Annotated in this window: 57 protein-coding genes, 1 tRNA gene and 2 pseudogenes (1 of these 60 running past the window's edge); 17 read left to right on the forward strand and 43 right to left on the reverse strand. The window is 71.7% G+C overall.

All coding sequences use genetic code 11. The features are described from left to right. Both AB0C26_RS19590 and AB0C26_RS19595 read left to right on the forward strand, forming a co-directional pair. A partial coding sequence (locus AB0C26_RS19590) for a polymorphic toxin-type HINT domain-containing protein (RefSeq protein WP_360248835.1) occupies positions 1-1,251 on the forward strand: 1,251 nt, incomplete at its 5' end. Further along, complete coding sequence (locus AB0C26_RS19595; protein ID WP_360248838.1) at positions 1,239-1,715, forward strand: hypothetical protein; 477 nt, start codon at positions 1,239-1,241, stop codon at positions 1,713-1,715. The genes AB0C26_RS19590 and AB0C26_RS19595, both read left to right, overlap by 13 nt. A gap of 7 nt (positions 1,716-1,722) precedes the next feature. Here AB0C26_RS19595 and AB0C26_RS19600 read toward each other — a convergent pair whose 3' ends face one another. Together AB0C26_RS19600 and AB0C26_RS19605 are read right to left on the reverse strand one after the other, a co-directional pair. After that, the gene (locus AB0C26_RS19600) at positions 1,723-2,043 is read right to left on the reverse strand and encodes an STAS domain-containing protein (protein ID WP_360248841.1); all 321 of its coding nucleotides are present in this window, start codon (positions 2,041-2,043) and stop codon (positions 1,723-1,725) included. Between the two features lie 21 nt (positions 2,044-2,064). Next, entirely contained in the window at positions 2,065-3,723 is a 1,659-nt protein-coding gene (locus AB0C26_RS19605; RefSeq protein ID WP_360248844.1) for an FAD-dependent oxidoreductase, read from the reverse strand. A gap of 104 nt (positions 3,724-3,827) precedes the next feature. Between AB0C26_RS19605 and AB0C26_RS19610 the strand changes: the two genes are divergently transcribed. Together AB0C26_RS19610 and AB0C26_RS19615 are read left to right on the forward strand one after the other, a co-directional pair. Further along, positions 3,828-3,900, forward strand: a tRNA-Gly gene (locus tag AB0C26_RS19610). Between the two features lie 118 nt (positions 3,901-4,018). Beyond that, positions 4,019-4,291: a hypothetical protein gene (locus AB0C26_RS19615; protein ID WP_360248846.1), complete on the forward strand. Its 273-nt coding sequence runs from the start codon at positions 4,019-4,021 to the stop codon at positions 4,289-4,291. Positions 4,292-4,407: 116 nt separating this feature from the next. Here the strand turns inward: AB0C26_RS19615 and AB0C26_RS19620 are convergent, their stop codons facing one another. From AB0C26_RS19620 to AB0C26_RS19645, 6 genes are all read right to left on the reverse strand, one after another. Continuing rightward, complete coding sequence (locus AB0C26_RS19620) at positions 4,408-4,917, reverse strand: GNAT family N-acetyltransferase (RefSeq protein ID WP_360248849.1); 510 nt, start codon at positions 4,915-4,917, stop codon at positions 4,408-4,410. A 158-nt stretch (positions 4,918-5,075) separates the two neighbouring features. Then, complete coding sequence (locus tag AB0C26_RS19625; RefSeq protein WP_360248852.1) at positions 5,076-6,812, reverse strand: hypothetical protein; 1,737 nt, start codon at positions 6,810-6,812, stop codon at positions 5,076-5,078. Continuing rightward, complete coding sequence (locus AB0C26_RS19630) at positions 6,809-8,071, reverse strand: P-loop NTPase fold protein (protein WP_360248855.1); 1,263 nt, start codon at positions 8,069-8,071, stop codon at positions 6,809-6,811. Before AB0C26_RS19630 ends, AB0C26_RS19625 begins: the two co-directional genes overlap by 4 nt. Before the next feature lie 80 nt (positions 8,072-8,151). Beyond that, complete coding sequence (locus AB0C26_RS19635; protein WP_360248858.1) at positions 8,152-9,042, reverse strand: phosphotransferase; 891 nt, start codon at positions 9,040-9,042, stop codon at positions 8,152-8,154. A 33-nt stretch (positions 9,043-9,075) separates the two neighbouring features. After that, a complete protein-coding gene (locus tag AB0C26_RS19640) occupies positions 9,076-9,330 on the reverse strand; it encodes a hypothetical protein (protein WP_360248861.1) in 255 nt (84 codons plus the stop codon). After that, positions 9,327-9,659, reverse strand: a complete 333-nt coding sequence (locus AB0C26_RS19645) for an aminotransferase class III-fold pyridoxal phosphate-dependent enzyme (protein ID WP_360248864.1) — start codon at positions 9,657-9,659, stop codon at positions 9,327-9,329. Before AB0C26_RS19645 ends, AB0C26_RS19640 begins: the two co-directional genes overlap by 4 nt. 71 nt (positions 9,660-9,730) lie before the next feature. Between AB0C26_RS19645 and AB0C26_RS19650 the strand changes: the two are divergent. Further along, a pseudogene (locus AB0C26_RS19650) lies at positions 9,731-9,883 on the forward strand (LysR family transcriptional regulator); the annotation flags it as partial. Between the two features lie 62 nt (positions 9,884-9,945). On the opposite strand, the gene AB0C26_RS19655 reads toward AB0C26_RS19650, so the two are convergent. Beyond that, positions 9,946-10,545, reverse strand: coding sequence for a GrpB family protein (locus AB0C26_RS19655; RefSeq protein WP_360248867.1), 600 nt, complete (start codon positions 10,543-10,545; stop codon positions 9,946-9,948). A gap of 46 nt (positions 10,546-10,591) precedes the next feature. Continuing rightward, positions 10,592-11,086 carry a GyrI-like domain-containing protein gene (locus AB0C26_RS19660; protein ID WP_360248870.1) on the reverse strand — a complete coding sequence of 165 codons (495 nt, stop codon included), beginning with the start codon at positions 11,084-11,086 and terminating at the stop codon, positions 10,592-10,594. A 63-nt stretch (positions 11,087-11,149) separates the two neighbouring features. On the opposite strand from AB0C26_RS19660, the gene AB0C26_RS19665 reads away from it, so the two are divergent. Then, positions 11,150-11,956: a TIGR02569 family protein gene (locus tag AB0C26_RS19665; RefSeq protein ID WP_360248873.1), complete on the forward strand. Its 807-nt coding sequence runs from the start codon at positions 11,150-11,152 to the stop codon at positions 11,954-11,956. On the opposite strand, the gene AB0C26_RS19670 is transcribed toward AB0C26_RS19665, so the two are convergent. The 13 genes from AB0C26_RS19670 to AB0C26_RS19730 form a co-directional block, all read right to left on the reverse strand. Next, positions 11,953-12,498, reverse strand: a complete 546-nt coding sequence (locus AB0C26_RS19670; RefSeq protein ID WP_360248876.1) for a hypothetical protein — start codon at positions 12,496-12,498, stop codon at positions 11,953-11,955. The genes AB0C26_RS19665 and AB0C26_RS19670 overlap by 4 nt on opposite strands. Positions 12,499-12,505: 7 nt before the next feature. Further along, positions 12,506-13,294 (reverse strand): inositol monophosphatase, encoded by a 789-nt coding sequence (locus AB0C26_RS19675; RefSeq protein ID WP_360248879.1) that lies wholly within the window; start codon positions 13,292-13,294, stop codon positions 12,506-12,508. A gap of 63 nt (positions 13,295-13,357) precedes the next feature. After that, a complete protein-coding gene (locus tag AB0C26_RS19680; protein WP_360248882.1) occupies positions 13,358-14,140 on the reverse strand; it encodes a class I SAM-dependent methyltransferase in 783 nt (260 codons plus the stop codon). Further along, the gene (locus tag AB0C26_RS19685; RefSeq protein WP_360248885.1) at positions 14,137-14,802 is read right to left on the reverse strand and encodes an FHA domain-containing protein; all 666 of its coding nucleotides are present in this window, start codon (positions 14,800-14,802) and stop codon (positions 14,137-14,139) included. Before AB0C26_RS19685 ends, AB0C26_RS19680 begins: the two co-directional genes overlap by 4 nt. Continuing rightward, positions 14,799-16,064: a VWA domain-containing protein gene (locus tag AB0C26_RS19690; protein ID WP_360248888.1), complete on the reverse strand. Its 1,266-nt coding sequence runs from the start codon at positions 16,062-16,064 to the stop codon at positions 14,799-14,801. Before AB0C26_RS19690 ends, AB0C26_RS19685 begins: the two co-directional genes overlap by 4 nt. Positions 16,065-16,066: 2 nt before the next feature. Further along, complete coding sequence (locus tag AB0C26_RS19695; RefSeq protein WP_360248891.1) at positions 16,067-17,008, reverse strand: protein phosphatase 2C domain-containing protein; 942 nt, start codon at positions 17,006-17,008, stop codon at positions 16,067-16,069. 46 nt (positions 17,009-17,054) lie between these two features. Then, complete coding sequence (locus tag AB0C26_RS19700; protein ID WP_360248894.1) at positions 17,055-19,301, reverse strand: tetratricopeptide repeat protein; 2,247 nt, start codon at positions 19,299-19,301, stop codon at positions 17,055-17,057. Next, positions 19,298-20,476 carry a hypothetical protein gene (locus tag AB0C26_RS19705; RefSeq protein WP_360248897.1) on the reverse strand — a complete coding sequence of 393 codons (1,179 nt, stop codon included), beginning with the start codon at positions 20,474-20,476 and terminating at the stop codon, positions 19,298-19,300. The genes AB0C26_RS19700 and AB0C26_RS19705 overlap by 4 nt, the downstream gene beginning before the upstream one ends. Beyond that, on the reverse strand, positions 20,473-21,411 hold the full coding sequence (locus AB0C26_RS19710; RefSeq protein ID WP_360248900.1) for a glutamate ABC transporter substrate-binding protein: 939 nt from the start codon (positions 21,409-21,411) through the stop codon (positions 20,473-20,475). The genes AB0C26_RS19705 and AB0C26_RS19710 overlap by 4 nt, the downstream gene beginning before the upstream one ends. Continuing rightward, positions 21,411-22,721: a hypothetical protein gene (locus tag AB0C26_RS19715; protein WP_360248903.1), complete on the reverse strand. Its 1,311-nt coding sequence runs from the start codon at positions 22,719-22,721 to the stop codon at positions 21,411-21,413. Before AB0C26_RS19715 ends, AB0C26_RS19710 begins: the two co-directional genes overlap by 1 nt. Positions 22,722-22,779: 58 nt before the next feature. Next, entirely contained in the window at positions 22,780-24,327 is a 1,548-nt protein-coding gene (locus tag AB0C26_RS19720; RefSeq protein ID WP_360248906.1) for a long-chain fatty acid--CoA ligase, read from the reverse strand. Between the two features lie 336 nt (positions 24,328-24,663). Next, the gene (locus tag AB0C26_RS19725) at positions 24,664-25,869 is read right to left on the reverse strand and encodes an O-antigen ligase family protein (RefSeq protein WP_360248909.1); all 1,206 of its coding nucleotides are present in this window, start codon (positions 25,867-25,869) and stop codon (positions 24,664-24,666) included. Between the two features lie 82 nt (positions 25,870-25,951). After that, positions 25,952-26,101: a hypothetical protein gene (locus AB0C26_RS19730; RefSeq protein ID WP_360248912.1), complete on the reverse strand. Its 150-nt coding sequence runs from the start codon at positions 26,099-26,101 to the stop codon at positions 25,952-25,954. Between the two features lie 311 nt (positions 26,102-26,412). Between AB0C26_RS19730 and AB0C26_RS19735 the strand changes: the two are divergent. Together AB0C26_RS19735 and AB0C26_RS19740 are read left to right on the forward strand one after the other, a co-directional pair. Beyond that, a pseudogene (locus tag AB0C26_RS19735) lies at positions 26,413-27,189 on the forward strand (serine/threonine-protein kinase); the annotation flags it as partial. Positions 27,190-27,877: 688 nt separating this feature from the next. Further along, positions 27,878-28,222, forward strand: a complete 345-nt coding sequence (locus AB0C26_RS19740) for a hypothetical protein (protein ID WP_360248915.1) — start codon at positions 27,878-27,880, stop codon at positions 28,220-28,222. A gap of 6 nt (positions 28,223-28,228) precedes the next feature. Here the strand turns inward: AB0C26_RS19740 and AB0C26_RS19745 are convergent, their stop codons facing one another. Genes AB0C26_RS19745 through AB0C26_RS19785 form a run of 9 tightly spaced genes read right to left on the reverse strand, consistent with a single transcriptional unit; the run spans position 28,229 to position 37,777 of the window. Beyond that, a complete protein-coding gene (locus AB0C26_RS19745) occupies positions 28,229-29,512 on the reverse strand; it encodes a hypothetical protein (protein ID WP_360248918.1) in 1,284 nt (427 codons plus the stop codon). Beyond that, positions 29,505-30,158 (reverse strand): sugar transferase, encoded by a 654-nt coding sequence (locus AB0C26_RS19750; protein WP_360248921.1) that lies wholly within the window; start codon positions 30,156-30,158, stop codon positions 29,505-29,507. Before AB0C26_RS19750 ends, AB0C26_RS19745 begins: the two co-directional genes overlap by 8 nt. Before the next feature lie 40 nt (positions 30,159-30,198). Beyond that, positions 30,199-31,893: a bifunctional aminotransferase class I/II-fold pyridoxal phosphate-dependent enzyme/GNAT family N-acetyltransferase gene (locus AB0C26_RS19755; RefSeq protein WP_360248924.1), complete on the reverse strand. Its 1,695-nt coding sequence runs from the start codon at positions 31,891-31,893 to the stop codon at positions 30,199-30,201. Beyond that, positions 31,890-32,888 carry a glycosyltransferase family 2 protein gene (locus AB0C26_RS19760; RefSeq protein ID WP_360248927.1) on the reverse strand — a complete coding sequence of 333 codons (999 nt, stop codon included), beginning with the start codon at positions 32,886-32,888 and terminating at the stop codon, positions 31,890-31,892. The genes AB0C26_RS19755 and AB0C26_RS19760 overlap by 4 nt, the downstream gene beginning before the upstream one ends. Continuing rightward, the gene (locus AB0C26_RS19765; protein ID WP_360248930.1) at positions 32,885-33,994 is read right to left on the reverse strand and encodes a DegT/DnrJ/EryC1/StrS family aminotransferase; all 1,110 of its coding nucleotides are present in this window, start codon (positions 33,992-33,994) and stop codon (positions 32,885-32,887) included. The genes AB0C26_RS19760 and AB0C26_RS19765 overlap by 4 nt, the downstream gene beginning before the upstream one ends. After that, complete coding sequence (locus AB0C26_RS19770) at positions 33,969-34,916, reverse strand: transketolase C-terminal domain-containing protein (protein ID WP_360248933.1); 948 nt, start codon at positions 34,914-34,916, stop codon at positions 33,969-33,971. The genes AB0C26_RS19765 and AB0C26_RS19770 overlap by 26 nt, the downstream gene beginning before the upstream one ends. Continuing rightward, on the reverse strand, positions 34,913-35,707 hold the full coding sequence (locus AB0C26_RS19775; RefSeq protein WP_360248936.1) for a transketolase: 795 nt from the start codon (positions 35,705-35,707) through the stop codon (positions 34,913-34,915). Before AB0C26_RS19775 ends, AB0C26_RS19770 begins: the two co-directional genes overlap by 4 nt. Next, positions 35,704-36,459, reverse strand: coding sequence for a TylF/MycF/NovP-related O-methyltransferase (locus tag AB0C26_RS19780; protein ID WP_360248939.1), 756 nt, complete (start codon positions 36,457-36,459; stop codon positions 35,704-35,706). Before AB0C26_RS19780 ends, AB0C26_RS19775 begins: the two co-directional genes overlap by 4 nt. Then, positions 36,449-37,777 carry a polysaccharide biosynthesis tyrosine autokinase gene (locus tag AB0C26_RS19785; RefSeq protein WP_360248943.1) on the reverse strand — a complete coding sequence of 443 codons (1,329 nt, stop codon included), beginning with the start codon at positions 37,775-37,777 and terminating at the stop codon, positions 36,449-36,451. The genes AB0C26_RS19780 and AB0C26_RS19785 overlap by 11 nt, the downstream gene beginning before the upstream one ends. Before the next feature lie 114 nt (positions 37,778-37,891). On the opposite strand from AB0C26_RS19785, the gene AB0C26_RS19790 reads away from it, so the two are divergent. Beyond that, positions 37,892-39,319: a nucleoside-diphosphate sugar epimerase/dehydratase gene (locus AB0C26_RS19790; RefSeq protein ID WP_360249995.1), complete on the forward strand. Its 1,428-nt coding sequence runs from the start codon at positions 37,892-37,894 to the stop codon at positions 39,317-39,319. Here AB0C26_RS19790 and AB0C26_RS19795 read toward each other — a convergent pair. After that, complete coding sequence (locus tag AB0C26_RS19795; protein WP_360248946.1) at positions 39,305-40,114, reverse strand: DUF1028 domain-containing protein; 810 nt, start codon at positions 40,112-40,114, stop codon at positions 39,305-39,307. The two genes, AB0C26_RS19790 and AB0C26_RS19795, sit on opposite strands and share 15 nt — an antisense overlap. 234 nt (positions 40,115-40,348) lie before the next feature. Here AB0C26_RS19795 and AB0C26_RS19800 point away from each other — a divergent pair, with 234 nt between their 5' ends. From AB0C26_RS19800 to AB0C26_RS19810, 3 genes are all read left to right on the forward strand, one after another. Further along, positions 40,349-40,741, forward strand: a complete 393-nt coding sequence (locus tag AB0C26_RS19800) for a pyridoxamine 5'-phosphate oxidase family protein (protein WP_360248949.1) — start codon at positions 40,349-40,351, stop codon at positions 40,739-40,741. Between the two features lie 140 nt (positions 40,742-40,881). Beyond that, positions 40,882-41,433, forward strand: coding sequence for an SRPBCC family protein (locus tag AB0C26_RS19805; protein WP_360248952.1), 552 nt, complete (start codon positions 40,882-40,884; stop codon positions 41,431-41,433). 185 nt (positions 41,434-41,618) lie between these two features. After that, on the forward strand, positions 41,619-42,008 hold the full coding sequence (locus AB0C26_RS19810) for a hypothetical protein (RefSeq protein WP_360248955.1): 390 nt from the start codon (positions 41,619-41,621) through the stop codon (positions 42,006-42,008). A 9-nt stretch (positions 42,009-42,017) separates the two neighbouring features. Here AB0C26_RS19810 and AB0C26_RS19815 read toward each other — a convergent pair whose 3' ends face one another. Continuing rightward, entirely contained in the window at positions 42,018-42,437 is a 420-nt protein-coding gene (locus AB0C26_RS19815) for a universal stress protein (protein ID WP_360248958.1), read from the reverse strand. A gap of 79 nt (positions 42,438-42,516) precedes the next feature. Here AB0C26_RS19815 and AB0C26_RS19820 point away from each other — a divergent pair, with 79 nt between their 5' ends. Beyond that, entirely contained in the window at positions 42,517-43,899 is a 1,383-nt protein-coding gene (locus AB0C26_RS19820) for an APC family permease (RefSeq protein WP_360248961.1), read from the forward strand. Here AB0C26_RS19820 and AB0C26_RS19825 read toward each other — a convergent pair. From AB0C26_RS19825 to AB0C26_RS19840, 4 genes are read right to left on the reverse strand one after another with little or no spacing between them, the layout of a single operon-like run. Continuing rightward, positions 43,889-45,622, reverse strand: a complete 1,734-nt coding sequence (locus AB0C26_RS19825; RefSeq protein ID WP_360248964.1) for a hypothetical protein — start codon at positions 45,620-45,622, stop codon at positions 43,889-43,891. The genes AB0C26_RS19820 and AB0C26_RS19825 overlap by 11 nt on opposite strands. 11 nt (positions 45,623-45,633) lie before the next feature. Continuing rightward, on the reverse strand, positions 45,634-46,695 hold the full coding sequence (locus AB0C26_RS19830; RefSeq protein ID WP_360248967.1) for a MoxR family ATPase: 1,062 nt from the start codon (positions 46,693-46,695) through the stop codon (positions 45,634-45,636). Between the two features lie 40 nt (positions 46,696-46,735). After that, positions 46,736-47,338 carry a response regulator transcription factor gene (locus tag AB0C26_RS19835; RefSeq protein ID WP_360248970.1) on the reverse strand — a complete coding sequence of 201 codons (603 nt, stop codon included), beginning with the start codon at positions 47,336-47,338 and terminating at the stop codon, positions 46,736-46,738. Continuing rightward, entirely contained in the window at positions 47,335-48,429 is a 1,095-nt protein-coding gene (locus tag AB0C26_RS19840) for a histidine kinase (protein ID WP_360248973.1), read from the reverse strand. Before AB0C26_RS19840 ends, AB0C26_RS19835 begins: the two co-directional genes overlap by 4 nt. Positions 48,430-48,538: 109 nt before the next feature. Between AB0C26_RS19840 and AB0C26_RS19845 the strand changes: the two genes are divergently transcribed. Further along, the gene (locus AB0C26_RS19845) at positions 48,539-49,420 is read left to right on the forward strand and encodes an ABC transporter ATP-binding protein (protein WP_360248976.1); all 882 of its coding nucleotides are present in this window, start codon (positions 48,539-48,541) and stop codon (positions 49,418-49,420) included. A 15-nt stretch (positions 49,421-49,435) separates the two neighbouring features. Beyond that, on the forward strand, positions 49,436-50,143 hold the full coding sequence (locus tag AB0C26_RS19850) for an ABC transporter permease (RefSeq protein WP_360248979.1): 708 nt from the start codon (positions 49,436-49,438) through the stop codon (positions 50,141-50,143). Between the two features lie 10 nt (positions 50,144-50,153). Here the strand turns inward: AB0C26_RS19850 and AB0C26_RS19855 are convergent, their stop codons facing one another. Further along, positions 50,154-50,795, reverse strand: coding sequence for a response regulator transcription factor (locus AB0C26_RS19855; RefSeq protein ID WP_360248982.1), 642 nt, complete (start codon positions 50,793-50,795; stop codon positions 50,154-50,156). Next, the gene (locus AB0C26_RS19860; RefSeq protein ID WP_360248985.1) at positions 50,792-51,949 is read right to left on the reverse strand and encodes a histidine kinase; all 1,158 of its coding nucleotides are present in this window, start codon (positions 51,947-51,949) and stop codon (positions 50,792-50,794) included. Before AB0C26_RS19860 ends, AB0C26_RS19855 begins: the two co-directional genes overlap by 4 nt. A 109-nt stretch (positions 51,950-52,058) precedes the next feature. Here AB0C26_RS19860 and AB0C26_RS19865 point away from each other — a divergent pair, with 109 nt between their 5' ends. Beyond that, the gene (locus tag AB0C26_RS19865; protein WP_360248989.1) at positions 52,059-52,748 is read left to right on the forward strand and encodes a GAP family protein; all 690 of its coding nucleotides are present in this window, start codon (positions 52,059-52,061) and stop codon (positions 52,746-52,748) included. A gap of 200 nt (positions 52,749-52,948) precedes the next feature. On the opposite strand, the gene AB0C26_RS19870 is transcribed toward AB0C26_RS19865, so the two are convergent. Then, a complete protein-coding gene (locus AB0C26_RS19870) occupies positions 52,949-53,278 on the reverse strand; it encodes a helix-turn-helix transcriptional regulator (RefSeq protein WP_360248992.1) in 330 nt (109 codons plus the stop codon). 105 nt (positions 53,279-53,383) lie between these two features. Here AB0C26_RS19870 and AB0C26_RS19875 point away from each other — a divergent pair, with 105 nt between their 5' ends. Then, positions 53,384-54,841: an ATP-binding protein gene (locus tag AB0C26_RS19875; RefSeq protein ID WP_360248996.1), complete on the forward strand. Its 1,458-nt coding sequence runs from the start codon at positions 53,384-53,386 to the stop codon at positions 54,839-54,841. Between the two features lie 3 nt (positions 54,842-54,844). On the opposite strand, the gene AB0C26_RS19880 is transcribed toward AB0C26_RS19875, so the two are convergent. Further along, positions 54,845-55,132: a hypothetical protein gene (locus AB0C26_RS19880; RefSeq protein ID WP_360248999.1), complete on the reverse strand. Its 288-nt coding sequence runs from the start codon at positions 55,130-55,132 to the stop codon at positions 54,845-54,847. 8 nt (positions 55,133-55,140) lie between these two features. Continuing rightward, positions 55,141-55,295, reverse strand: the final stretch of a protein-coding gene (locus AB0C26_RS19885) for an MFS transporter (protein ID WP_360249002.1). Its footprint extends 1,057 nt past the window's final position; the window shows 155 of its 1,212 coding nt (coding positions 1,058-1,212); its start codon lies beyond the right edge, outside the window; it ends in the stop codon at positions 55,141-55,143.

A 55,295-nucleotide genomic window follows, 5' to 3' on the forward strand; every position in this document is an offset into this window, starting at 1 on the left:
AAGCCTGCGGAGGAGCCGGCCAAGCCTGCGGAGGAGCCGGCCAAGCCTGCGGAGGAGCCGGCCAAGCCTGCGGAGGAGCCGGCCAAGCCTGCGGAGGAGCCGGCCAAGCCTGCGGAGGAACCCGCCAAGCCTGCGGAAGGACCCGCCAAGGCGGCCGAGGAAGCCCTGGCCGAGGCGCAGGCGGAGAAGGCGGCCAACGAAGCCAAGATTAAAGCACTCCAGAAAGAGATCGACACGCTGAGTCGCCGGATCAACGAAATCCTGGAGGAGCGTACTGGCACCAAGGGCAAAAAGCCTCGCGCGAAACTTTTGAAGAAGGCTGACAAGCTCAGCAAGGAGAAGGCCGCCCTCGAGAAGCGCCGGAACGAGGCCGGGGCAGCGAATGCCAAGCTGAACAAGCGCATCGACAAGCTGACCCGCGAGCTTGATCCCGACGCACGCGTGGAACTGCCTTGTTTCTCGGCCGACACCGCCGTCCTGACGAGATCGGGCCCGCGCCGCATTGACACGCTGACCGTCGGCGACCGGGTGCTGTCCTACGATCTCGAGCGGCGCGAAACCGTCGAGAGCGTGATCGGTGCGGTACTGAACAATGCCACCACCAGGTTCTACGCGGTCACCGTGGCCGGTCGGGTCGTGCACGCCACCGGCGATCACCGGTTCTGGGTCGAGGGGGTCCGCGACTGGGTCCGTGCCCGTGACCTGGCGCCCTCGATGCTATTGCTGCTCGCCGATGGTTCGCCGGCCGAGGTGCAAGGCCACGATGCCGGCGAGACCGGCTCGTACCCGACCTTCAATCTTCGTCTCGAAGGCATACCGAACTACTTCGTGGGCCCCGGCGTCCTGGTACACAACGCCGGTGAGGTCAACTACGGCTATGGGGGATATTCGGTCTACGAGGGTTTCAACGAAAAATACAAGGACAAGATTTACATCGGTCTCAGCGACGATGTCCCCGACCGACAAGATCAGCATCGGAAACTGGCCAGACGTATGCTGCGGCAGTTCAAGGGTGTGATGACGCCCAAGCAGCAGGAATTCTTCGAATTCATGGAAGGCGTGAAGCTCCGCCCGCGAGCGACGGGGCTGACCTCGGAGCAGGCCCAGTACCTGGAGCAGAAGAACATCGATATCGAGGTGAAGGACGGTAAGTGGAAGGTGATGAACCGCAAGCTCAAACAGGTGAGCAATAAGAGGATGACCGAGCTTCGCAAGCTCATCGTCGCTCGACTCGGCCAGTGCCCGCCGTAGTCATGTCCTGGTTCGGGAGTGGCCGGGGTGCGGACGTCATCGGCGACGTTCCGGCCGACGCGGTCGGCCGGGCCCTCACCGAGATGGCGCAATCGGACGGTGGGCGCCGGGCTCCGGCGCTCACCGTCGGAACGCTGTTGGCGGCCATCGCCGCCGCCCTCCGCAGTGCGCCGGAGCTCGTCGAAGGGACCGGTGGGCCCGTTCTTTCGGGCCGGCTGGTGGCCCGTTTCGCCGACGGGGCTCAGCGGGCGCAGGCGGAGACCGCAGACGACCGTCAGACACATCGCCTGATCGAAGCGTTCAGCGAGCTGACACGCGAATACGTCGCCGCGTGGGAGCGCAAGCCGCGCCTCAGCGAACTGCTGGACACCGTGGTGTTCGTGCTCGACGCGGACATGCCCCGCTATGTCGCCGACCCCGACGCGGGCACTCTGGAACTCGACGAGCTCGGCGAGGAACGCTGACCGCCGGTCAGAGGCCGAAGACGTGGCCCAGGCCGGTGACCTCGATGGCCTTCTGGACCGGGGGTGAGGGCTTGGCCAGGGTGAACGTCACGCCGTGGGCGGCCGCTGTGTTGCGGGCGCTGACCAGGGCGCCCAAGCCGTACGAGTCGATGAAGTCCAGGCCGGCCACGTCGACGCGCAGGTAGCGGCAGGCCGGGTCGGCGGCGATCGTGGCCAGGGTGTCGCGGACGTCGTCGGCGCGGTCGAGGTCGAGCTCACCGGAGAGGGAGGCTACGACCAGGCCGTCGGGATCGGCTGGTTCGTGGAGGATCGTGGCTTCCATCGGCATCCGCCAGATGCTACCCGGAAGTCAGCCCAGGTGGGCCAGGGCCTGGTGGACGCTACGGACCGCGCTGGCGCCCTCACCCACGGCGGCCGCCACTCGCTTCATCGAGTCGGTGCGGACGTCGCCGGCGGCGAAGACGCCGGGGATGTTCGTCTCGAACGGCAGCGGCGGGCGGGTGGTGCCGGTCCACCGGCCGGCCAGCTGGACGTCGGTCGGCACGAAGCCGTTCTCGTCCAGGGCCACGCCGGTCAGCCAGCCGGTGGCCGGTTCGGCGCCGATGAAGCAGAACAGGCCGAAGCAGCCGCACGGGTCGCCGAGGCCGGTGGCGCGCCCGGTCAGGGTGATCTCCTCCAGGCGGTGGCCGCCGTCCAGGGCCGTCACCTCCGTCGCCGTGCGCACGGTGATGCGCGGGTCGGCCAGGATGCGCTCGACGAGGTAGTTCGACATGTCCTTGGTGAGGCTGTCGCCGCGTACGGCCAAAGTGACGTGACCGGCGTGCCGGGCCAGGTAGATCGCCGCCTGGCCGGCGCTGTTGGCGCCGCCGACGACCGTGACCGGCAGGCCGGAGACCGCCTTGGCCTCGAGGTCGGTGGCCGCGTAGTAGATGCCGGCGCCGACGAAATCGGCCCAGCGGCCCAGCGGCAGGTTGCGGTAGGCGGCGCCGGTGGCGATCAGGACCGTGCGGGTCGGGATCTCGGTGCCGTCGACCAAGGTGATCAGGTGGGTGCCGTCGGGGCGGGTGTCCAGCGAGGCCACCCCGCACGGGCTGCCCAGGTGGGCGCCGAACTTCAGCGCCTGCACGACGGCGCGGGCGGCCAGGGCCTCGCCGCTGAGCCCGAACGGGAAGCCCAGGTAGTTCTCGATGCGGGAGCTGGCGGCGGCCTGACCGCCGGTGGCCACGGCGTCGAGCAGCACCGTCTCCAGGCCCTCGGACGCGCCGTAGACGGCGGCGGCCAGTCCCGCCGGTCCGGCGCCGACGATCGTCAGATCGGCGATCCCCTTGGGGGTACGCCGGTAGGTGAGCCCGAGGGAGTGACTGAGCGTCCCCGGGTTGACGTTGCGCAGGGTCAGCCGCGGCATGACCGCGGCCGGGAGGTCGCCCGGGGTGAGGCCGGCGTCGGCGGTGACCTGACGGGCCTCGGTGGTGCCGGGCTGGAGCCAGCGGTACGGCAGGTCCTGCCGCACCAGGAAGGTGCGCAGCGCCAGGCCCTCGGCGGTGGCGTCGTCGGCCACCACGTCCAGGCTGCGGGTGGCGCGCGAGACGAGCAGCTGGCGCCGGGCCAGGAAGGCGCGCAGCAGGATGTCGCTGAGCTCGGTGTCCTGGGCCATCAGCCGGCGGAACCCGGCCGCCGGCACGCGGTGCACGATCCCGTCGGCGGTGATCCGCGCGGTGAGGATGCGGGTCTGGCCGGTCAGCAGGTTGAGCTCGCCGACGAACTGGCGCGGCCCGGCCCGCAGGATCGGATCGTCGGTGCCGCCGCGCACGACGTCGGCCCCGCCCGACTCGATCAGGATGAGATCGCCGTTCTCGTCGCCGACGTCGAACAGCACGTCACCGGCCCGCACCGGCTGCGGGCGGCCGTACGTGACCGCACGTGCGAACTGCTCCTCGTCGAGCGCCACGAAAGCGGCGGCCGCGAGCTCCTCGAACTGCTCCCCGAGCTCCGGGAAAGGTGTCCCCATCGGCGCATGTTCGCAGAACAGGACCGCCTCGCTCAACGTCACGCCGGACACAGCGGCCCCGGTGGTGAACCCCCTGGACGGCATCCGGTATTGTTCTCCTCAGCGCGGACGTAGCGCAGCTGGTAGCGCATCACCTTGCCAAGGTGAGGGTCGCGGGTTCGAATCCCGTCGTCCGCTCGTTTGCTAAAGGGGTCCCTCGGGGCCCCTTTAGCGCTTTCCCGACGCCTTTGACGAGCATCGACACGACTGACGTCGTGGGGCATGAATCCAGTGGCGGGTCGCCGCGGAGCGGCGCGTGATCGTCTTGGCCGCCCTGACGGTGGGACTCAGGCTGCTGATCTCCCGGCCGCGCTGGACGGGCGACGGGATCACGACCCGGCCCACTTCTGACCGCCTGGCCGTGGACCCGGTCACCCTCACGCCGGCCGTCCCGGTCAACGAGGCCGCCCGCCGCCGGGCCGACATCCGGCTCTCCCTGGCCGGCCCGTCGTTCCTGGCCGGCCCGACCGCGGCCGCCGTCCTCCGGGCGGGGTCGGGCCTCGGCCCGCCGGCCACGCTCATGCGCTGATCGTTGTGGCTGCGGGCGGGCGCGCCGGCCCCGGCCGAGGCGTTCTCGCTGGTCGCGCCGCGCCTTCGCGGCGGCGGCGGTGCGCTGCTACGCGCTCGACCGGGAACGCCGCGCGGTCAGGTGGCTGCGGGTGACTGCGGATCGCCTTTCAGCCGCAGCGCGAGAACCAGCTCGTCGTGGATCTCGATGCCGTAGTCGCCGGCCAGCGGGATGGACGGCTTGAGCCGGCGGGCCTCGTCGGCGGCGCCCGGGGAGACGGCCACCAGGCGCAGACCACGGCGCTGGTAGAACCGCAGGGCGTCCAGGTTGTCGTTGGTGGTGATCAGCCAGACCCGGCCGGCGCCGAGGTCCCGGGCGGTCGCGACGGCGGCGTCGAGCAGGGCGGTGCCGACCCCCTCGTGCCGGGTGAGAGCGTCGAAGGTGACGATCTCCAGGCCGTCGCCGTCGAGGTGATAGGTGATCAGGCCGGCCGGTGCGCCGTCGCGCCGGGCGATCAGGGCGGGCAGGGTGGAGGCGTCGTAGCGGACGCCGTGCGCGACCACGATCGGCGAGCCCCAGGACCGGGTGAGCAGGCCGGTGACCAGGTCGCGGTCGGACGGGCCGGCCGGCCGCACGGTGACGGTCATGGCCGCGTACCCCATCCGAAGTGGTCCGCCACGTCGCCGGCGATGAGGCGATCGCGGGCGACACGGTTCGTGATGGTTGCCTCGGGCGTCCATTGCATGGCCACCATGGTTCACGGCCCGGCGTACAAGACAAAGTCTGTTTCTTGCGACGGCGCCGGTCAGGCCAGCCAGCGTTCCAGTTCGCCGGCGCGAGTGTCGACCTGCGCGGTGATCGCCGCCAGCACCTGGGCGACGATCTGGTCGAGTTGTTCCGGCGAGTATTCGGCGCCCCGGAGTATGTAGAGGATCCGTGCGCGGGCCGCGAAGTCGGCCCCCAACCCGGAATGGCTGACGGCGGCGTTGATCGCCTGCTGCGCCATCCCCGGGATCAGGGGTGACGCGAACTTCTTCCTCGCCTGCTCGAGTCCGGAGCTGAGAGCATGTCGAGCCACGTCCTGCGGGATGCCGGCGAACCCCACGCGGGAGGTGTGTTCGGTGAGCCGCTGAAACTGGCCGAGGAGGTGGAGGATGCGGTCGAGTTGTTCCTCGAACACGTTGAGGGGGGCCAGCCCGAGCCGCACATCGTCGCCGGGGATGCCGTAATTCCGGCAGATCTTTCGCACCCGCATGGCCAGGTGGAACTCCAGGGACTCGGAGAGGGCGCAGGCCGCCTCGAACATGCCGATCTTGATGCGCCGCGTGAGATCGGCGGCCGAGCCGTGAGCCTCCGTCGCCTGGGCGGTGACTCTGGCCTTCATGTCGTCCAACGCCAGCACCGCCTCGGCCCGGACCGTGGCCTCGGTCGCCGGGGCTCGCATCAGGCCGGACACGTCACGCCGAAAACGGCGCACGACGGCCTGTTGCTGCCCGTTGCTCACCAGCCCCCGGGCCACCGCGAACGACGGATCGTCGTCGTGCTCGAGCTCCGAGGCCGGAAAGACCTCGCGGCACAGCCGTCCGGCGATCGGCATGCGCGACCCGCCTCCGGTGAGCACGACCAGGCGCGGGGGCCGGTCGCCGAGGAGGTTCGCCGCCTCCGCGAGCGCGGTACGGAACTTCTCACCCCAGCCGCCGGGCGCGGCCACCATCGGCGCTATCTCAAGGTTCAGGAGCCAGGTCCAGGCGGCCGCCACGATCGGCCGGAAGCGTTCCTCGCACGCCTCACGCAGGTCCATGATTCTCCGCGACCGGCCGGAGAACTGCGCCTCCTTGGCCCATCGGCAGGCCAGGAGCAGGAATTCCGGGCCACCTTCGGCGTCCAGGGCCGCCATCAGCGCCGTGTCGTGACGCAGCGCGGCCCGGACACGGCCGGCGAGCTCCTGGTCGATCCGGCGGCATCCGAGCGCCGCCCCCACCGGCAGGTTTCTCGGTGACAGGTCCTCGACGACGGTGAAGTCCGTCGTGGACGAGCCGACGTCGACGATTAGGACACGCTCGAGCCGCCGATCGTCCTGACAGCGGTCGCGGACGTGCAGCAGAGCCGACTGAGACTCCGGCATCAGCCGCACCGGCAGGCCCAGAAGGCCGAGATGGCGGCCGTACGAGGCGACCGCCTCGGCCGGCCACCCGGCCGGGTGGCCGACGAACGCCACACCGTCGGCGACGACCTCGGGATGGCACTCGCGGAACTCCGCCAGAAGGGACTGCGCGAAGACGACGGCCGCCGGGGTCTCCGCGGAGTTCGGTACTTCCTTGAAATTGACGCTGAAGTTCGTCGCCCCGTGCCGGGTCACGGCGTCGTCGCCGATGAGCCGGCCGGACGGCGACTGCGCGACGGCGGTGACGATGCTGCGCTCCATCGAGGGCTGTCGCGTGTAGATCCGCGTCGGTTCGGAGCGGTCGAGCGGCGCCCAGGCGAGGCAGCTCTCCCCGTCGCCGATGTCCAGCCCGATCACGTACCGGGCCTCGGCGGTCATGATCGTTCCCCCGGGCCGCCGGTGACCATCAGGACCCGCGTGACGACCTCGATCTCCGCCTTCGTCGGGATGGCGGGGAACGAACATCCGCTCCGCTCACCGGGCGTGACGGCCAACAGGAGGTCCGACAGTCCGGGTTCGGACGTGGCCAGCTCGATCTCGTCCTGGCGGAGCCCCGCGTTGTTCTGGGTGCGCGCGGCCTCGTCCAGCCGCACCCACACCGCCGGGTTCGTCTGGATCCGCCGGAAGAAGTCGGGAAAGCGGAACCGCAGCGCCAGCAGAATCGCCGCCTGCATCAACCGGTCCCGGCTGGGCTCGGAATGCTGGCGGAGGGTCGCCGCGGTGAGATTCAGCGCCGAGACGAAGCGGCGCACCCGCCGCGGATTGTCGCCGAACGCGTTCTCGGCCAGCTGCCACAGCGCCGGGTCGCCGCTGAGCTCGGCCACCACGAAATCCTGCAGTTGCCGGAATACCGCCTCGAACCGTACCTCCGGCAGATGGAAGGGAAAGTGGATCAATTTCTCCAGATATTGGCGTCCCCGCGCGAAATCACCGCCGATCCGTTTCGCGGCGGCCGCCGAGATCACATCCAGGTCCATGGCCAGCACGAAGACGCAGTTGGCCTCGCCGAGGAAGAGCTTGAGGGCGTCGAGTACGGCGATGGCGGTCTCGCCGTGACACCGGTCCAAGTCGTCGACGAACACCACCAGGCGTCCCCGTTCGCCGACGAAGGCCCGCACCACCTCGGCGAAATCGGCCTCGAAGTGGTTGATGTGCCGGTAGTTCTCGACGCCCGTGGTCTGCCAGGCGTCCCGGGCGGTCGTCAGGTCGCTGCCGGTGACCAGGCCCGCGGTGAGAGGACCGGCCGCGTGGCGCATGAGAAGCCAGGTGGCGGTGCTGCTCAGGCGCTTGGCCTTGGCCGCCAGGTCATGGCGCCGCCCCTCGGGCTGCTCGGCGATCTCCTGCAGGATCGTCTGGATCAGCGCGTGCCAGATCGCCTCCTTCTCGTCGTATTTCCACGGGTTGAAGGCGATCGTGGGAATGCCACGCCGGTCCAGCATCTCGCGGCAGATGTTCAGGAAGCTGGACTTGCCCGTTCCCCACGGACCGAAGATGCCGACGGTCAGCGGAAGATGAACGGTGGCCTGAATGGCGTCGCAGAGAATGCGGCCGTGCGTGCCGAACCCGAATTGGTCATCTCCGCGCCCGCTGATCGGGTTGTCGGTCAAGAGCAGCGGCGGACCAGCGATCTCATGCATAGGACGCTCCGGAGACGTGCGTACGCCTGAGGATACGGCCGCCGGCCGGAAAACGTGCCTGAAGTCCGATATGCGACCACTTAAGAAGTGGGGGCGATCGCTTCCAGGCGGGCACGGCACTCGGCGACGAAGGACGGGTACGTGTGCCAGTAGTACGGGATGCCGCTGGCCGCGATGAGAATGGCCCAGGCCCGGGCGCGCTGCCAGGTGACGTCGTCCAGGCCGGCGGCGTTCCAGTAGGCCTCGCGGGCGGGGGCCGGGAGGTCCCAGACGGGGGCGTGCTCGGCGTCGGGGAAGCCGATCGACAGGCCGCCGAAGTCGATGACGGCGGACAGGCGCCCGTCGCGTACCAGAAGGTTGGTGGGCTTCAGATCGGTGTGCAGCCAGACCTCGGCCGGGCTGAGCCGGGGGAGGCGCAGCGCGGCCGTCCAGAGCCGTTCGAGGCGGTCGACGTCGATGGTGTCGCCGACCAGGGGGCGGCAGGCGGCGAGCGCCTTGCGGGCGTCTTCATCGCAGGGGGCCAGCTCGCCGCCCCGGTACCACCTCGGGCCGGTGGCGTCCCGGAGATCGATACCGTGCAGGGCAGTGACGAATCCGCACAGGTCGCGGCCGAGCGCAGCCCAGTCCGTGACGGCGGCGGTGTCCAGGGAGGAACCGTCGATCCAGGCCAGGACCGACCACGCGGCCGGAAAGAACGAGGACGGGCGGCCCGCGTACAGCGGGACCGGGATCGGCAGCGGCAACAGGGGCGCCAGGCGCGGCAGCCACCTCTGCTCGGTCAGCAGCGGGGCCGCGCGCGAGACGCTGCGGGGCAGGCGCACGAGGAGCCCGTCGCCGAGGCGGTACATCGTGTTCTCGGTGCCGCCGCCGGCGGGGGAGAGCGGAAGCGACGCCCACCGCGGGCACTGCTCGGCCAGAAGGGACCTGACGATCGCCTCGTCGACGGCGATCTCGTCTTCGTGGAGCGGCACCCGCAGATCTTCCCCGCCGGCCCGGGCGGGCGGCTACCGAATATCGGTGATCGCGCGGTCCAGGATCTCCAGGCCGAGGTCGAGCTCGCCGGTCGTCGCGGTCAGCGGCGGTGCGATCCGGAACACGCCGCCCATGCCGGGCAGCTGCACCACGTTCATGTGCAGGCCCAGGTCGAGGCAGCGCCGCGTCACGGCCTGCCCCAGCTCGTCCGCCGGCTGCTTGGTCACCCGGTCGGCGACCAGTTCCAGCCCCACCAGCAGGCCGCCCCCGCGCACATCGCCGATCACTCGGCGCCCGTGGTCAGCAGCAGCACCCTGCTCAGCGGCTCGGGCAGCGTGGCCGCGAGCTCGCGGGACAGGTCGACGACCGGGCGGCTGAGCACGCCGCTGAACAGGTGGTCGAGCGTGGCCGCCTGCCGCTGGACGGTGGCGACCACGTCCGGGTGCGAGTGACCGAGGACGGCGCTCATCTGCCCCGAGGTGAAGTCGAGCCGCCGCCAGCCCCCGGCGGTGTGGACGAAGCTGCCCTCGGCCCGTTCGATGATCTCCGGCACGAACCGTCCCGCGCCGTTGCAGCGGACCAGGTGCCGCTCGGCGTCTGCCCAGAAGTCGTCCATGCCCCGACGCTGCCATCCCGCACCGGCCACTTCCGTCGTCGCTGTCAAGCACGGCCGTCCACTGACCGGTCGTGACGCTCAACCCCTGGAGGCTGCGCCTCCTGACCGAGCTTGCGGCGTACGGGACGGTGCTGCCCGCGGTGTCGCAGCAGCTGGCGACGCTGGAACAGGAGACCGGGACGGCCCTGATCGAGCGCGCCGGGCGGCGGGTCCGGCCCACCGCGGCCGGTCCCCGCCGCGAGATCACGGCTGTACTGACGGCCCTGCGCGCCACCCGGTCCTGAGCTCAGCCCTCGGCCGCGAAGATCCGGGCGAAGATCTCGTCGATGACCTCGCTCTTGGCCATCGTGTAGTCGCGACCGTGGCCGGCGTCGCGGGCCAGCCGGCGCTTGGTCGATGCGTACAACTCCCGGTCCTCGGGGTGGGTGCGCAGCCAGTCGCGGAAGAGCCGGTGCCGGACCGTCTCCGGCGCGCCCGGCGGCCACACGTGCAGGTGGAGCTCTTCGGCCGTGTCGACGAACATGCGGTGCCCGTGCCACCACGGTTCGCGCAGGACGAGCCAGTAGCCGGCCGCCTCGAGCGCCGGCGCGTAGCGGGACTCGTCGGCGGTGTCGGCCAGGGTGAGGTCGATGTCCACGATGGGCTTGGCCGCCAGGCCCGGCACCGATGTGGACCCGACGTGGTCGAGGGCGAGGATCGCGTCGCCCAGCACCTCGTGAAGCGACGACCGGGCCTCGGCGTACCGGTCGGTCCAGGCCGGGTCGTAGTCCTCGATGACCACCGGCCGCCAGCCCCCGGGTGGTTCGCGGACCAGGGCGGTGGCGTTCTGCTCGGGGGCGCCGTCGAAGCGCTCCCGGACTTCTTGCGGGTACTCGGCCAACTTCATCCTCCCGTGACGATCAAAGTCGGCCAGCATACGACTTTCCCGGCTTTCAGTCACGCAGGCGGATGGACAGTTCGATCCGCCAGCGGGTCTTCATGCGCTCGGTGCGGGGGTCGGTCAGGTAGGCCTCGTAGCGGCAGGCGAAGCGGTCCCCGGCCGGGTCCTCGGTGCGGTCGAAGGTGTCGGGGCCGGCGTTCACCCAGTCGATGAGGGTGCCGTTGGCCCGGCGGCCGTGGCCCACATAGGTCATGGTGGCGTAGCGGCCGGCCGGCAGCAGGCCGGCGGTGATCCGAGGATCGCCGGGATCGACCGGGGAGTCGACGACGACACCGACCTCGACGTCCATGTCGGCGTTCATGTCGACCACGTGCAGGCGGAAGAACGTGAGGCCGTGCTTGAGGTCGTGGGCGTCGAGCCAGGCGTACAGCTCACGCATCAGGGTGTCGCGGACCGCGAACATGCCGCGGAACGGGGTGGTGACGCGGATGCCGACCGTGTGACGGTCCGGCAGATCGATGACGGCCGGGCCGGAAAGGATATCCATGTCAGCGATTGAAGCCGCTTAATCGTGTCGATGGAACACTCGGCGCGGTCTACCGTGCACCGGGTGTCTCGTGATCACCCTTCAGCGGCCGTCCGGCACGCCTTCGGTGTCGCCGGGCCCGCCCGTCGGCTGACCGGTGGGCAGGGCACCTCGTGGGCCGCGGGCGATGTGGTACTCAAGCCGGACGGGGGCGTCCCGCACGAATGGCTGGCCGAGGCGTTCGCCGACCTCACCTGTCAGGGTTTCCGGCTGGCGGCGCCGGTCCGTGCCCGGGACGGCGCGTGGAGCGTACGGGGGTGGTCGGCCACCCGATGGGTCCCGGGCGCCGAGCCGGACTACTCCGCGGTGTCGACGTGGCACGACATCCTCGCGGCCGGCCGGGCGTTCCACCGGGCGGTGGCCGATCTCGGCCGGCCGGCGTTCCTCGACACGCGACGGGACTGGTGGGCACAAGCGGACAGGGCGGCCTGGGCGGAACGGCCTGTCCGGTTCGTGCCGGAGTTCGCCGCCCTGGCCCGGCGGCTGGAGTCCGCGCTGGAGCCGTTGGGGCGCCCGCAGCTGGTACACGCCGACCTGACGCGGAACGTGTTGTTCGCTCCGGGACTCCCTCCGGCGATCATCGACATCTCGCCCTACTGGCGGCCGCCCGCGTACGCCGAGGGGGTCGTGGTGGCCGACGCGCTCTGCTGGCACGGCGCACCATCGTCTCTGTGGAGGACGGTGGATGTGCCGGCACCGGCGGTGGCGCGCGCACTGCTGTTCCGGATGGCCACGACCAACGAGCGCGTTTTGTCCGGAGGCGCGGGAGTCGACCTGCGGGACGAAGCCCGGCGCTATGGGCGCGCCGCCGCGGCCATCGGTCTGTCTTAAAGCTTGTCGCACGCGTTCCGGGCCTCCCGCACGCGGATCGACAGGAGGTCCAACTGGAACGTGAGGGCCGCCTGGTGGGCGTTCTGCTCAGCCTCGGCCAGGGTCTGGTAGCGGCTGTCCTGCTTGGCGGCCGCGGCGGCCAGGGCGAACGCGGCGGCCAGGCGGTTCGTGGTGGCCAGGTCGAAGCTCTCCCGGGTCCAGGTGCCGGGGAGGCGGTCGAGGATCTCGCAGGAGGCCCGGGCGTCGGCGTCCGCGTCGGACTCGGTGCCGCCGAGGCTGGCACTCGCGGCCCAGACGACGCCGACGATGAGGGCGCCCACCAGCAGCCCGGCGAGGCCGGTCAGCAGCAGGGGCAGGTAGCCGGTACGGCGGCGCGGCGCCTCCTGCTCGTACGCCGGCACGGGAGTGAACCGCGGGTCCTGGCCCGGCGCGGGCGAATCCGTGAACAGGCCGGGTGAGTACGGTCCGGGTGCCGCGGCACCGTCCGGAGCGGCCCACGGAGAGGGCTGTTCGGTGGGATCCGGAGGCTGCGGTGTCGTCATGCGACGATCATCGCACCGGCGTGCTGACCAGATCGACCACAGCCCGCCTCAGGGGCTCGCCGCGGGCGTAGACCGAGGCGCCGGGGCCGGGGGAGGGGCGGCCGTCGATGCCGCTGTAGGTGCCGCCGGCCTCCCGCACGATGAGCGAGGTGGCGGCGAAGTCCCAGATCTGGCCGCCGGTCTGCACCGCCACGTCGAGATCCCCCCGGGCGATCATGAGGGCGGGGTGGATGGGCCAGGCGATCGCGGGCGTCAGGGCCTTGATGGGCGCGACGAGTTCCTTGCCCCAGTCCTCGGGCACCACGGCGAAGCGGCTTCCGGCCAGGGTCTCGGCGCCGTCGGAGGTGACGCGGACGGGGGTCTCGGCGACCACCCGCCCGCCGACGACGCGCCCCTCGAAGGCGCCGTCGCCGCGGGCGGCCCACCAGAGGCTGCCCTGCGCCGGATGGGCGGCCACGGCGGTGGTGATCTCGCCGGCCTCCTCCAGGGCGATGAGGATGAGCCAGCGGGTGTCGCCGGCCACGAACAACGCCGTACCGTCGATCGGGTCGATGATCCAGCGGCGGCCGCCGGCCTCGCCGGTCTGGCCCTCCTCCTCGCCGAGGATGCTGTCGCCGGGCCGGGCGGCGCCCAGCACCTCGCGGATGGCGGCCTCGACGGCCCGGTCGGCCGCGGTGACCACCGACCCGTCGGCCTTGAGCTCCCGGGGCAGATCGGCCAGGGCCGCGAAGTGGGGCAGGGCCACCGTCGCCCCGGTCAGGGCGGCCCGCTGGGCCAGCTGAAGATCCGTCTCCACGTCTCCATCCTGCACGGGCGGCCCGCCCCGCGGCTCCGACTCGCGAGACATGTCACCCGGGCGTCACTCCGGCTTCACGGCGCGGGTCGCGAAGTAGCCGGGCAGCCAGCCCGCGGTGGCGTCCGAGTGGTGCGGCGCCTCCTCGAACGCGGTGATGACGAAGCCGGCGGCCAGCTGCCCGCCGAGCTGTTCGCCCATGCTGTGGCTGTACTCCAGGGGCGCGTGCAGGCCGAACAGCCGCTCGCGATCGGCGGCCGGCACGTGGGTGAGGTCGCTGTACGGCAGCCGGTGCCGGACGACCAGCTCGCCGCGCTGGTCCAGCGCCTCGTGGTCGAACAGGTAGACGTCCGGGTTGAGGAAGCCGCACAGCAGCGCCCCGCCCGGTCGCAGCACCCGGAAGCACTCCCGCCACACCGGGCCCAGCTCGGGGACGAACACGTTCGAGACCGGGTTGACGACCAGGTCGAACGAGGAATCGGCGAACGCCGACAGGTCGCGCATGTCGCCCAGCACCGTCCGCAGCGGCACGTCGTCACGCCGGGCGACCAGCTCGTCCTGCTCGAGCTGGCGCGGCGAGTTGTCCAGCACGGTGACCCGGGCGCCGGCCGCGGCGAGCGTCGGCCCCTGCTGGCCGCCGCCGGAGGCCAGGCACAACACGTCCACCCCGGCCAGGTCGGCGGGGAACCAGGAGCGGTCGGCGGGCCGGTGGCCGATGAGCACGATCGACCAGTCACCGGCCCGGGCCCGGGCGACCGTCTCCGTGGAGACCGGCCGCGACCACTCGTTGCCCTGATCGACCTGCCGGTCCCAGGCCGCCCGGTTGTGCGCCACCGGGTCGACACTCATGCGGGGGCGTGCAGGGTCAGGGTGGTCCAGGCGCCGACGTGGACCCGGTCGCCGTCCTTCAGGGCCCGGGAGTCGCCGGCGGTCAGCGGGGTCTGCTCGTCGTTGATGTAGGTGCCGTTGGTGGAGCCCAGGTCGGAGACTAGCCAGACGCCGTCGACGCTCAGCGTCAGCAGGGCGTGGCTGTGCGAGACGCCGGGGTCGTCGTCGGAGAGGTCCACCTCGGGATGGGTGCCCTTGGACGTGCTCTTGCGGCCGATCCGGATCTGCGGCGGTGGCAGCGGGATGGTCCGCGAGGCGGAGGTCGCGGGGAACTCGATGCCGTCGATGGCGTTCTCTTCGAAGTACTTGCGGTCGGCCTCGATGGTGGCCGTCCAGCCCTGCGCCGGCGCGGCCTCGGCGGCCGGCTCGGTCAGCGTGGGCACCCGGCCGGTGCTGTGGTCGTAACCGCAGTCCTCGCAGAAGCGGCTCGTCCCGGCGCGCGGGGTGCCGCAGTGGGGGCAGGGCGCCCCGCCGGTGGGCGCCGGCGAGGCGGTGGGAAGGTCGATGGTGCCCGAAGGGACGACAGCCTCGACCGCCGGTACGCCGCCGATCTTGGCGCCGCAGATGTCGCAGAAGTCGTCGGTCTCGGAGGCGTGACCCTTGGGGCAGGCGTACGTGGTCACTGGCCGCGCCCCACCCGCACGGTCTTCGTCGAGCGGGTGTCGAGCGCCATCTCGTCGGCCGCCGCCACCTTGCGGCGCAGCCGGACCGTACCCGTGGCCGCGTCCTCTATCTCGACGACGGTGGCCAGCAGTTCCTCGGTCGCCGTGTTCCCGCTGGCGTGGGCCAGCTGCGCGGCCCGGCCGAACTTCAGCGTCGCCGTACGGTCGTCGCCGGCCTTGCGGGCCTCGATGCCGGCCTGGATCGCGTCGGCCAGCTCGGCCTGCCCGGTGTAGTGGGCCACCTGCCGGTTGATTCGCGTCGACAGGGCCGTGTCGTCGGTCCACACCGCCCGCACCAGCGACTGCGCGTGCACCGTGTCGCCCTCGACGACCGACACGCGCGCGGCCAGCATCTCGTCGCCCGCGTTGCCGGGCGCCACGTCGACGCAGATGTGGTAGTCGCGGCTCTCCCGGCCCCACGAGCCGAGCGGGTAGCGCGCCGCCCGCGGCCCGTCCGGCACGCGCTTGCCGGTCAGGTCGGCCACCTGCGGCTCGACCTGCTTGACGAACCGGACCGTCGCGTTCACCGGCGTCCACACCTTGAGCTGCACGTCGGCGCTGGTCTTGCCCATCGCGTTCGTCATCATCTGCTCGAACGACGCGGTCAGCCCGTCCGGCTCGGCCACGATGTCGACGGTGCCCAGCATCGCGTCCGCGATCTTGCGGAGCTCGGGCACCTTCCAGTTGGTGCCGACGCCCCGGGAGTCGACGGTGAAGCGGCCGGCGATCGAGTCGAGCACGCTCTCCAGATAGCCCTGGCGTTCGCCGTTGTCGCCGTCGGTCAGCAGGATCGCGTGCGAGATGTCACCGGGGCGCTGCGCGAACAGCTGCGCCGCCAGCAGCAGCCACGCGCCCATCGCGGTGCCGCCGCTGGCCTGCAGGCGGTCGATCGACCAGGACGCCTCGTTCCGGGTCTGCGCCGAGGCCACCGCGAGCTGGCCCGGGGCCGGGAACAGCTGCTGGGCGGTGCCGACGCCGGCGATGATGGCGAAGTGCACGCCGTCGTCGATGCAGGCCACGGCCGCCTTGGCCGCCTGCCGGGCGGCCGTGATACGGCCCTCGGCCTGCATGGAGCCGGACGCGTCGACGATGATGATCTCGGTGGCGCCGGACGTGCGGCGGCCGCCCTCGGAACCGGACGAGGTGACGGTGACGATCGCGTTGACCTCGGCCGCGCCGAGCGCGAGGTACTCGTTCTGGAAGGCCTCGGCGGTGTACGACATCCCTACTCCTCTGCGAGCGGCTGGACGGGGATCAGGGCGACGGTGATGTTGTCGGCGCCGCCGGCGTTGTTGGCGTAGTCGGTCAGGTACCGGGCGGCGTTGATCAGAGTGCCGTGCTCGTGCAACCCGGTCCGGACGGCGGCGGCGAACGCGGCCGGGTCGGTCAGGTAGTTCCACAGCCCGTCGCTGCAGAGCACCAGGTGACCCGGCTCGGTGACGGTGAAGGACGCCGCGCGCGGCTGCACCGAGCCGGCGTCGGCGCCGAGCCAGCCGGTGATCGCGTGCGCCTTGGGGTCGCGCATCGCCACCTCGGGGTCGACGCCGAGGGCGATCACGTGGGTGGCCCACGAGTCGTCCTCGGTGAGCTGCTCGGCCGGTCCCTCCGCACCGATCCAGTAGGCGCGGCTGTCGCCGATCCAGCCGTACGACACCTCGGACCCGCGCACCACGGCCGCGACGATCGTGCAGGCCGGGTTGGAGACCGCGCGCCGGGGGTCGCCGCCGGCGGCCAGGTCGGCCACGGCCTGTTTCGCGGTCAGGATCGCCTCGCCCACGTCGCCCGTGGCGGCCAGCACCTCACCGGCCGCGCCGGCCGCGGTCGCCGAGGCCACGTCCGGGTCGAACGACGAGGAGACGCCGTCGCAGACGACCACGTCGACGTCGGCGCCGCGCACGGCCAGCCACATCGCGTCCTCGTTGCGGTGGTGCCGCTGCCCGCGGTCGGTGGCCGCGGCCGCCACCTCGCCGCCGTCGACCTCGAGGTGGTCGCGGGGCCGGATGGCGAGCATCCCGCACTGCTCGCAGTAGCCGTCCTCGCCGACCGCGCCGGCGGCGCCGCAGTGCGGGCAGGCCGGGCCGGCGGACAGCGACCGTCCGCAGCTCTCGCAGAAGGCCGCCCCGGCCGCGCGCTCATCGGCGCACGAGGCGCACTCGGTCATCGTCATCGTGCCTCGCCGTCGTAGTGGTGCAAATTTTCAGAGAGTACGCCGTTCATGTACGGGTCCGGGGACGGGCCGCGTTGGCCAGGTCGACGAGGGCGATCTTGTCGGGCCCGTGCGCCGCCCGCGCCATCTCCCGGTATCCGGCCTCGAGCGCGAAGCGCACCTCCCGTTCGCGGACGTCACCGGTGTGGCTCGCGCCGAGGACCGCGGCCGGCAGCTTGGCGCCGCCCTTGATGGTCTCGAGGGCCTGTTCGAGCAGTTCGACCCGGAGCGCCGCCAGCTGCGCGGCCTCCACCTCGAGGCGGTCGATGAGCGCGGCCGCCGCGGCCAGGGAGTCGACGTCGGCCGCCGCGCTCGGGTGCGACTGGACCAGCGCCAGCACCGCGCCGACCTGGGAGCTGCGGTAGGCGGCGGAGGTGCCCGGGACCCGGTTGTACGCCTCGACGGCGCCCGCCCGGTCGCCGGTCCTCAGCCGGCAGCGGGCCAGGCCGGCGGCGGCCGACGTGTACGCCGGGTCGGTGCGGCTGACCACGTCGTAGTAGCCGGCCGCGGCCTGGTGGTTCCCGGCCAGTTCCAGGGCCAGCCCGAGCGCCAGCTGCGGGGCCAGCTCGCCCGGCAGCGCCGAGTAGACGGCGTCGAACCGCTCCCGCGCGTACGCGTAGTTCTCCACGGCCAGCGCGAGCAGGCCGTCGTACCAGGCGATCCGCCAGTCGGCCCCCTCGCTGCGGATCAGCGCGTCGCGGGCCGCCCGGGCGTCGTCGAAGTAGCCGTGCCGCAGAGCCAGGTCGATCTCGGCCCGCAGCGCCCGCAGCCGCACCTCGAGCGTCTCCACCGGCGCCCCCTTGAGCAGGGCCAGCACCTCGGCCGGGTCGGTGACGGTGACCGAGGCCAGGAACGCGGCCGACGGGTCGGTCAGGTCGATCAGCGGGGTCGGCAGGTCCTGCCAGCGCGGCTGGTCCGATTTCAGGTCGGTGCGCATCTCGCCGGTGAACAGCCGCGACGTGGCCGGGTGGGGCGTGCCGCCGGCCGCCAGCACCTGCCGGAGCACGCCCAGCATCTGCTCGGTCATCTCGCCGGCGTCGACGAACCGCTCGGCCGGGTCGGTGCGCGTGGCCCGCTGCAGCAGCCGGTAGAACGACTCGTGGCGGCGGTACACCTCGAACTCGCCGCGGTCGGGCAGGCTCTCCTTGAACGTGCTCTGGTAGCCGCGGAAGTCGGTGGTGAGCACGGCGAGCGTACGGCCGATGGTGTAAAGGTCCGAGGCGATCGACGGGCCCGCGGTGGCCATCTCGGGCGCCTGGTAGCCGAGCGTGCCGTAGATGGCGGCGTCCAGGTCGTCGAAGCGGACCACGCCGCCGAGGTCGATGAGCTTCATCTGGTCGCCGGACTGGATCACGTTGTCCGGCTTGAAGTCGCAGAAGATCAGGCCCCGGTCGTGCAGGTAGCCGAAGGCCGGCATGATCTCCAGCAGGTACGCGAGGGCCCGGTCCACCGGCAGCGGCTCGGGCCGCCGCTGTTTGAGGATCCCCTTGAGCGACTCGCCGCCCACGTACTCCATGACGATGTAGCCGGCGCCGTCGTGCTCGACGAAGTTGTAGATCTTGACGATGTTCGGGTGTTCGACCTCGGCCAGGAACCGCCGCTCGGCCACGGCCGCCGCCAGCGCGTCGTCGTCGCCGGAGTTGAGCAGGCCCTTGAGCACCACCCAGCGGTCCGAGACGTTCTTGTCCACGGCCAGGTAGATCCAGCCCAGGCCGCCGTGCGCGAGCGGGCCCACCACCTCGTACTGCCCGGCGACCAGATCGCCCTTGACCAGCTTGGGCGTGAAGTTGAACTGCTCGCCGCAGTGCGGGCAGAAACCGGACGTGCGCCCCTCGCGGTCGCCGCGGGCCCGGCCGACCGGCTGCCCGCACTTGGCGCAGTACCGCTTGTCCTCGGGCACCTCGGCCCGGGCCATCACCGCCGTCGACGGATCCGCCTGCACGATCGGCTCGACCTCGACCAGGCCGCCGCCGAAGCGGCGCCGGGAGGCGCTGCGGGAACTGCCGGCCCGTCCGCTTCCGGAGGTACGGGTGGAGAGCGCCCCCGTGCGGGCCGAGGGGCCGGTCGGCGTGGTCGGCGTGGTCGGTGTGGTGGGCGCGGTCGCCGTGCGCTGCTGCGGCACGGAGGTCGGCACCGGGGCGGGCTTGTAAGCGACGGCCGACGGCGCGGTGGCCGGCGTGGTCTGTGGCGCCATCCCGCAGGTGTCGCAGTAGCCGTCCTCGAGGGTTCCGGGGCAGTTCCGCTGGCACTTCATCGGCCGTTCCTCGCGATCGTGGCGGTGAGCGCATCCTGGTAGGCGTTGACGGCCGCGCGGGCCGTGGTCAGGTCGCACGGCGCCGTGTACAGGACCGTGCGGGCCGCGTCGTGCAGCAGCACCAGGGACGGGTGCTCGCCGAGCCCACGGCTCAGCGCCTTGGCCTGATAGGCGTCCAGCCGCCCGCGCAGCTCGTTGCGGGCGGCCAGCAGCCCGGCGTTGTGCGTCGTCGACTCGCGCAGGGCGGCCAGGCGCTGGCGGGCCCGGCGCGTCCACTCGGCCAGCCTCGGGCTGATCAGCGACCAGTGCCCGGCCGCGGCCAGCGCCTCGATGGCGGCCAGGTCGGGCCGCAGGTCGCCGCCGCCGACCACGAACAGGTCGCGGGCCCGGAACCGGTCGGCCGCCGCCTCCTGCGCCTTCTCGGCGGCGGCCGCGGCCGAGGCGAGATCCGCCAGCAGCCGCCGGGCGTCGGCCAGGCGCTGCTCGAGGGCCGCCCGGAGCTCGGTGGCCGAGGTGCGTTCGGCGTCGGCGCGCTCGATCAGGGCCCGTACGGCCTGAAGGTCCCGCTCGTCGACCCCCAGCGGATCGCCGGCCAGCGTCGCCGTGAACGCGCCGAGCAGCCGGTCGGCCTCGGCCAGGGCCACGGTGTCACCGCCGAGCCGCCGGACGTGGTCGAGGGCGGCCGCGGCGTCGGCGGCCGCCGGCAGCATCTTGTCCCACACCTCACCGGCCCGGGTGGCGACGGCGACGGCCGTGGTGAAGGCCCGCTCCATCGCCGACAGCAGCTCGGCCGGCGTGCACACCGTGGTGACGTGCCCGGGGCCGAGCAGGCCGCGCTGGGCCAGCGGCACCACCTCGGTCGACAGGGTGATCGACTCGCCCAGCACCTGGTGGATGAACTCGGCCCGTTCGGCGTCGGAGACGCGGCGCTGGCCGCTGATCGCCCGGGCCCGGCCGATCAGCTCGGTCAGCAGCCGGTAGCCGTCCCACAGCCGGGTCAGCGCGTCGGAGGCGCCGGCCCAGGCGGCGGCGGTGCGCTCGGTCAGCCGGGTCCGGTCGAGCTCCTTGCGGGCCGGGTTGTCGTCGAGGTCGACCAGGTTGGTCGAGATGGCCGCGACCGCCGTCTGCAGGCGGAGCAGCTCGGCCTCGGCCGCGGCATAGGTCTCAGCGGTCATCGAGCCTGGGCGCCCAGCCACTTGTCGTACGTCTTCTGCCAGGTGCCGTCGGCCCGGTTCTTGGCCAGCACCGCGTTGACGAACGCGGTGAACTCGGGATGCTGCTTCGGCATCGCCATACCGTACGGCTCCTGGGTGAACTTCGGGCCGACGACCTTGGCGTACGGGTCCTGGGCGGCCATGCCGGCCAGGATGGTGTCGTCGGTGGTGACCGCGTCGACCTCGTTGCGCTGGAACGCCACCAGGCAGTCGCCGAACGCCGATCGGGCCACCGCGACCGGCTTGACCTTGGACTTCACCTTGGCGATGTTGTCGTACGAGGTGGAGCCCCGCACCGAGCAGACCTTCTTGCCGCCGAGGTCCTCGATCTTCGTCGCCGGGGAGCTGCTGGACACGAGCACCCGCTGCCCGGCCTCGTAGTAGATGGTGGAGAAGTTCACGTCCCGTTTGCGTTCGCAGTTCGCGGTCATGGTGTCCGCGACGATGTCCACGTCGCCGTTCACCACGGCGCTGACCCGCTGGTCGTACCCGATGACCTTGATCTGGATCTTGTTCGGGTCGCCGAGGATGGCGGCCGCGACCTGCCGGCCCATGTCGACGTCGAAGCCCTCGATCTTGCCGGTGAACGGGTTGCGCGAACTGAACAGCAGCGTGTCCTGGCTCGTGCCGAGGATCAGCCGGTCCCGCCGCTGGATCTTCTCCATGTAGCTGCCCGCGGGCATCGCGCCGCCCGGCTTGGGCAGGGTGGCCAACGGCGGCAGGCTGGCGCGGGGATCACAGGCCGGCGCCTTGCCCGCGCCCTGGGCCGGCGCGGGAGCGGGCACGTCGACGCGAGGCTGGGTGGCCATGTCGCCGGACAGCGGCGACGAGTCGGCCGAGCACGCGGCCAGGCCGAAGGTGAGCACGAGGGCGGTGATCGCGGCGGTCCGGCGCATCAGCGGTACTCCTCCAGTCGTGCCCGCAGGCCCACGTAGGCGAGGCCGGCGATCAGCAAGGCCAGCAGCGGCCCGAGGACGGTGAGCGGGCCCAGCCCGCCCGCCGCCTGGCCGATCTGGTCGTTGAAGAACGCCTTGCGGTCCTCGAGGGCGAAGTTCAGGTCGCTGCGCAGGCTCTCGAAGGTCTGTGTCGTGGTCGGGGCGATGGCGAGATCGACCGCGCGGTCGTACTCGCCGTTGTCGTCGAACGCCCGCACCTGGTCGTGCGTGGCCACGTAGGCCCGGTACGAGTTGGCGGCCCGGCCCATCAGCGTGCCGAGCTGCGGGTCGAGCCGGGCGTACTCGTTCACCAGCGGGCCGCCGCCCGCGGTGAGCCGGCTGGTCACCGCGTCGAAGTCGCTCTCGTAGGCGGCACCGCTGCCCCGGGCGGCCAGCGTCAGCGCCTCGTCGCCGCGCGCCTGCAACGCCAGGATGCGGCTCTCGGCGATCGACGCCACCGGGCCGGAACCCTCCTGTTCGGCCAGGCCGAGATGGTTCTGCTGGTTGACGACCACGGCGAGAGCGCCGACGGTCAGCCCCAGCGTCACCACCGTGGCGGCCACCAGCGGCACGTTGAACGTGCGGTGCGTGTGGCGGCTCAGGTAGCGCTGGGTGAGCAGCAGCGCGACGAGCAGCCCGGCGAGCAGGAGCAGCAGCAGGCTCATCCAGCCGGCCGCCCCGGCCGCGCCGTACCCGTCGCCGACCTCGCCCTGAGCCGTGCGGAACAGCGCCCGCGCCTGCGGTTGCAGGGTCTCCCGGTTCAGGTTCGAGGCCTCCGACAGGTACGACGCGCCGACCGGCAGGCCCTGGCGGTTGTTCGCCCGCGCGGTCGCGACCAGCGCCGAGTACTCGGCCAGGCCGGCACTCAGCGTGCGCACCGCGTCGGCCGCCGCACCCTCGGCGGGCGTGCGGCGGGCGGCCGACGTGAGCGCGGTCGAGGCCCGTTGCAGATCGTCGTCGTAGCGCTCGGTCAGGGTGGCCGGCTCCAGCCCGCCCTCGAGGAATCCCTGCGCCGCCGTGGTGTCGGCGTCGGCCAGCGCCGAGTAGATCGTCTCGGCCTCGATGAGCAGCGGCTGGGCCCGGCCGCCCAGGTCGTGGGTGCCGGCCCGGGCCGACTGGCCGGCCACGGCCGCCACCAGGCCGGCCAGCAGCCCGAGCGTGAGCAGCGTGGCGAGCAGCAGCTTGAGCCGGCCGGGGGACGTGTGCCGCAGACCCCGGACGCGGGTGAGCAGGCCCGCCGTCTCGGGCCGGGTGACCACCGCAGTACTCAAACTTGCCCCCGTCCCGAATGCTGTTGTGCGCCCCCACTGTGGTGCATGGGCGCAACCTCTAGTGCAGTTCCCGCTTGAGCAGTTTGCCGGTGGCGGTCATCGGCAGCGCGTCGACGATGCTGACCACGCGCGGGTACTTGTACGCCGCCATCTGCTCCTTGCCCCAGGCCACGAGCTCGTCCTCGGTGACGGTGGCGCCCGGCTTGAGGATCACGAACGCCTTGATCTCCTCGCCGTGGCTGGGGTGCGGCACGCCGATGACCGCGGCCAGCGACACCGCCTCGTGGGTGATCAGCACCTCTTCGATCTCGCGCGGGTACACGTTGAAGCCACCGCGGATGATCATGTCTTTGGCCCGGTCGACGATGTAGTAGAAGCCGTCCTTGTCGCGCCGGCCCAGGTCGCCGCTGCGGAACCAGCCGTCCCGGACGACCTCGGCCGTGGCCTCGGGACGGTTGTAGTAGCCGCGCATGATGTTGTGGCCGCGGATGGCGATCTCGCCGATCTCGTCGGCGCCCTCGATCGTGTTCCACTCGGGGTCGATCAGCTTCACCTCGACACCCCAGATCGGGATGCCGATCGAGCCCGGCCGCGGGTCGCTGTGCGGATCGCTGAACGTGGCCACCGGCGAGGTCTCGCTCAGCCCGTACCCCTCGAGAATGGTGACCCCGAGCCGTTCCCTGACCTCTTTGATGATCTCGACGGGCAGGCTGGAGCCGCCGGAGACCGCGACCCGCATGTTGCCGGCGATCCGCGCCACGTCGACGTCGTCGGTGAGCGCGTTGAGCAGGCCCCAGTACATCGTCGGGACGCCGGCGAAGAAGGTGACGTTCTCGGTCTCGAGCAGCTTGACCGCGGCCGCCGCGTCGAAGCGGGGGAGCAGCACGAGCGTGGACGCGGTGGCGAAGCCGGCGTTCATGTTGACGCTGGAGCCGAACGAGTGGAACAGCGGCAGCACCAGCAGATGGGTGTCGGTGCCGACCGGGCTGCCGAACAGCCGGTTGCAGGTCAGCGCGTTGAGCAGCAGGTTGGAATGCGACAGCTCGGCGCCCTTGGCCTGCCCGGTCGTGCCGCTGGTGTACAGGATGACGGCCGGGTCGGTCTCGGGCAGCTGCACCGCCTCGAACACCGGTTCTTGGCCGGCCAGGCCCTGGCCGAGCGTCTCGGCGCCGTCGATCGGCGACGGCGCGGCCGGGTCGGCGGTGATCAGGAAGAAGGTCTCGCAGCCCGCGGTCTGCCCGAAGCCCTCGAAACCGGCCGCGCCCATCGGCAGCTCGGCCGTGCCCTCGAAGCAGAAGTAGGCCTTGGCCTCGGAATCCTTCAGGTGGTACGCGATCTCGCGGCCCTTCAGGAGCACGTTGAGCGGCACCACCACCGCGCCCGCCTTGAGGATGCCGTAGTAGACGACCGGGAAGTACGGCAGGTTGGGGCAGGAGAGCGCGACCTTGTCACCGGGCCGGATGCCGCGGCTCACGAGCAGGTTGGCCACCTGGTTGGCGGCGGCGTTCACCTGCGCGTACGTCAAGCGCCGCTCGCCGAGGACGACCGCGGCCCGATCTCCGAAGGTGCGGGCGCTGTCCTCGAGAAGGATCGAGAGGTTGAGCATGGGGGTCGTTCCCTTCTGGTGTGGCGGCGGTCTCATCCCACCATCCCGCGGGAACCTGAGAAACCCTCCGTTTCGGTCTTGTTACACGCCCGGTCAGCGTCAATAGCGCGACTAATTCGAACATCGTCACTGCATGTGTCAATGTGCGAAAAGCCCTGGCGCTCTATCGCGCGGGACGTGCGTGAGGCAGATTCTCGTCGTATTCGTGCTCTTGTGGAGGCGGCGCGAAACAGCCGGATCCGTACACCCTCTCCGCGCACGCCGAAACTTATGTGACCCTGCTCGGCGCGACCATCTCGCCAACCCGTCGCAGCCCCGGGACGCGGCGGCGCCGGGTCATGGCGCCGACGGGTGGCGCGCCTTCAGGGGCGTCGACCCGGCGTTCCGGATGATCTCGCTCGCCGGGTGGATGGCGGCCAGCAGCCACAGGATCCACATCAGGCGGGCGTCGTAGTAGTCGCCGGAGAACAGGCTGGCGCCCAGGACGAAGATGCCCGCGTACGCGGCGGCGCGGCTCTCCAGGGAGCGCTGCCGCGCCGGCAGCCGGGCGTACTCGGTGCGCAGCGCCCATAACGCGAACAGCAGCAGGATCAGCCCGACCGCCCCGCCCTCGGCCGCCACCGCCAGGGGCAGGTTGTGCACGTAGCGCTCGCCCGGCCCGAGGTTGGTGATGGCGTAGAAGCCGTGCACCCCCGAGCCGAGGATCGGCCGCTCGGTGAAGACCTCGACCCCCTTCTCGTAGAGGACGTCCCGGTCGGAGGTGTACCGGTTCTGCAGGGTGGTCGCCACCAGGCGGTTGTTCAGCAGGTCGGTCACCATCGCCCCGATGAGGCTCCACAGCACCCCGAGCAGGATGGCCAGGGCGATGACGGCCTTGACGAACCGCATCGACCGGATCGTCGGCCACAGCGAGGGCAGCGCCACGGCCGTGGCGATACCCAGCGCGGCCAGGCCACCCCGGGAGCCGGAGGCGAGCGCACCGACGAGGAAGGGCGGCACCCCGATCAGCCAGACGAGCTTGCCGTGGTAGCGGAAGTAGAAGTACGCCGCGGCGAAGATCCCGAGCACCATGACCCGGACGAAGACGTTGGGGCCACCACCGAACGCGGCCCACCGCCCGCTGGCCGTGTGGCCGCGCCCCGACGCCGCGTACAGAAAATAGAGCCATCCCGCGACGTAGAGGAGCGCGAACGTGATCTTGATGACCCGGTCCCGGTCCCAGACGGCCAGATTGGCGTAGACGACGAGCAGCACGCCCATCGAGACCAGGTCGCTGAGAACGTCATTGATGATCGCCCCGCGCGGCGCCCACGACGCCGACAACATCTGATAGCCCAGCAGCAGCAGTACGGGGTAGAGCGCGCGGGAGGCCCCACGGTCGAGCCAGCGCCCCTTCTCCCCGGCGTGGTGCTGCTCGAGCAGAAAGCTGAGCACGACGGCGGTGAACAGGAGAACCCGCACGTCGTTGAGAACGGGGATGCTGAGCCCGATCCGCTCCAGCGTGAAATGCCCGGCCAGGGTCGCCACGAACGCCGCACCCACCAGCACAACACTGGGCCGCACAGCACTGGGCCGCACAACACTGGGCCGCACCGCGCTCATCGCCTTTGAGGCTAGGCGGCCCTCACCCCGGTGGCTGCGAAATCGTGAACTCCTGCTGGCCGGACCACCATTCGGCGGCCCACACCATTCCCACCACAAGCACGGCGGGCCGCTGCCCGTCGGCGAGCAGGACGGCCGGCGCCTTCGTCCCGGTCAGCTCGCCGTAGGTCACCCACCACGTCGGCTCCGGGCCGCGCCCACCCCGGGCCTGCTGATAGGAGGTGCCGCTCCAGCGGACCCACTCGTCGTCGGCCGGCTGGAAGACCCCGTCGAGCTCGGCGCGATGCTGAAGGCCGCTCAGCTCCCGTCAGAAGCCGTCCTCGCGCCACTGCAGAACTCACCCGGAATTCGGCAGCACCAGGGCCGGTCCTCCACCCGCCGCGTCATCCGAGACGATGACATCGGCCGCCCGGAAGGTGGTCGTGAGGCCGGCAACCGGCCGCCGGCCCCTATCCTGTCGTCAGCCGACGAGTGGGAGGCTCGATGACGGTCAGGCCGACGCTCGTCGCCGACCGCTATCGTCTTGTCGAGTTGATCGGCACCGGCGGCATGGGCCGGGTGTGGCTGGCGCGCGACGAGTTGCTCGACCGGGACGTCGCCATCAAGGAACTCGTCCCTCCCGAGTGGATGAGCGACGACGAGCGGCGCCGGCTGCGGGACCGTGCCCTGCGCGAGGCGCGCAGCGCGGGCCGCCTGAACAGCCCCCATGTGGTGCGGGTCTACGACGTGGTCAGCACCGATGCCCTGGCCTGGATCGTGATGGAGTACGTGCCGTCCCGTTCCCTGCAGAAGATGATCGCGGAGGACGGCCCGTTCCCGCCGGACCGGACCGCCCGCATCGGCCTCGACCTGCTCGACGCGCTGACCGACGCGCATCGAGTGGGGGTGCTGCATCGCGACGTCAAGCCGCACAACGTGCTGATCGGCGACGACGGCCACGCCAAGTTGACCGACTTCGGGCTCGCCACCTTCCTCGACGACGGATCGGTGACCGGGCCGGGCCTCATCGTCGGTTCTCCGCAGTATGTGTCGCCGGAACGGGCCCGGGACGGCACGTCCACCGTCGCATCGGACCTGTGGTCGCTCGGCGCCACCCTGTTCGCGGCGGTCGAGGGGCACTCGCCCTACGCGCGGGGCAGCGCCATGGCGACCCTGGCGGCGCTGGCGACGGAACCGCCCGACCCGCCGGTGCGAGCCGGCCCGCTGGCGCCGGTACTGGCCGGTCTTCTCCGGCATCGCCCCCAAGAACGCCTCACCGCTCCTGAGGTGCGGAGGCTGCTGGAAGAGGTCGCGGGCCTCGAGCGACCGCCGGTTGCGGCCACCGCCGGAGGGCCACCCGTTGTCGGCCGCGACAAACAGGGCGCGGGGTCTCCGTCCGGCCTCCGATCGGCGGTCTCAGCGTTCGGCGACAATCGGAGCATCCGGCGGCCGGCCACGCGTCCGGGCTTGATCGCCGCGCACGGTGCGGCCCTGATCGGGGCGGCCCTCACCGCGTTTGTTTGCGTATATGCGGCGGTCAAGGGAGCGTTCAGAGCCGACCAGCGCATCGGCTGGCTCATCGGAGCCGCCATCGTTCTGACTGTTGTCGCTCTGGGGGCGCTGGTGGTCGCCGCCGGGCGGCGCTATCGCATCGGCCGCAGCGCTCAGCTGCTGGCCATGCATTTCGACGACGCGGTGAACGGGGATCTCTCGCCCAGCCGGGAGGAGATCGAGTTCGGAATCGCCGTGCGCGATGCGCTGGCCCGATCCGGCGAGGCGGCCGCCGCCGACAGGTTGCATGGGGCGTTGTCGTCCGCGCGGTCGAGAGACTTCTCCTCCGGGGCCTCCTTCCCGGAGTTCGCACGGCCCGACGACTCCTGGGACGAGCCACACGATGAGCCCTGGCCCGAGCCGCCGTGGGCACGGCAGTCCCGGCGAGACGCCGCCGATGGCTAGGCGGAGGGCCGGAGTGCAGCCGCCGGGCAAGCCCGAGCGCGCGGTGTCACCGCTCGACGCGCGGCCGGATCGTAGTGTGCTGGTCGCCTGCATCGCCGGAACGGGCGCCGTCGTCGCCTCGGTCATGGCTTTCGGAGCATCGCTGATCACCGACGACGCACCGGCTCCACCCCCGCCGGGCTATTGCGCGGAAGTCATTCTGAAGTATCGGGAGCTCGTCAAGGGCAGCAAGGAGACCGTCGACTTCCTCGGTAAGAAGGGCAAGGACGGTAAGTCGGCGATCGAACACGATGATTCCGCGGTTCGGTGTGGTCTGTCGGCCGACGGCCTGGCGATATTGTCCGGCACCGCTGAGTGAGGCCGCCTACGTCGTCGAGATCCTCGGGGCCGGGATGGTGTGCAGGAGTGCGACGTAGGACAGCGCCCCGAGCGTGATCGCGCCGACGCTCAGGCCGGCCAGCGCCGCGGTGGCCGGCGGCAGCAGGGTGCCCAGGGTGAGCGTGGCCGCGATCTGCAGGGCCAGGCAGGCCAGCAAGAGGCGGCTGACGATGGGGGAGTCGGCGAGGGCGTCCAAGGTGGGGCGGGCCGCGTAGAAGACGGCGAAGGGGATGGCGGCGGGCAGGCCCAGGCGCAGGGCCTGGATGGCTTCGGTGAAGTCCAGGCCCAGGAAGTTGTGGACGATCGTGGGGGCGGTCAGGAACAGCAGGCCGGTAACCGGGGTCGTCAGGACGGCGGCGGCCACGGGAAGGGTTTTCAGGCCGCGGCCGAGTTCGGCTCCGACGCCTGTCGTGTGGAAGGCGCCGCTCAGGCGGGGGAGCAGGACGGGGGTGAGCATGCCGAACAGCGAGCAGATCAGGGTGATGGCCGAGGTGACGAAGCCGACGTAGCCGGCGTCGGGGTCGCCGGGGCCGGCCGCGGCGGCGGCGTAGAAGGTGGGGAACGAGAACAGCGCCGGCAGGGCGATGTCGCCGGGGGCGCGCCGCAGGCCGAAGGTCACCACCGTGCGGAACGACGGGGACGCGGCCTGGTGGGACTGTGGGGGACGGGCCACGGCTATGGCGGCCACCGCGATGATGACCATGGCTATGCCCTGCAGGGCCAGGAAGAGCTCCATGCGGTCGGTCAGGGCGAACGCCACGACCGGGAGGATGCCCAGGCCGAGGAGCCAGGCCAGGTTGGCCGCGGTCACCTGGCCGCAGCCGCGCAGGGCGGCCACCGCTGTCACGCAGAGGCAGTTGCCGGCCAGCAGGATGATGACGGCGCGGACCGACGTGGCGCCGCCGGGGATGCCCAGCAGACGGCCCAGGTCGTCGGCCACGAGCAGGCCCAGCAGGCCCAGCAGGTCCATCAGGACCAGTTGGGTGAGGAAGGACTGGCGGGCCAGCATGCGGGCGCCGGCCCCGGCCCTCGGTAGGTAGCGGTGCAGGGCGGGGACCAGGCCCAGCAGCGCGAACGGCTGGAGGGTGGCGACGACGCCGCGGGCCACCTGGTAGTAGGCGAAGCCGGCGGGGCCGGCGCGCCGCGCCACCAGGTGGAACAGCAGCAGGCCGGAGGCCAGCGTCAGCCAGTGGATGGCCGTGGAGGAGACGTAGTCCCGGCGGACGACGGCGGGGACGCTGCGGAACAGGGAGCGGAGCGCCTCAGGCAACCGGAAGGCCTGGGAGGGGAGTCGCCGGGATCAGGTCGTCGACCCGCGAGACACCGGCGATGGCCAGGGCCGTCAGGATCAGGATCTTGAGGTCCGTACGCAGGGAGTGGTTCTCCACGTAGGCCAGGCCCAGGGCGATCTTCCGGGGGCGGATCAGTTCGTCGTACGCGGCGTCGGGGTCCGCTTTGCCGGCCAGGATGGCGCCCTCGTCGCGGAAGACGATCGACGCCCAGTCGGTGATGCCCGGTTTGACGCTCAGCAGCAGGCGCTCACGGTCGGTGTAGCGGCGCACGTCGGAGGCGACCTGCGGGCGGGGGCCGACCAGGCTCATCTCGCCCCTGAGCACGTTGAGGAACTGCGGGAGCTCGTCGAGCTTGTAGCGGCGCAGCATGCGGCCGGTCGCGGTCAGCCGCGGGTCGTCGTCGGCGGTGGAGGGGCCGCCCAGGCGTTCGGCGTCCAGGACCATGCTGCGGAATTTCAGCATGGCGAACGGCTTGCCGTGCCGGCCGATCCGCTCGCCCCGGTACAGCAGCGGGCCGCCGTCCTCGCGCTTGATGCGCCAGGCGGCGTAGGCGGTGACCGGCGCGGTGGCCAGCAGGATCCCGGTGGCCCCGGCGATGTCGATGACGCGTTTGGCCAGTTCCATGGCTCCCCCTCCACCGTGAGCGTATCGGCGCGGCGTACCACTAAGGGGTGGTTTGCGGGTTTTGCTGGCGTAACGCCGTGCGGTAGAGGTAGACGCGCGAGGCGGCGCCGCTGTGGATGGAGGTGTGGCCGCGCAGCTCGGCGCCGACCTTGCGGTAGAAGCCGTGCGCGCGGCGCTGCTGCTCGCCGGTGACCATCTTGACCGCTGTCTCGCCGTGCTCGGAGAACCAGTCCATCAGCCGCTCGAACAGGTCCTGGGCCAGGCCGGCGCCGCGCACCGGCGGGCGGACCACGAAGTTGATGACCTCGGCCCGGGGCAGGTCGTCGCCGGCCTGGGCGTAGCGCAGGGTCTCGATGGCCCGGAAGATCCGGCCGGGGCGCAGCAGCCGGGGCAGCAGGGCCGGGGCGGCCACCCACCAGCGCCGGCGGATGAACTCGCGGACCAGCGCCGCGGTGTCGAGGCTGCCGCAGATGTAGCCGACCGGGCGGCCGCCGTCGACGGCCAGGAACAGGGCGCAGTGCCGGCTGTCGGCGACGTGCCGGTAGAGGACTTCGAGCGCCGGAACGCCCAGCGACGACAGGAAGCCGTGGGCCACCTCCGTGGCGTGCATCTCGGCCACGGCCCGGATCTGGGCGTCGGTGAACGGGCCGGACAGGATGCGCGGACCCTCCCCGGTGTCCGGCGAGTCCAGCAGGTCGAGGCCGCGCTCCACGTCGTGCGGGCTGATGTCGGCGCGGACGGGGAAGCTCACCACGTGCTCGGCCGCCCATTCCGCGTTCGGGCACGATCCGGGCCGGTATCCGGCGGCCTCCAGGTCGGCGCCGGTCAGCGGGTGGACCGGCGTGGTGAACCAGTCGCCCACCTCGAGGCGCCGGCGGGCCGCCTCGTCGAGCAGGCCGCGCTTGTCGGGCACGGCCACCGGCACCCGCAGGGGTGGCGTGACCGGCGTGGGCACGTCGAAACCGAGACGGGTGACGCCCGCCCGGTACCGGGCGGCGACGGCGGCCCGGCGGGTGAGCTGCTTGCGGGCCCGGGCCGTACGGCGGGGCAGGCGCCGCCGGACCGATCGGGTCATCCGCCACTCGTACTCGGGGCTGGCCGCCACGTCGGCCGCGTAGGAGCCGACGACCAGGCCGAGCCGCGACAACCGCCGGTACAGGGCGCGCAGCCGCCAGGTCACACCGAGTTCGGTCGCCACCTGATGCGCCAGGAACTGCGCGGTCATCACGGCTTCGCGGCGTGACGGCGGGGGTGTGTAGGCGGCGTACTGCTCGCGCATCGTGGCGGCCAGCCGCTCGTCGTTGACGACCGCCTTGCCGCCGACCCCGGCGATGACCGGCTTGCCCCACTCGTACGAGTAGAAGGCGGCCACCCCGGTCCGCCCGACCGGGCCGCGCTCGGCCGGCTCGGTGATGTGCGCGCAGTCCTCCACGACCGGCACGTTCCCGGCGATCTTCAGCACCCGGTCCAGGTCGACCGGGGTGCCGAAGGTGTGCTGCACGACGATGGCCCGGGTGCGGCCGGTGACAGCCGCGGCCAACCGGGAGAGGTCCATCGTGTACGTGGTGCGGTCGATGTCGACGTACACCGGAACCGCTTGAAGCCTCTGCAGGGGCTCGATCACGGCGGCGCAGGTGTAGGCCTGCACGATCACCTCGTCGCCGGGCCCGACGCCGAGGCCGCGCAGGATCGCGTGCAGCGCCACCCGCCCGCGGTAGTACAGGAACTCGGTCATGAGGGCCGCCGCCCGGCCGGATCGAGGATGCCCCACACGGAGCCGGCGCCGTAGACGACGTGGGTGGTGGCGAAGACGATCGGCATGACGACCAGCAGGCGCGGGTCGTGCTGTTCGCGGGCCACGCGCGCCCCCGAGTACAGGGCGGCCGCTCCGTACGTACCCAGTAGAGCGAGGGTGAGACGCCGGACCGTGCGGGAGAAGGGGGAGAGGGCGAGGCCGCCGGAGGCGGCGAGCACGAAGCCGAGCGGGACGACGTTGCGCCAGGCGCCGATCCAGCGGCCGACGGCGCGGCTGGCCCGGAACGGCCAGTAGCCGCCCTCGAACATCCACGAGCAGAACTCGCGGTAGTCGCTGCGGGCGTAGTACGTGCAGGTGATGTCGGGCAGCAGCAGGATCTTGCCGCCGGAGGCGCGCAGGCGCTGGTTGAGCTCGCGGTCCTGGGCGCGGGTCAGGGCCTCGTCGAAGTAGCCGATGTGGTCGAAGACCTCGCGCCGGTAGCAGCCGCCGAAGACCGTGTCGACCCACTGCGGTTCGGAGGCGCCGATGCGGTACTTCGTGTTGCCGGCGCCGAACGCGTTGGTCGTGGACAGGGCGATGGCCCGGCCGATCAGGCTGTCGTCGCGGGCCTCGGAGCGCCGGACGCCGCCCACGTTGTCGGCGTCCGGATGATCCAGCAGGCCCTGGACGCATTTCGACAGGTAGTCGGGCGGGTAGTCGGCGTGGACGTCGAGGCGGACGATGATCTCGCCTTTGGCCGCGCGGATGCCGAGATTGAGCGCCACCGGCTTGCTGCGGCCGGGATTGTCGATCAAGACCAGCTTGTCGTTATCTAGTAGGACATCTCGGGTTCCGTCGCTGCTCATGCCGTCGACCACCAGCAGCTCCCGCCGATCAGCGGGGTAGTCGAACCGCTCCACCGACGCCAGGAAACTCTCGATGAAGTCCCGTTCGTTCCAGCAGGGGACGACGACGCTGACGAAGGGCGCGTTCATCGGCCGAAGAACCTTCGAACGCTCTCCGCGACGAAGGAGACCTGATCGTCGGTGAGCTCGACCTGCATCGGCAGGGACAGCACCTGGTCGCACAGCTTCTCGGTCCGGGGCAGGTGCCAGTGGTCGAGGCCGAGGCCCTTCTGCTTGTGCAGCGGGATCGGCCAGGAGATCAGCGTCTCGATCCCGTCGTCGCGCAGGTGCGCCACGAGGCGGTCCCGCGCGTCGGACGTGATCGGGTAGTTCTGGTAGACGTCGTTGCGGCGCGGGTCGTCGTCCGGCCCGACCGGGATGCCGATCTCCGGCACCTCCCGCAGCAGCGAGGTGTAGATCCGCGCGATCTCGCGGCGCCGGGTGATCCACTGCGGCATGTGGGCCAGCCGCCAGTCCAGGATCGCCGCCTGGAGGTTGTCGAGGCGGCAGTTGTAGCCCCACCCGTCGAGTTCCGCCTTGGCCACCCGCCCGTGGTCGCGCAGCGCCAGCAGCCGGTCGGCGAGGGCCTGGTCGTCGGTCAGCACCGCGCCCGCGTCGCCCATCGCCCCCAGCATCTTCGCCGGGTAGAAGGAGTACGTGCTGGCCCACCCGAAGGTGCCCGACGTGCGCCCGTCGAGGGACGCGCCCAGGGCCTGCGCCGCGTCCTCGATCACCACCGCCCCCACCTCGCCGGCCGCCTTCTGGACGGCCGCCATGTCGACCGTGCGGCCGTTGAGGTGCACCGGAATGATCACGCGGGTCTTCTCGGTGACCGCCTGAGCCAGTTGGGACGTGTCCATCAGGTGGTCGTCGCCGATGTCGACCAGCACCGGCTTGGCCCCGCGCAGCACGAACGGCGACATCGTGGCCACGAACGTGTGCGCCACCGTGACGATCTCGTCGCCCGGCCCGATGTCGAGCGCGTGCGCCAGCAACCGCAACCCGTCGGTGCAGTTGCTCACCCCGACCGCCCGGTCCGAGCCGTTGAACGACGCCAGGTGCTCCTCGAAGTCGTGCAACTGCTGCCGCAGCATGAGGTCGCCGCGCGCGATCGTGTCCTCGATGACCGGCAGCAGGCCGTCGCGCTGACGGCGCCACTGCTCGGGGTAGTCAACGAACCTGACTCGCCAGTCCACGGTTGACCTCCATCTGTTCCAGCACCCGGTGGGTGATCGAGGCGGGGTCGAGGCCGTGCGCCCCGCGCAGGTAGTCCTGGTCGCCGACGAGGGACGAGAAGCGGGGCGGCAGCGCCACCCGGATCAGCGACGCCGACTGCGGCATCTCGGCCAGGATCTCGGCGACCGCGCTGCCCAGCCCGCCGATGACCGAGTGCTCCTCGACCGTGACGATCGTCGGGTACCGGTGGGCGGCGTCGTGGATGGCCACCAGGTCCAGCGGGTCGATCCACGGAAACGAGCGCACGTCGGCCCGAACGCCGGCCTGGGCCAGCAGGTCGGCCGCCCGCAGCGCCGACTCGAGGATGGCGCCCGTGCTGAACAGGGCGATGTCGCCGCCGGTGCGCAGCGCGATCGACTCGCCGCGGCAGAGCTGGATCGGCCCGCGGTGCACCATCGGCTCGCCCGCCTTGCCCAGGCGCAGGTACGCCGGTCCGCCGTTCGCCACCAGGTCGGCCATCACGGCGCTGGTCTCGGCGGCGTCGCCCGGCGCGGCCACGGCCAGCCCCGGGACGGCCCGCATGATGGCCAGGTCCTCCGTCGCGTGGTGCGACATGCCGAGCGCCCCGTAGGACAGCCCGCCGCCGACAGCCACCACGATGACGTCGGCGTGGTGGTAGGCGATGTCGTTGCGGATCTGCTCGAGGCAGCGCAGGGTCGGGAAATTCGCGATGGAGTACGTGAACACGCGCGCCCCGGCCAGCGCCATTCCGGCGGCCAGGCCGGTCATGTTCTGCTCGGCCACGCCGGCGTTGACGAACTGTCCCGGGCAGGTCCGCTGAAGCTCGTCGACCACGCCGAAGCCGATGTCGCCGGTGACGAAGACGATGTTCGGGTCGGCCTCGGCCGCGGTCAGCAGCTCGTCGAAGAAGCGGCTCCTCACGGCGCCACCTCGCTCATCGCGCCGGCCAGCTCGGCGTCGTCCGGCGGCCGGTAGTGCCAGAGCACCTGGTTCTCCATGAAGGAGACACCCTTGCCCTTGACCGTACGGGCCAGCACCACCTTCGGCCGCTCCCGCCCCGGCCGGACGGCCTGGCGGATCTGGCCGTGGTCGTGCCCGTCGATCTCGGCCACCTCCCAGCCGAACGAGCGCCACTTCTCGGCGAACGGTTCCAGCGCCAGGGTCTGCTCGGTGGTGGCCATGGACTGCAGCCCGTTCCAGTCGACGATCGCGACCAGGTTCGTGAGCCGGTGGTGGGCGGCGAACATGGCCGACTCCCAGACACTGCCCTCGTCGCATTCGCCGTCGCCCAGCAGGACGTACGTCAACCAGGTCCGGTCCGTGCGCCGCGCCTGCCAGGCGAGGCCGGCGCCGACCGGGAGCCCGTGCCCGAGCGAGCCGGTGGAGAACTCGACGCCGGGAATGCCGACGTGGCTGACGTGCCCGGACAGGAACGAGCCGTTGCGGTAGTGCTGGGCCAGCAGCCGGGTGTCGAAGAATCCGCTCTCGGCCAGGACGGCGTAGAGGGCGGCCCCGGCGTGGCCCTTGCTCATGATGAACCGGTCCCGGTCGGGCTTGCCGGGATGGGCCGGGTCGAGGTCGAGGATCTCGGCGTAGAGCACGGCCAGCAGGTCGGCGCAGGACAGCGCCGAGCCGACGTGGGAGCTGCGGCCCGAGTTGGTCATCCGGAGCACGTGCTGGCGGACGGCGCGGGCGAGGTCGCTGCTCGTCATAGGACCGCGTATCCGATGTACGGGTCGAAGTCGAACCGCCGCACCTCCAGGCGGTTCAGGCCCACCTCGTCCAGGGCCGCCTTCGTCTCGCCGGGCCACAAGGGGTTGTCGAGCTCGTCGAAGGCGAGGACCGCGCCCCTGGGCATGCGGGGCAGGAAGTGCCGCAGCGCGGTGCGGGTGGGCTCGTACAGGTCGAGGTCGAGGAAGAGCAGGCTGACCATCAGATGCTGGTTGTCGGCGACGAAGGCGGGGATGGTCTCGGTGACGTCGCCGCGGATCAGCCGGGCCTTGGGCAGATGCCCGAGGAAGCGGTCGGTGTCGTAGATCTCCAGCAGTTTCGACAGTTCGTCGTAGCTGTCGGCGGCCAGGTCGCCGGTGCGGGCGCCGGTCTGGTCGGGGCGGTCGTCGGCCGAGACCGACGGGAACCCGCCGAACGAGTCGAACCCGTACAGCCGCCGGGTCAGGTTGGTCGGCTCCAGGGCCGCGCTGAGCTGGGCGAAGGTCATGAAGCTGGCGCCGCGGAAGACGCCGCACTCGACGATCGAGCCCTTGACCGGCAGGGCCAGCTTGAACAGCTCGTACAGGGCGGCGAAGCGGGTGACCTGGGCCCGGCGCGCGTAGCGGGCCATGGTGGCGAGCCGGGTCGGCAGGTCGTCCGGGCTGTTCGCGAACACCTCGGCGATCCGCTGCGGAACCCGCTGCTCGGCCTCGGTCTGAAGACGGCCGGGCTTTTCCGTCGGCCTAGGCTGCATAGCAGGCCTGCCGGGACTTGACCATGGTGAAGACGCAGCCGAGCAGGCGCGCGTCGACCTGCTTGAGCGCGCGCACGGCGCCGGTGACCTGAGCGCTCGTGGTCTTGCGGGACCGGACGAGGAGAAGAGCCCCGTCCGTACGGGCCGCGACGACCGCCCCGTCGGCCACCGGCAGCAGCGGGGGCGAGTCGAGGATGACCAGGTCGAAGCGGGCGCGCAGCTCGTCCAGCAGGTCGCCCATGCGCTGCGAGCCGAGCAGCTCGCTCGGGTTGGGCGGCGGGTGGCCGCTGGAGAGCAGCCACAGCCCCGTACCCCACGGCTGGAGCACCTGGTCGAGCGAGGCCGCCCCGACCAGCACCGTGGTCAGCCCGGCCGAGCCCTCCCGGCCCAGGAAGGCGGCCAGCCGTGGGCGGCGCAGCTCGGCGTCGACGATCAGCACCTGCTGACCGGCCTCGGCGAACAAGATGGCCAGCCCGCACGCGGTGGACGAGCGGCCCTCGCCGGGCATCGCGCTGGTGACGGCCAGCGTCTTCACCGGCCGGTCCCGGTTCGCGTACTGCACCGAGGTGCGCAGCTGGCGCAGCGCCTCGGCCCGCCTGGAGTCACGGTCGGACAGGAACGGGCCGCCGCCGCGGCGCCGGGCCGCCTTGCGGTCGACCGGGATGCAGGCCAGCACGGGCGCCCCGGCCAGCTCCCGCAGCTGGCCGGGCTCCCGCACGGAACTGTCGGCGATCTCGCGGACCACGCCGAGGGCGGTGCCGATCAGCAGGCCCATGGCGACACCCAGGGCGAGGTTGTGCATGGGGCGCGGCACGACCGGGTTCTCGCTGAGCTTCGGCGGCACCATCGTCTCGATCGTGGCCGCCGCGGTCTTGCCGTTGTCGGGCAGTTCGAGCTGCTTCACGAGCGCCGGGAACTGCACGGCCAATTCCTCGGCGACCGCCTGCGCGCGTTCCGGAACGGCGTCCTCGACAGTCACATCGATCAATACGGTGGCCGAATCGGTGACGACCGAGATGCGGTCCTGGATCTGCGCCGGGGTCAGGCTCAGGTCGTCGTTGGCGGCGATCAGCTTCGCGAGGCGTTCCCCTTTGAGAACCGCCTCGTACGTCTTCAACCGGTTCGTGGCGAACATCGACCCCTCGAGTGCGCTGGAACCCTCCGCGTTGGCGGTGGCGACGAAATACTGCGCGGCCGACGCGTACAAGGGCGTGGTGTGGGCCGTGTACAGCGTCGCTATCCCCATGGCGGCGACAACGGTGAGTGCGACCACCCACCACTGCCGTCTCGCTACCCGGAGGTAGTCACGCAGTTCCACTCTTGTGAATCTAAATTGCCGGTCGTTAACGCGAAGCATTATCAGAAACTTGCGCGGCGTCCCCTCCTGCCGCCTTAGGGTGCTTCTGTGACCGGCGGGGAGAATCTGCTCTACATGCTCGCCACGCGGTACGAGCGATGGCGGTCCCGGCCGTCCGCCGGCCTCAAGACCCGGGCCCTGCTGTTCGGCGGCGGCGCCGCGGCCCGCGACCTGCTGCACAGCATGCACTTCGACCCCCGGAGCCGGTACGTGCCGGTCGGCGTCCTCGACGACGACCCCCGCAAACGGCGCACGCGGGTGGCGGGGGTGCCCGTCCTGGGCGATCGCACCGCCCTGGCCTCGGCGGTCGCGCGCACCGGGGCCACCACGGTGGTCTTCGCCGTCTCGGACGCCGGCGCCCCGCTCGTCCGGGAGATCCGCGCCCTGGCCGACGCCGCCGGCGTCCGCTTCCTGGTCGTGCCGGCCATGAGCGAACTGCTGGACCACGAGATCGGCGTCCGCGACCTGCGCGAGGTGCGGGTGACCGACCTGCTGGGCCGGGTGCAGATCGAGACCGACCTGGACGCCATCGCCGGCTACCTGACCGGCAAACGGGTGCTGGTGACCGGGGCCGGCGGGTCGATCGGCTCCGAGCTGTGCCGGCAGATCAACCGGTTCTCCCCGGCCGAGCTGATGATGCTCGACCGCGACGAGAGCGCCCTGCAGGCCGTGCAGCTCTCCCTCGACCCGCGGGCCACGCTCAGTGACCCGGCGGTGATCCTGGCTTCGCTGCGTGACGTCGACCGGATCCGGGCGATCTTCCGGGACCGGCGGCCGGAGGTGGTCTTCCACGCGGCCGCGCTCAAACACCTGCCGCTGCTCGAGCGCTACCCGGGCGAGGCGGTGAAGACCAACATCTGGGGCACCCTGGCCGTGCTGGAGGCGGCGTCGTCGGTCGAGCGCTTCGTCAACATCTCGACCGACAAGGCGGCCGACCCGTCGAGCGTCCTCGGATACTCCAAGCGGATCACCGAACGGCTCACCGCGCACACCGCGGCCCACCGGCCCGGGACGTTCCTCAGCGTCCGGTTCGGCAACGTGCTCGGCAGCCGCGGCTCGGTGTTCGACCGGTTCACCGCGCAGATCGCCGACGGCGGCCCGATCACCGTCACCCACCCCGACGTGACCCGCTACTTCATGACCATCCAGGAGGCGGTGCACCTGGTCATCCAGGCCGCCGCGATCGGGCACGGCGGCGAGGCGCTGGTGCTCCAGATGGGCGAGCCGGTGCGCATCGCCGACGTGGCCCGGCAGATGGTCGAGCTGGCCCCGGCACCGGTCGACATCGTGTACACCGGGCTGCGCCCGGGCGAGAAGATGGGCGAGGTGCTGTTCGGCGCGGGCGAGGAGGACCGGCGGACCGACCACCCGCTGATCTCCCACGTGTCGGTGCCGCCCCTGGACCCTTCGGCCGTACGCCACCTGGCCGCCAACGCCGATCCGGCCGCGCTCGCCGGTTCGCTGGCGGCGCTGTGCACCGTACCCGCCCTATCCTTTTCGTAGGATCTCCAGCACCAGCGGGTCGATGCTGCCCTCGACCAGGCGTTCCTCCAGGTTCTCGACCCCCGCCCAGCTGTCCAGGTCGTCGTAGCCGGCCTTCGTGAGCAGCGCCCGCACCTCGTCCGCGACCGCACCGGTCAGCGGGATCAGCGTGGCCGGGTCGGGCCGCTCGAAGTACAGCGTGTGCAGCTCGAGCAGCCGGGCCAGCTCGCCGACCGGATCCGGGTGGTCGTCGACCCGCAGGTCGACGAGGACGTCGCTGGTGCCGCCGTAGCCCATGCCCTTGGCCACGACGTACAGGGCGGCGCTCTGCCGTCCGCGCCGGTCACCCCCGGCGTCGTCGCCCGCCTTGAGCGCGTGCAGCAGGCGGTACTGGAACTTCTCCCCGGCCGCGTCGAGCCACGTCGCTTCGATGCCGGCCACCACCTGCGGACCGGCGAGCATGTTGCCCTGGATCGCGTAGCCGTCGCCGGCCGCGCCACCCGCCCACGGATGGCACTGGTCGCCGGTGAAGGTCGCGCCCGGCCCGTCCGGCCCGACCACGCCGACCTGCCGGTGCGCGACCGGTCCGGCGTCGCCGGCGATCAGGGCCTTGACGGTGTCGGCCGCGCCTACTCCCGTGCCCATCAGGGCCAGGGCCTGCGGCCGGTAGGCCAGATTGGCGTACGACTGGGTGGCCACCGCGCCCACGTCGGCCAGCGCGGCCGGCACGGCCGCCCCCACCCCGAGGAACTTGCTGGCCACGGCCACGCCGAGGGCCGTGCCGTCGGCCGAGCGGGCAACGATCGAGAAGGTCATGGCGCTGTTTGTAACACGGGGCGGGCATCCTGGTTCCACCGCGTTCGGCGGCGTAGATTTGGCATCGCCCGCCGGCCCTCGAGCGTGCCGCGGGTGGACGGGCCGGGTCGTTGCCGAGACCACCGCCCTCCCGCGGCACCGGCGGTTACCATGCGCGTCATGAGCCAGCAGCCGGTCGCCGAGCTCCACCCCCAGTTCAGCTCCCCGGGCGCCACCGCGCGCCCGTGAACCGAGGTGTCGATACGTCCCGACGGCCGTCCACATGTGACACCACTACCCACGGTCGGGGACGCGGGCGCCCTCCACTTCTGCCCCGGAGCCGGCGAACAGAAGGCGAAAAACCTGTACCGCAACCCGAACTGCGCCATCACGACGGGCACCGCCGACGCCGACGCGGGCCTCGACGTGGTGGTCGAGGGCACGGCGACCCGGGTGACCGACCCCGATCGTCCGACCACCTTGGCCGCCCTCTGGAAATCCCGCCACAACTGGGACCTCCACTCGGCCGACGGCGCGTTCACCGGCGACGAGGGCAACGAGGCCCTGGTCTTCGCCGTCACCCCGGCCAAGGTGCTGGCCTTCGGCCAGGGCGAGCCCTACTCCCAGACCCGCTACCGCTTCGCGTAAAGCCCCTCGCCGCCCCTCCGGCATCCGCCGCGCGATCATCCACCGGCCGCTGATCGACCTCCTCGCCAAGCGGCCGCGGGCTTGGAGGGCGCCATGGCGCGGTGGAACGATGGGCCGCGGGTATCGGGAGTCCGGCGTGCGTGATCGCGGTGGTCGACGGCGCTGTCGCGGTGGGCTCCGAGGGCCGGTGGACGTTCGACGCGGAGGGCCGGAGCTGGATGGCGACAGTGCGTGCGGAAGTGGTTGTCGATCTGCCGCCCGAACAGGTGTGGGAGGCCGTGGCCGATGTCGGGGCGGTTCACCGGCGGCTGCTGCCGGGGCGGGTGCGAGACGCGCGGATCGAGGGCGACGCGCGGATCCTGACCATGCCGGACGGTTGGCAGGTGCGTGAGGTGATCGTGGCGGTGGACCACGATCTGAGGCGACTGGCGTACGCGGTGGCCGGCGCCCAGCGGATGCCGCTGACCTATCACCACGCGTCGTTCCAGGTGTTCGACGAGGAGGGCCGCGGGCGGCTGGTCTGGGTGACCGATGTGCTGCCGCACGCGATGGCCGCGGTCGTGCGCGGGGTCGTGGAGCGGGGCCTCGCCGAGATCAAGCAGACCCTCGAGTCGGGAACCCGACAGCCCCTCGGAGGGCCGTCCGAGGGGCCTGGAAGCGGGGCGGGGCAGTCTTCCGGGATAGATGCTTGAAGGCAATAGTAAACCGCGAATTTGCCCGTCCGGCCGGTGCGGTTGGGACCGATCGCGGTCGATGCGGGTGGATCAGTCCGGTCACCTATCCATAACAGACGATATGCAGAACGTGACCGGCGCGATTGAGTGGATCTCGCTCGAGGGGTGCGGGGAGACGAAGGGGTCGGTCAGTGGTGAACGCGGTGATATACGTGCGACCGGAGAACTACGGCGTGAGCGCGAGCCGTTGTCTCGAGCACTGCGCCGCCCGCCGGTACAACGTGGTCGGCCTGATCCAGGGCGACTGGGCCGCGGCCGCCCGCATGCTCGACGAGGGCCTGGCCGGCGTCGTCGTGGTGTCCTCGGCCGAACAGCTCGACCCGCACCTCGAGCCGCACCTCGAGCCGCGCGTCGAAGTGGTCCCCAAGCCGCGCCGCCAGCGCCGCTCCGCGTCGTCGGCCGCTCAGCCGGGCCGCCGCTGGACCTCCGACAACCCGGCCTCGTCGCTGCACGGCAACCCCCGCAAGCCGGACGCCGCTCCCCGGACCGGGGTACCGGCCCGCCCGGTACCCCGCAACCTCTTCCGCTCCTGACCGCCGTCCTCAGGGCTGATGCTGGGGGTGGGTGACCAGCAGGACCGGGCGGGACGAGCGTTTGATCAGGTCGAGGGGGACGCTGCCGAGCAGGCGCTCGGCCACCGTGGGGCGGCTGCTCGAGCCGGCGACGATCAGGTCGGCCTGTTGCTGATCGGCGAACTCGAGGACGGCCGGGACCGGGCGGCCCGGCACCACCGTCACGCTGGCCTCGATGCCGGCGTCGGCCAGGCGGGCGGCCATCGCCGACGCGGACTGGTAGGCCTTGTCGGCGAACACGCTTCGGGGCACGGCGGCCAGGCGTTCCAGCTCGACCTCGTCCGCGGCGACCACGGCCACCGTGGCGCCGGTCTGCTTGGCCAGGCCGATCACGGCGTCGGCGACCCAGGGAGTGTCGGCTTCGGGTTTCGCGGCTACCACGATGCGCATGGCCCGACGCTACCCAACAATCGCGACGCGTCGATAGTCACGACTCGACAGAACGTGCGAGATGTATGACGCTCGGTGGATGGCGGATGCGGTAACGACGGAACAGCCTTCCCTCAAGCGGGTCATGGGGCCCGGCCTTCTTCTGCTCTTCGTGGTCGGTGACATCCTCGGTACCGGCGTCTACGCGCTCACCGGGCGGGTCGCGTCCGAGGTCGGCGGGGCGGTGTGGCTGCCGTTCCTCGTCGCGTTCATCGTCGCGGTGCTCACCGCGTTCAGCTACCTCGAACTCGTGACGAAATATCCGCGGGCGGCCGGCGCGGCGCTGTACACGCACAAGGCGTTCGGCATCCATTTCCTGACGTTCATCGTCACCTTCGCCGTGATGTGCTCGGGGCTCACGAGCGCGTCCAGCGCGTCGAAGGCGTTCGCCTCGAACTTCGTCGAGGCGTTCGACCTGTCCTGGTCCGAGGGCGCGGCGCTGACCGCCGTCGCGCTCGGCTTCATCGTGCTGGTCGGCCTGATCAACTTCCGGGGCGTCGGCGAGAGCGTCAAACTCAACGTGCTGCTGACCTGCGTGGAGCTCTCCGGGCTGCTCATCGTCATCGGGATTGGCGCCTGGGCGCTCGGCGGCGGCGACGGCGACCTGTCCCGGCTGACCGACTTCACGCCGGCCGAGGGGGAGAGCGCCTTCTTCTCGGTCACCGCGGCCACCGCGCTCGCCTTCTTCGCCATGGTCGGCTTCGAGGACTCGGTGAACATGGCCGAGGAGACCAAGGACCCGGTCCGGATCTTCCCGAAGGTCATGCTCACCGGCCTGTGCGTCACCGGCGTCATCTACATCCTGGTCTCCATCTCGTCGGTGGCGCTGGTCGCGCCGGAGGAGCTCGGCGAGGGCGACGCGCCGCTGCTCAAGGTCGTGCAGGCGGGCGCGTCCGGGTTCCCGCTGTGGATCTTCGCTTTCATCACGATGTTCGCGGTGGCCAACTCGGCTCTGATCAACATGCTGATGGCCAGTCGATTGCTGTACGGAATGGCGAACGAGCGCGTGCTGCCGCGGATCCTCGGGCGGGTGCACCGGACGAGGCGTACCCCCTGGGTGGGAATCGTCTTCACCACGGTGATCGCCTTCGGCCTCATCTGGTTCGCCGATCTGGCCGCCCTGGGCGGGACGACGTCGCTGCTGCTGCTCTGCGTCTTCACGGTCGTCAACATCGCCGTGCTGGTGCTGCGCCGCGACCACGTCGACCACGAGCACTTCAAGGCGCCGACGGTCATCCCGGTGATCGGCGCCATCACCTGCGCGTACCTGGCCAGCCCGCTGTCCGGCCGGGCCGGCGCCGACTACCGCGTGGCCGGCATCCTGCTGGTCATCGGCGTGCTCCTGTGGCTGGTCACGTACCTCTACAACCGCAACGTCCGGCACGAGGAGATCACCCTCGACCCGGCGAACCTCAAGGAGTGAGGGCGAAGACCTCGCCCTTCGGCGTGAAGGGCAGACGGGCGCCGACCGGCATCAGGTAGGCGTGCGGACGGCGTACGCGGAGAACGTCGCACCAGCCGTCGGTGATGACCAGGATCGGGCCGGTCGCCGGGAAGTCCTCGGCCCGTTCCAGCAGGTCGATCGCGGGCTGAAGGACGGTGCCGCCGCGCCCGCGCACCCGTACCCGCCCGGCGATGTCCTCGACCGGCAGATAACCGGCGTCGTACGCGGCCGCGTCGCAGAACACCACCCGCGCGGCGGGCACGTCCCGGGCGGTGGCGTACGAGGCGATCGCCCCCAGCGCCTTGCCCATCAGCTCGTGGTTCATCGAGCCGGACGTGTCGACCACGACGCCGAAGGTGCACTTGCGGACGGCTTCGAGCGGCAGATGACGGCCCGGGCGCGGAATGTCCGGTGTGGACGCCTGACGGCGTGACGGCCGGCTGTACGTGCGCTGCCACTCCGGTAACGGCACGTACTCGTCGAACCAGCGGGCCAGCCGCACGTCCCACGGCAGCGGCGGCTGCTCCAGCACCCGGATCTCGGCCACCAGGGCCGCCGGGAGCACGCCCCGGCCGCTGCTCAGGTGGTACGCGTAGCCGCTGAGCAGCGCGCGCCGGCAGTACTCGTCGAGGTCGACCGCCCGGGGGCGCCGGCCGGGATCGCCCAGGATGTCGCCCCGGCCGGCGCCGCGCAGCGTGGCCAGCTTGCGCACGCGGCGCAGATCGCCGGCGATCCGGTCGTAGACGTCCTCGGCGGACAGGCCGGCGAACTGAGGGTCGTACAGAGTGCCGTCCGGAAGCGTGCCGACGGCCATCTCGACCAGCCAGCCGTTGATCACGTAGTCACAGGCGACGTTCCAGAGGTACGCGTCGCGCCAGCCCGCCCGGTCGCCGTGGCGCAGGGCGGCGTGCAGCATCTCGTGGGCGAGCACGAAACGCCACTCGTCCTCGCCGAGCTGCCGCAGCGGGTTCACGTAGATCTCGCCGGCCTCGGGCGACACCGCGGCGATCGAGATGTCCCAGTCGCGGGCGAGGGCCGCGTCGGCGACCAGCTCGAACCGGGCCGCGACGGCCCCGAGCAGCGGGTACGAGCCGATGAACCAGCTCAGCGCGCGCCGCCACGGCGAGCGGCGGGATCCCGGCCGGGCGCCGCCGGCCACGTCGACCGCGGCGGTGGCGGCGGCGGACAGGCCGAGGGCGAACCGCTCGGGCCACCGCGGGTCGTCCTGGTGGCGGCCCAGCGGCTCGTACGACAGACCGGGCGCCCCGGCGCCGCAGCCGGCGAACTCGGGGGCCAGGCCGTTGCGGCGCAGCTGGTCCTCGTCGGCCGCGGGCAGCGTGTCGGGCAGGGTGACCGGTTCGCGGCCCAGTTTCAGCGAGCGCTGGAAGCGGGTCACCACGAGGCAGGCCACGTCGTCCCACTCGCGCGCGTGATGCCCGAAGCCCAGATGCAGCAGGCAGTGGGCGAGCACCCAGGTCCAGCCGTCCTCGTCGAGCTTGCGGGCGCGGTTGGCGCGGATGTGGCCGCCCGGGCCGACCACGGCGTACCCGATGCCGGGCTCGTCGACCAGCTTGGCCGAGGCGCTGGCCAGCGGCCACCCGTCGGCGAGGGGCGCGAACATCGGATGCCGGGCGAGCGCCTTCCACGCGGCGAGAAAGGCGGCCGTGTTCGGATCGGGCTCGACGGCCTTCTTGCGGCTCACGCGACCGCCGCTCAGGTGCGGGCCGCGACCAGGCGGGGCAGGTCGCGGCTCACCTCGACCAGGAACCAGGCCGGCAGTACCGGCGCGCCGTCCTCGCCGGCCGCGATGACCAGGCGCCCGCACTCGAGCGACAGCTCGGCCAGCTCGACCAGCATCGCCTTGGCCCGGTGGGCGAAGTGGCGCACGCTCGCCGGCGCCCGGTCCTTGTCGGCCGGCAGCTCCTTGACCAGTCGCGCCCGGAACGTCTCGGCCAGGAAGTACAGCAGGTCGCGGTCGGTGGGGTGGGCCGGCCAGCCGGCGTCGCCGCGCAGGATCGCGTCGAGTCCGTACCGGTGCCGCACGATCTTCACGTACCCGCCGAACGCGGTCGCGTGGGCCGGGCTGAGCGTGCCGGCGGCCAGCAGCCGTACGACCTCCTCGTCGGCGCCGTCGCCGTAGGACTTCAGGGCGTCGGAGAGCATGTGCCAGCTGCGCGGCGTCGAGAAGGTCTCCTCGGTCTTGGGCGGCGCCGACCACAGGTGGTCGGGGCGCTCGGCCAGGTAGTCGGTCACCCACGGGTGCAGGCCGGCCTCCCGCGCCCACGCGCTCCAGTCCGCGTGCGAGGCCCGCAGGTGCACGTGGACGAGCCGGTTGACCAGCGCCGAGGCCATCGGCCGGGCCAGGGCCTGGTCGCTCGACCGGTTGCCGGCGCCGATCACGATCGACCCGGCCGGCAGCTCGTAGTCGCCGATGCGCCGGTCGAGGATCAGCGAGTAGAACGCCTTCTGCACGTCCGGGCCGGACGCGTTGAGCTCGTCGAGGAACAGGCAGTACGGCTCGTCGCGGGCGATCATCGCGGGCGGCGCGAAGCGGCTGCGCCCGTCCTTGAGCTCCGGGACGCCGATCAGGTCCTCGGCCGCCAGCTGGGTGCCGACCAGGGTGACGCAGTCGAGCCCGAGGGACGCCGCGAACGCGCGCACCAGCGAGCTCTTGCCGATCCCGGGCGCGCCCCACACGAAGACGGGCCGCACGACCGCCACGTGAAGCAGCAGGCCGGGCAGCTGAGCGGGGGTGACGGTGATCGCCGAGTGCACGCCGGAAGTCTGCCTTCCGGCGCCGCGCGAAGCATCCGAATTACAGCCAGTCGTGCTCGCGGGCGTAGCGGGCGGCCTCGTGCCGGGTCGGCGTCTGGGTCTTCTGCATCGCGTTCGACAGGTAGTTGCGCACGGTTCCCTGGGCGAGGTGGAGCCGGGCCGCGATGTCGGCGACCGAGTAGCCCTCGCCGGTCACGCGCAGCACGTCGAGCTCGCGGTCGGTCAGCGGGCAGTCGTCCATCACGGCCACCGCGGACACGTCCGGGTCGATCCACCGCTTGCCCTCGTGCAGGGTGGCGATGACCGAGGTGATGTGCGCCGGCTCGGCCGACTTGCTGACGAAGCCCTGCACGCCGAGCTTCAAAGCCTTCCGGAGTACGCCGGGACGGGCGTGCCGGGTCAGCATCAGGATCACCTGGCCGGGCCGGGCCCGGCGGATCTCGGCCACGGCGCCGAGACCGTCCACCCCCGGCATCTCCAGGTCGATCACGAGCACGTCGGGCTGATGCTTCAACGTCGCCTCGATCGCCGACGCCCCGTCGAACGCCTCGGCCAGCACCGTGATGTCGCCCTCCAGCGGCAGCAGGGCGGCCAGCGCCTTGCGCAGCAGGGCCTCGTCGTCGGCCAGGACCACGCTGGTCATGATCTGAACGCCGCCTGCGTCACGAACTCCCCGTCCTTCTGGGCGACCGTCAGCTCGCCGCCGTCGTCGGCCACCCGCCGGCGCAGCGCCGACAGCCCGTGCAGCTCCGGGAGCGCGTCGCCGCGGGCGCCGTCGTTGACCACCGAGATACCGGCCGCGGTGAGCGTGATCCGCACGCGGGTGGCCTGCGCGTGCCGCAGGATGTTGGTGGTCGTCTCGCGCAGCACCTGCCCGAGCATCTCGCTCGAGGTGGCGCCGGCGTCGGCCGAGCGGGTGATGCGCACGGCGATGCCGGCCGCCTCGAACAGGTTCTTCGCGTTCTCCAGCTCCGCGTTGAGGTTGAGCCGCCGTTGCGCGTACGCCAATTCCTTCGTCTGTTTGATGGTGTCGCCGACCAGCCCTTGGATCTCCCGCAACTCCTCTTCGGCCCGTGTGGGATCGCTGTGCACGAGCTTGGCCGCGAGGGCGGTCTTGAGCTTCACCACATGCAGCGTATGCCCCTGGATGTCGTGCAGCTCGCCGGCGAACCGCGCCCGCTCGCGGGCGACGGCCAGCTCGGCCTCCCGCGTGCGCGACTGCTCGAGCTCCTGGACGACGTCGTAGAACCGCTCACCGGCGACGCTGAAGACGATGGCGAGCCCGGTGACGCCGACGGGCACGAGAACCCATCGGGCCGCCCCGGCGCTGGGGTCGGCCAGGAGCCGGACGGCGCCCACCACGGCCAGGAAGGCGAGCGTGGCGGCGCCCGCCATCACACGGTGGGCCAGCCGGGGAATCGCCAGCGAAGCCACCACACACACCCCCCAATACGCGTTCGGCCCACCGATCAGGACACCCACCGGCCACACCACGGCCGCGACGACCAGGCACGGGACGAACACCCGGGACAGGTCGTTGGCCGTCCAGCGCTCGACCGCGACCAGCGCCACCACCACCCCCGGCGCCAGCACCACCGGGTGCCACCAGGCGTGCGTGTCGGCGCCGACGATGATCACCGCCGCCAGGATCAACGGCGGGAACGCGGTGATCAGGTTGAGCCGGCGCAGACGGCCCTGCGTCGACACGCTGATGCGCAACGGTCTCGCGGTCACGCCACCAAGTATTCAGCCTTGATCGAGGGCCGGACAGTGACACCACGTCACATCGGGCCGTGACGTGGCGGCACTGAACGCGGCGGCGCGATCGCGGTTGCATCGACGCATGACCACAACCCCCGTCATCGAAGTCGAACGGCTCAACGTCCGATACGGCGACTTCCACGCCGTGAAGGACCTGTCCTTCCATGTGGCGGCCGGCGAACTCTACGCCCTGCTCGGCACCAACGGCGCCGGGAAGACCTCGACCCTGGAGACGGTGGAGGGGCATCGAAAGGCCACTTCCGGCGCCGTACGGGTGTTCGGGGCCGCCCCGGACGACCGGCCGGCGGTGCGGCCCCGGATGGGGATCATGCTGCAGGAGAGCGGATTCTCCCCGGACCTCACGGTCCGCGAGTCGGTACGGCTGATCGGGGCGCTGACCAGGCGCCCGGACGACGCGGGCCGGGTCCTGGACGTGGTGGGCCTGACCCGCAAGGCCGGCACCAAGGTGGCGCAGCTGTCCGGCGGCGAGAAGCGGCGGCTCGACTTCGCCACCGCGATCTGGGGGACACCCGAGCTGATCTTCCTGGACGAGCCGACCACCGGCCTCGACATCCAGTCCCGCGACGACCTGTGGGCGGCGGTCGACCGGCTGCGCGAACGCGGGACGACCGTCGTGCTCACCACCCACTACCTCGAAGAAGCGCAGGAGCGGGCCGACCGGATCGGGCTGATGCACGAGGGCACCTTCCACCGCGAGGGCACGGTGGCCGAGCTGACCCGCACGCTGCCCTCGGTCATCCACTTCACGCTGCCCGCCGGCACACCCACGCTGCCGCTTCACGCGTCCCGGGACGCTTCCGGCGCGTATGCCGTCGAGACCTTCACCCTGCAGAAAGACCTGCACCTGCTGCTCGGCTGGGCGCAGGACCACGGTGTCGAGCTGGGCGACCTGCGGGCCGGTGCGACCGGCCTGGACGACGTCTTCCGCGCCATCGCCGGCTGAAAGGAGCCACCCGTCATGCTCTCCATCGCGCTCAGCGAGCTCATCCAGATCTTCCGGAACCGGCTCGTGCTGGTCACCAGCCTCATCATGCCGGCGGTGGTCAGCGCGTACTTCATCTACCAACACGAGACATTCGCGGCCATCGGCGGCCTGGGCTACATCGCGGCGATCGTCATGTTCACCGTGGGCGCCTTCGGCCTGTACACGTCGGCGGTCACCACGCTGGCCTCGCGCCGGCAGAACCTCTTCCTCAAGCGCCTGCGCTCGACGGCGGCCGGCGACGCGGACATCATCGCCGGCCTGCTCCTGCCGGTGACCGCCCTGGCCCTGATCCAGGTGGCGGTCATCCTGACCGTGCTGGGCGCGGTCACCGGCACGCCCGGCAACGCCGTGCTCGTCGGCGTGGGTGTCGTGGCCACCCTGGCCATGATGGCCGGGCTGGGCCTGGCCACGGCCGGGCTGACCAACTCGCCCGAACACGCCCAGGTGACCACGCTGCCGGTCAGCCTCGGCGTGATCGCGGTGGCCAGCTGGGTCGGCATCAGCGGCACCGAACAGCTGACCCTGCTCAAGCGGCTGCTGCCCGGCGGTGCGGCCACCGAACTGGTCGCCGGCGCCTGGAACGGCAGCGCCCCGCCGATCCTGCTGGCGCCCACCCTGGCCTGGGTCGTCGTCGCGATCGCCCTGGCCACCCGCCTGTTCCGCTGGGAGCCGCGCCGCTGACCCACCCGGGCTATGCCAGTCCGTTCTCCTTGGCGAGGATGGCGGCCTGGACCCGGGACGCGCAGCCGAGCTTGGCCAGGACGCGGGAGACGTGGGTTTTCGCGGTGGCCTCGGTGATGGACAGCTCGGCGGCCAGGTCGGCGTTGGACAGGCCGCGGCCGAGAGCGGCCAGGATCTCGCGTTCCCGGGCGGTCAGGTCGCCGAGGGCGGCGGGCGCCGGTGGCGGGCCGGGCCGGTCGGTGGCGAACGTGGCCAGCAGGCGGCGGGTCAGCGACGGGGCGATCACGCCGTCGCCGGCCGCGACGTGGCGGACGGCGGTGACCAGGTCGGCCGGCTCGACCGACTTGAGCAGGAAGCCGGCCGCCCCGGCGCGGAGGGCGCCGAACACGTACTCGTCCAGGTCGAAGGTCGTCAGGATCAGCACGTCGGCCAGGCCGGCCGAGGTGATGGCCCGGGTGGCGCTGATCCCGTCGGTGCCCGGCATGCGGACGTCCATCAGGACGACGTCGGGCCGCAGGGCGCCGGCCTGGCGCAGGGCGACCGCGCCGTCGGCGGCCTCCCCCACCACCTCGATGTCGGGCGCCTGCTCGAGGATGAGCCGCAGCCCGGCCCGGATCGCCGCGTGGTCGTCGGCCAGCAGGACGCGGATCACCGGATCGCTCCCGCCGGCAGGGTGGCGTGGACCCGCCAGCCGGACCCGTCCGGGCCGGCCGCCACCGAACCGCCCAGCAGGGCCGCCCGCTCGCGCATGGACGGCAGGCCGGTGCCGGCGCTCAGCGCCTGGTGGGGCAGTGGGGGCGCCTGGGTCAGGCTGTTCGTCACCGTCACGGTCACCTCGCCGGCCGTCCGGCGCACGCTCAGGCGTACGTCCGAACCGGGAGCGTGTTTGCGGGCGTTCGTCAGGGCCTCGTTGACGATGCGGTAGACGGTGTGGGCGACGATCACCGGAACACCGGTGATCTCGGGCAGATCGGCGGTCACCCGCAGGCCGTCGGCCTCGGCCGCCTCGACCAGGGTGGGCAAACGATCCAGGCCGCCCGGCACCGTCGCGTCGGCCAGCGGAGCGTCCCGCAACAGCATGATCATGGAGCGCATCTCCTCGAGGGCGGCCAGGCTGCTGGTCCGGACCGCCTGCAGGGCGGCCCGGTCGCGGGTGGTGTCCGGCGGGGCGGCCAGGGCGGCGCCCGAGTGCAGAGCCGTCGTCGACAGGTGGGCGGCGATCACGTCGTGCAGGTCTCGGGCCATCGCCGCGCGTTCGGCCAGCACGGCCTCCTGGGCGGCCAGCTCACCCAGGCGGCGCTGCTGGCGGACATTGGCCGACCACCACAACGGCACGAACAGAAGCGTGGTCAGCTGAAGGGCGATGAACACGGCGACGCGGACCTGGCCCGCGGCCAGGCCCCCGACCACGCCGGCGGTGCCGATGACCACGAAGACCGCTGTGGTGACGGCCCGGCGGGCCCGGTCCGACGCGAACTGCCCCACCGAGAAGATCAGATCGAACAGGACGAGAACCATCGCGATGCTGCCGCCCAGCGCCAGATCGGCCAGGGTGGCCACCACCCCGGCGGCCAGGGCGGGCAGCGGGTGGCGGCGCTTGCCGAGCATGGCGGCGCAGCCCACGACCAGCGGAACCGTGTGCCACCAGGCCGGCGCGCCCTCGAGCCGGTCGATGCCGGTATCGACCCAGACATCGGTCAGCCCGAGCAGGTTGAGCGCCAGCCCACCGGCGAACGTCGAGACCGCGGTCACCCTGTCCTGGAACGACGGGCTGGCCCGCCACCGCCGCATGATCGCCGTCCGCACCGGCCTATCCCATCACGCCGCGCGCCCCCACGGCGTCCGACCAAAGTTGTACGCGCGCGCACACCCTTCGGCCGACGCGCCCGCGAGCGAGCCGCGCGAGGGTTTCGCCATGGACCTCGCGCTCCTCGGCTCGCTGGCCGTTCTCGCCCTGATCGACTCCACCAGCTTCGGCACCCTGCTCATCCCGATCTGGCTGCTCATGCACCCCGGCCCGGTCCGGCCCACCCGCATCCTGGTCTTCCTCGGCACGGTGGCGGCCTTCTACTTCGCGGTGGGCCTGGCCGTGGCGCTGGGCGCGGACGCCTTACTCCCACAGATAACCCGCCTGCTCGACACCCGCCCCGTGTCATGGATCCAGCTGATCCTCGGCGTGGGCCTGTTCTTCTGGAGCTTCCGCCTCGACCGCCGCCCCAGCACCGGTTCCGGCGGCGGGGGCCGGCTGGTCCGGTGGCGGGAACGCGCGCTGAGCGACGGCAGCACCTCCGGGCTGGCCGGGCTGGCGCTGGCCGCGGCCGCCGCCGAGCTCACCACGATGCTGCCCTACCTGGCCGCGATCGGCCTGCTCACCGGGGCCGACCTGGGGCCCGCCACCATCGCGGCGGTCATGGCCGGGTACTGCCTGGTCATGATCCTCCCGGCTCTCGCCCTGCTCGGCGCGCGCCTGGCCGCCGGCGACCGCCTGACCCCGCTGCTGACCCGCGTCGGCGACCGCCTGGCCCGCAGCAACGCCCTGGCCTGGGTCGTCGGCATCGTCGGTTTCCTGCTGGCCCGCGACGCGGCCCTCCGCCTCTTCAACTGACGCGCGTGCGATCGAGGCGATGATGTTCCGGCCGGGTGGTCGGGGCCTCGCCGTGGTCCGCCGGCGGCGGTACGCTGCGGGCACGGAAGGGGTTCGCCGATGGCCGGGCCGATCATCGTCATGGTGGCGGGTGTGCTGGTGGCGGGTGTGCTGGTGGCGGGTGTGCTGGTGGCGGCGTCCGGTCGGCTGGACGACTGAGCTCAGGCCGCGAGGCGGAAGTCGCCGCGGCGGGTGGGCGCCTGGGGGCGCGGGGCGCGGTCGGCCAGGTCGAAACGGCCCTGGCGCAGGTCGGCGCGCCGCGGCTGCGGCTGGGCCTCGCGCAGCACGGCCAGCAGCAGGTCGAACAGCGTCAGGCCGAGGGCGCGGCAGATCGCGTCGAGCAGTTCCGAGGACGGCTCCTTGCGGCCCCGCTCGACCTCGGACAGGTGCCCGATCGACACCCCGGCCAGTTCGGACACCTCGCGGAGGGTCTTTCCCTGTGCCATGCGTGTGCGCCGGAGCACCTGGCCGATGAGCGTGCGGAGCATCATCCCTGCAACCTACCGGACTGTCACCACCACTTGGCGGGGGAGCGAATCGGCAGGCGTGTGTCACTGTTGGGAGTGCGACTGCCGTCCATCCCCAGGGAGCTGAGCATGTCCGACGCACGTGCGCGTGGAGAGACTTTCGAGTACGCGGGGGCCACCGTGGAGCTGGTCGACGCCACCACGGTCCTGGCCGCGGCGCGGGTCAACCCCGTCGAGCTGCTGCGGCGGGCGACCTGGCCCTCGCCCGTGCAGCGGGTCGATCTGACCGTGTCCAGCGCCGACCGGGACGGCGGGCCGGTGCACACGTTCGCGGCCGCGATCAGCACGGCCGACGAGCCGCTGTCCAAGGAGCGCATCCGCAAGCTGGTGCTCGGCAACGACCCGGTGGGGCTGCTGCTGGCCAAGCGGATCGAGGCCGGCGATCCGATCGCGACGCGGATCGTCGACGGTGTGGGTGCCGCGGCCGCCGCCGCGTACCGTCGCCTCGGTCTGGACCGGCCCGAGAAGCCGGCGGCCGGTCGCCAGCCCGGCACCATCGCCGACGCCGTCGTGGGTCTGCAGGCGACGGTGACGTACGACGAGAGCGGCACCGTCGTGCGGTTGAGCGCCGAGGTTTCCCGGGACGAGGTCACCCCCGCCCACCTGCAGGCCTTCGTCGGGCTGACGCTTCAGGCGGTGCTCGAGCTGACCGGGCCGGACGCGCTGACCGGCCGGCGCTACGTGGTGAGCCGCGAGAACATCTCGGCCACGCCGGCCACCACCAAGACCGTCACCCTCGACATGGTCGGCGGGCTGACCAAGGAGGTCGGCGAGCTGCGCGAGATCGCGGTGTCCTTCCGGCACCCCGAGTCGATGGCGCGGTGGGGGGCGCAGAGGCCGCAGGGCATCTTGATGTACGGGCCTCCCGGCACCGGCAAGACGATGCTGTCCCGAGCCCTGGCCAACGAGATCGGCGCCGACTTCCGCGAGATCCGGACGCCGGAGATCCTCGACAAGTGGCTCGGCGGTTCCGAGCGCAACATCAAGCAGATCTTCCGCGACGCCCGGCGCTACCGGGTGCCGACCCTGATGCTGTTCGACGAGTTCGACTCGATCATCAGTTATGCCGGGTCGGGCGGCGACGCGGCCAGCCAGGCCATCAACGCCGTGGCCGGCATCTTCAAGCAGGAGATGAACGACCTGATCGAGGCCAACCCGAACGTCATCGTGGTGGCCACGACGAACTTCCCGCACCGGGTGGACGACTCGCTGATCCGCTCCGGCCGCTTCGACGTGAAGCTGAGCATCCCGAAACCGGACGAGGCGAGCCGGGCCGAGATCTTCCGCAAGATGATCCGGGCCCTGATCGCCGCGCATGAGGAGCCGGGCTTCCAGATGTTCGCCGACGACCTCGACCTGACCGCGCTGGCCGCGGCCAGCCACGGCATGACCGGCGCCGACATCAAGGAGGTGCTGCGCCGGGTGCAGCTGGCCAAGGCGATGCAGGACGCCCGGACCGGCGGCCGCGTCAGCCCGATCTCGCAGGAGGAGCTGTTGTCGAGCGTCCGCGACCTGGCCGGTCGATAATCCCTAAGCCGGGGCCTTCTCCTTGTTGCGCACCTGGTAGGTGACGGCGCCGGTGCCGGCGACGGCCACGACGGCGGCCAGAACGGCGGTGACCCACTGGCCGTCGGTGATCGTGTCGAAGCCGGTGTTCTCGCCTTGCAACGCGGTGAGCAGCGACGACAGGAAAGCGATGATGCCGCTCGTCACGGCCGAGAAGACCGCTTTCGTGCTGGTGGTGTCCACGGTGACCTCCCGGGGTCGTACGTCTCGTCCGATCAGGATGAGGCGCGGGCGGAGCCGGGGATACACCATGTCGGGAATCAGATCGGCGTGGCCGTGACGGATTCACGCCAGGGGAGTAACGCCGAGCTGGCCAGCGCGCCGAGACCGCAGACGAGCAGGGCGGCCCGCACGCTGGTGGCCGCGGCCAGCGCCCCGCCGAGGGCGATGAAGACCGGCTGGGCGGTGCGGGAGC

The sequence above is a fragment of the Actinoplanes sp. NPDC048796 genome, assembly GCF_040650035.1.
Classification (GTDB): domain Bacteria; phylum Actinomycetota; class Actinomycetes; order Mycobacteriales; family Micromonosporaceae; genus Actinoplanes.

What these genes read in the sequence shown, in the direction of transcription:
- AB0C26_RS19820 (WP_360248961.1), top strand. Translation starts at nt 42,517, where the DNA reads ATGGCGGATGCGGTAACGACGGAACAGCCTTCCCTCAAGCGGGTCATG.
- AB0C26_RS19705 (WP_360248897.1), bottom strand. Translation starts at nt 20,476, where the DNA reads ATGACCGCTGAGACCTATGCCGCGGCCGAGGCCGAGCTGCTCCGCCTG.
- AB0C26_RS19670 (WP_360248876.1), bottom strand. Translation starts at nt 12,498, where the DNA reads ATGACGACACCGCAGCCTCCGGATCCCACCGAACAGCCCTCTCCGTGG.
- AB0C26_RS19755 (WP_360248924.1), bottom strand. Translation starts at nt 31,893, where the DNA reads ATGACCGAGTTCCTGTACTACCGCGGGCGGGTGGCGCTGCACGCGATC.
- AB0C26_RS19630 (WP_360248855.1), bottom strand. Translation starts at nt 8,071, where the DNA reads ATGCATGAGATCGCTGGTCCGCCGCTGCTCTTGACCGACAACCCGATC.
- AB0C26_RS19720 (WP_360248906.1), bottom strand. Translation starts at nt 24,327, where the DNA reads ATGCTCAACCTCTCGATCCTTCTCGAGGACAGCGCCCGCACCTTCGGA.
- AB0C26_RS19625 (WP_360248852.1), bottom strand. Translation starts at nt 6,812, where the DNA reads ATGACCGCCGAGGCCCGGTACGTGATCGGGCTGGACATCGGCGACGGG.
- AB0C26_RS19780 (WP_360248939.1), bottom strand. Translation starts at nt 36,459, where the DNA reads ATGCAGCCTAGGCCGACGGAAAAGCCCGGCCGTCTTCAGACCGAGGCC.
- AB0C26_RS19815 (WP_360248958.1), bottom strand. Translation starts at nt 42,437, where the DNA reads ATGCGCATCGTGGTAGCCGCGAAACCCGAAGCCGACACTCCCTGGGTC.
- AB0C26_RS19790 (WP_360249995.1), top strand. Translation starts at nt 37,892, where the DNA reads ATGCTCGCCACGCGGTACGAGCGATGGCGGTCCCGGCCGTCCGCCGGC.
- AB0C26_RS19850 (WP_360248979.1), top strand. Translation starts at nt 49,436, where the DNA reads ATGCTCTCCATCGCGCTCAGCGAGCTCATCCAGATCTTCCGGAACCGG.
- AB0C26_RS19750 (WP_360248921.1), bottom strand. Translation starts at nt 30,158, where the DNA reads ATGGAACTGGCCAAACGCGTCATCGACATCGCCGGGGCCACCGGGATC.
- AB0C26_RS19680 (WP_360248882.1), bottom strand. Translation starts at nt 14,140, where the DNA reads ATGAGTGTCGACCCGGTGGCGCACAACCGGGCGGCCTGGGACCGGCAG.
- AB0C26_RS19645 (WP_360248864.1), bottom strand. Translation starts at nt 9,659, where the DNA reads ATGGACGACTTCTGGGCAGACGCCGAGCGGCACCTGGTCCGCTGCAAC.
- AB0C26_RS19845 (WP_360248976.1), top strand. Translation starts at nt 48,539, where the DNA reads ATGACCACAACCCCCGTCATCGAAGTCGAACGGCTCAACGTCCGATAC.
- AB0C26_RS19760 (WP_360248927.1), bottom strand. Translation starts at nt 32,888, where the DNA reads ATGAACGCGCCCTTCGTCAGCGTCGTCGTCCCCTGCTGGAACGAACGG.
- AB0C26_RS19690 (WP_360248888.1), bottom strand. Translation starts at nt 16,064, where the DNA reads ATGTCGTACACCGCCGAGGCCTTCCAGAACGAGTACCTCGCGCTCGGC.
- AB0C26_RS19795 (WP_360248946.1), bottom strand. Translation starts at nt 40,114, where the DNA reads ATGACCTTCTCGATCGTTGCCCGCTCGGCCGACGGCACGGCCCTCGGC.
- AB0C26_RS19775 (WP_360248936.1), bottom strand. Translation starts at nt 35,707, where the DNA reads ATGACGAGCAGCGACCTCGCCCGCGCCGTCCGCCAGCACGTGCTCCGG.
- AB0C26_RS19865 (WP_360248989.1), top strand. Translation starts at nt 52,059, where the DNA reads ATGGACCTCGCGCTCCTCGGCTCGCTGGCCGTTCTCGCCCTGATCGAC.
- AB0C26_RS19620 (WP_360248849.1), bottom strand. Translation starts at nt 4,917, where the DNA reads ATGACCGTCACCGTGCGGCCGGCCGGCCCGTCCGACCGCGACCTGGTC.
- AB0C26_RS19700 (WP_360248894.1), bottom strand. Translation starts at nt 19,301, where the DNA reads ATGAAGTGCCAGCGGAACTGCCCCGGAACCCTCGAGGACGGCTACTGC.
- AB0C26_RS19870 (WP_360248992.1), bottom strand. Translation starts at nt 53,278, where the DNA reads ATGATGCTCCGCACGCTCATCGGCCAGGTGCTCCGGCGCACACGCATG.
- AB0C26_RS19835 (WP_360248970.1), bottom strand. Translation starts at nt 47,338, where the DNA reads ATGACCAGCGTGGTCCTGGCCGACGACGAGGCCCTGCTGCGCAAGGCG.
- AB0C26_RS19710 (WP_360248900.1), bottom strand. Translation starts at nt 21,411, where the DNA reads ATGCGCCGGACCGCCGCGATCACCGCCCTCGTGCTCACCTTCGGCCTG.
- AB0C26_RS19660 (WP_360248870.1), bottom strand. Translation starts at nt 11,086, where the DNA reads ATGGATATCCTTTCCGGCCCGGCCGTCATCGATCTGCCGGACCGTCAC.
- AB0C26_RS19875 (WP_360248996.1), top strand. Translation starts at nt 53,384, where the DNA reads ATGTCCGACGCACGTGCGCGTGGAGAGACTTTCGAGTACGCGGGGGCC.
- AB0C26_RS19655 (WP_360248867.1), bottom strand. Translation starts at nt 10,545, where the DNA reads ATGAAGTTGGCCGAGTACCCGCAAGAAGTCCGGGAGCGCTTCGACGGC.
- AB0C26_RS19600 (WP_360248841.1), bottom strand. Translation starts at nt 2,043, where the DNA reads ATGCCGATGGAAGCCACGATCCTCCACGAACCAGCCGATCCCGACGGC.
- AB0C26_RS19880 (WP_360248999.1), bottom strand. Translation starts at nt 55,132, where the DNA reads ATGGTGTATCCCCGGCTCCGCCCGCGCCTCATCCTGATCGGACGAGAC.
- AB0C26_RS19695 (WP_360248891.1), bottom strand. Translation starts at nt 17,008, where the DNA reads ATGACGATGACCGAGTGCGCCTCGTGCGCCGATGAGCGCGCGGCCGGG.
- AB0C26_RS19605 (WP_360248844.1), bottom strand. Translation starts at nt 3,723, where the DNA reads ATGGGGACACCTTTCCCGGAGCTCGGGGAGCAGTTCGAGGAGCTCGCG.